This is a genomic window from Nonomuraea sp. GTA35, from assembly GCF_041950525.1.
In the GTDB taxonomy this organism is placed as follows: Bacteria; Actinomycetota; Actinomycetes; order Streptosporangiales; family Streptosporangiaceae; genus Nonomuraea.
This window is the reverse complement of record NZ_JBGNUV010000001.1, coordinates 850,748-905,788: the sequence shown is the minus strand read 5'-3', so window position 1 is coordinate 905,788 and position 55,041 is coordinate 850,748. Positions and strand designations below refer to the sequence as shown.

Genomic DNA, 55,041 nt, shown 5'->3' with positions numbered 1-55,041 from the left:
GCATCGAGGTGCCATCCATGCGCCAGCGCGACACCCGTCCCCGGTCCCCGGCGGCGGCCAGCCAGGCGCCGTCCGGCGACATGGCCAGGCCGGTCAGCCGTTCCGATCGGCTGCGGTGCGTACGCAGCAGCGCCTGGTGCGGCAGGTCAGGCGGTGTGCCGCGGTGCTCCAGCCAGGGCGATCCCCGCTCCGCCAGCCACCGGCGCAGGTCCTCGCCCACGCCGGGCGTCGCGTGCAGGCGGGCGGCGAGCGTGGGCAGCACGCCGACGCCCAGCTCTCGCGCGCTTTCCAGCAGGTGGGACGAGCCCGCCAGGACACGCGCGATCGACGCGGGGGTGCCGTCGCCCGCCCTGGCGAGGTCCTCCAGGGCCGGGTCCACGCCGGACTGGTGGATGCGGGAGGCCAGCCAGGTCACGTCGCAGACCAGCTCCCGCACCGCTTCGGCCTCCCCCGCGTCCGCGTACAGCCGGGCGAGGTTGCGCAGCATCCACTCTCCCGTGCCGGGGAGGTCGGCCCAGCCCTCGGGGGTCTCGTCGGGGTCGGCGTCGATCAGCGCGCGGCGGGCCCGGTCGAGGCCGTCCGCGCCGAGGAGCTCCCGCACGCGCTCCCCCACCGCGTCCGCCAGGCCCAGCACGGGATGATCGGTACGCCTCCGCACCAGCCGCAGCCCCTCAAGCCGGGCGATGAGCGCGCCGATCTGCCCGCCCGTCATGGCCCCGCCTACGCCGATCTGCCCACCAATCACGGCCCCGCCGATCTGCCCACCAACCACGGCCCCGCCCCCGCCGACCCGCCCGCCGGTCACGCCCCCGCCCCCGCTCCACAGCAGGGCGGCCACGCCGATGGGGATGGCCTCGTCCGGGTCGAACAGGCCGAGCTGGAGGAAGCGTTCGGCGGCGGCCGGGTCCACCGTGCGCAGCCAGCCGAGCGAATGGTCTACGAGCGCCCCGATCAGGCAGGCCCGGGAGGCTGGAGCCGCCAGGTCCACGCGGCCGGGCAGCCGGGCGGACAGGCGGGCGGCCGCCTCGGTGGCCGGCTCGCCCGTGACGACCTGGCTGACGATGAGCCCGTGCGCCATGGTGAGGGCGAGCGGCCAGCCTCCGGTCAGCTCCGCCAGGCGGGCGGCCGTGTCCTCGTCCAGGGCGGGCAGGTCGCGGCGCAGCAGCGCCACGCTCCGTGAAGGGGACATCGGCCCGATGCGCACCGTGGTCGCGAACGGCGGCCGTTCGCCGGCGGCGCGCGCCGTGACGAGCCAGGCGCAGCCCGGTACCGCGAACGCCAGCGGCACCACCAGCCCGGCATGCCGCAGCCCGTCCACCACCATCAGCCGCGGCCCCGGCTGGAAGACCTGCTCCCGCAGGAACTCCTCCGCCGCCTCCTCGCCGTGGGCAGCGCCCGCCAGGTCGCGCGGCTCCAGGTGGGAGAACAGCTCCACGTCCTCCCCGTGCAGGCTCTGCAGCACCTCGGTGAACTCGGCGGCCCGATCCTCCGGGTGCGAGCCGCCGGCGTTCAGCCAGCCGATGCCCTCGGGGAAACGCGCGGCCACCTCGGGACGGCGCAGCGCGGCCGCCACGACGGCCGTGACGCCCAGCCCCTCCACGCCGTCCACCTCGGGCGCCACCACGATCAGCCCGGCGTCGCCCGAGGTCAGCGCGGCCACGACCCGGTCCACGTCCGCCTCCCGCCCGATCCACCCGTCGATGCTCGCGATCGCCCCGGCCTGAGCCACGTACGCTCCTCCCTGCCGCACCTGTCCACGTGGATCAACGAAGGGACGGGCGGGCAAAGTTCGCGAGGGCCGGACTCTTCGCAAAAGCCTGAAGCGTGACGGAACGGCCGCCGGACGCCGCTAACCTGGCCTGCCATGACGTACGGCCCTCAGCGCCCCTCCCCCGGCGCCCCCCTTCCGCCGCGGCAGCAGCCGTCCACCCCGCCTCCCGTGGTGCTCGACGTCGGCGCGGACGCCAAGGTCAAGGCGCTGGCCGGCGGCTCGGTGGCGGGCGTGATCGGGCTGATCGCGATCTTCTCGGCGCTGACGGGGCAGACCACGGGCGGCGGGGGCACCGCGGTCGCGGTCGGGGTGGTGGGGCTGGTGTTCCTGGGCATCGGCCTGCTCCCCGTCATCGCGTGGAAGAAGGTCGCGCGCCCGCGCCGGCTCGTCTTCGACGCCTTCGGCGTGCGCTGGGACGATCCGCAGGGCAGGCCGTGGGCCGTGGCCTGGGCGGAGCTGTCGGGCGTGGGCATCTCGCGCACGCGGCAGCGCCGGGTCAGGCCGGCCGACTACCTCGTGCGCAGGACGATGGTCAGGCTCGACCTGTTCCCCGCCGACCAGGGGTTCCGGTCGCGGCACCAGGAGATGGAGCACCTGTGGGAGTTCCACACCGTCAAGAACGGCTACCGGCTGCCGCTCGGCTCCACCCCCAGGTACATCCCGGTCATCGAGCGGGCGATGCGGCAGTACCGTCCGGGGGCGTACCTGGGGATCAAGGACGAGGGTTTCACGGTCGGCCTGGTCTGAGCCGTCAGTCGCCGCCGGGCGTGACGAGGCCCGTCTCGTAGGCGACGACGACCGCCTGGGCGCGGTCGCGCAGCGCGAGCTTGGTGAAGATGCGGGCGACGTGCGTCTTCACCGTCGCCTCGCTGAGCGTCAGCGCGTACGCCAGCTCGGCGTTCGACAGGCCCTTGCCCATGAGCGTCAGCACCTCCAGCTCGCGCGGCGTCAGCGTCGCGAGGTCCGCGTGCGAGCCCGCGGGCGGCGGGCCGGGGACGCGGTCGGCGGCGGCGAAGCGCTCGACGAGGCGGCGGGTGATCGAGGGGGCCAGGAGCGCGTCGCCGGTGCCGACCAGGCGGACGGCGGCGGCTAGGTGCTCGGGGGTGACGTCCTTGAGCAGGAAGCCGCTGGCGCCGAGCGTCAGGGCGGCGTAGACGTACCGGTCGAGGTCGAACGTGGTCAGCATGATCACCCGGCAGTGCGGGTCGTGGGCGAGCACCCGGCGGGTCGCCTCCAGTCCGTCCATGCCGGGCATGCGGATGTCCATCAGCACCACGTCGGGGGCGAGCCTGAGCGCCTCCGCCACCGCCTGCCCCCCGTCGGCGGCCTCGCCGACCACGTCGATGCCGCGGGCGGTCAGTATGAGCCGGAAGCCCACGCGGACCAGCTCCTGGTCGTCGGCGATCAGCACCCGGGGGGTCGCGTTCACGGGCGCTCCAGCGGGATCCTGGCGCGTACCCGGTAGCCGCCGCCGAGCCGGCGCCGCGCGTCGAGGTCGCCGCCGTAGACGGCGACCCGCTCGCGCAGGCCCACCAGCCCGCGCCCGGCCCCACCGTCCGCCCGCTCGCCGGCACGCGCGCGCCCGGCGTCGCCCGCGGGCCGCTCGCCGCCGGGCCAGGCCCGCAACCACCGGACCCCGCCCCGGCACGGCGACGCCGGGATCGACGCGCTCCTGCGCGGCCTGCCCGGCACCCTGTACGTGACCGCCGACGCGTGGATCACCCTGCACCTCGCGGGGCATCCGCAGCCGATCCAGGGCAGGTTCCTGCGCGGGGATTCCGGCACGCTGGGCGAGACGCTCGTCGAGGGCCGCTGGCTGCGCGGCCGGGGAGAGGTGGTGGCGCCCTCGGCGTTCCTGGTCAAGCGCGGTCTGGCGGTCGGCGACCGGCTCACGCTGACGCTGGGCCGCGGGCGGGCGGAGGCGACGGTCGTCGGCGCGACGATGGACGGCGCGGCCGACCTCATCCAGGCCGACTGGCGCACGCTGGCCGCGCTCGCGCCGGACCAGCGGGCCACCCAGTACGAGGTCCGCCTCGCCCCCGGCACCGACGTCGAGTCCTACAACGCCGCGGTCAGGGCGGCGGACTCCGGCCTGCACCCGGTCGCCAAGTCCACCAGCGACCCGACGACCGTGGCCGTCATCGGCTTCGCGTCCCTGCTCACCGTGCTGCTGGGCACGGTCTCCGCGCTCGGCGCGGCAGGCGGGCTGCTCGGCATCCCGATCGGCGTGGCCGCGCACCGCCTGGTCGTCCCGGCCATGGCCGAGGCGGCCGGTCTCGCGCTGCCGGCGTTCATGGTGGACGTGTGGCGGGCCCCGCTGCTGGCGCTGCTCACGCTGGCGGGGGTGGTGATCGCGGTGCTGGGCGCGCTCGTCCCGGCCCGGTCGGCGGCGCGGCTGACCATCGCGGCCGTGCTGCACAACGAGTGAACGGGGCTGGACGGCCGTCGCGGGGCGGTGGACGCTGAGCCTACGGCCGGCGCGAGAAGCCTTACGATCCGCGCCCCCATCGCACATCGAGGAGGAAGCATGCCCGCGACACCCCATGCCGAGCACGTTGGCAGCCTCCTGCGCCCGCCCGAGCTGCTGCGAGCCCGGGAGGCGCGCAAGCGCGGCGAGCTGAGCGCCGAGGACCTGACCAAGCTGGAGGACGACGCCGTACTGGCCGCGATCGAGCTGCAGCGCCAGGCGGGGATCGAGGTGTTCACCGACGGGGAGATGCGGCGGCAGACCTGGCTCGCGGGGCTGCTGGAGTCGCTGGGCGGCGTGTCTCCCGCACCGCTGCCCTCCACCGAATGGTGGCGCGGCGACGGCGAGCCGGTGCCGCCGGAGGAGACGTCCTGGGACCTGGTGGTGGCGACCGGCAAGCTCACCCAGAGGAAGAACATGACCGCCGTCGAGGCCGGTTTCCTGGCCCGGCACGCCCCCGGACCCTACAAGATCACCATGGTGAGCTCGTCGATGGGGAACCTCCTGTGGCGGCCCGACCTCAGCGCCACCGCCTACCCGACCCCCGCCGACCTGCTCCGCGACCTGGTCGCGCTGCGGATCGAGGAGATCAGGGGCCTGCTGGCGCAGGGCGTGCGGTGGATCCAGCTCGACTCGCTGGCCTACGACTTCGTGATCGACCCCGGCTTCCGCACCCGCCTGCTGGGGCCCGGGGCGCCGGGCGCGGAGGCGTTGCTCGACGCGGCGGTCGCCGTCGACGTCCAGCAGGTGCGCGCGATCAAGGAGCTGGACCCGGAGGTCACGGTCGCCCTGCACCTGTGCAGGGGCAACAACCGCAGCGCCTGGTCGGCCAAGGGCGGCTACGACCCGGTCGCGGAGCGGCTGTTCGGCGAGGTGCTGGTGGACCGGTTCCTGCTGGAGTACGACACGGAGCGGGCGGGCGGCTTCGAGCCGCTGCGCTTCGTCCCCGAGGGCACGGCCGTCGTGCTCGGGCTCGTCTCCTCCAAGGTGCCGGCGCTGGAGCCGCAGGACGAGCTGCGCCGCCGCATCGACGAGGCGGCCAAGTACGTGCCGATGGAGAACCTCGCCATCAGCCCGCAGTGCGGCTTCGCCTCCACCGTCAGGGGCAACCTGCTCACCGTGGACGAGGAGCGGCGCAAGCTGGAGCTGGTGGTGGAGACGGCGCGGATGGTCTGGGGCTGAGCCCGGCCCCCCGTCAGACGAGAGGACGAGCCGCACGGGCGGTGAGCGGGCGTCCGGCGAGCGGCGGGCGCGGTCATCGGCAGGTTCCGGCGAGCGGCGGGTTCCGGTCATCGGCGGCAGACGTCGCGGAACGGCAGGTCCGGCACGTGCGCCGCCCACTCCTCGCGGGTGAGCGGGCGGGCCGCCTGGGCGCAGGCGGTGGCTGCCGGGTCGGCGGCGAGGGCGGAGGTGTCCCACTTCCAGACGGCGTAGGCGTCACCGGTGACCTGCACGAGGTCGGCCGCCGCGGCGACCAGCGTCCTGCCGTCCGCCGTGAACGCCAGGGCGCGGACCTCGCCGCCGTGCCCGGCCAGCGGGGGTCCGAGCGGCTGGCCGGTGGCGGTGTCCCACAGTCTCACGGTGCGGTCCTGGCCCGCGGTGGCGAGGTAGGCGCCGCCCGGGGCGAAGGCCACGGCGTGGACGTGGCCGGTATGCCCGGAAAGGGGAGCAGCGCGCGGGCGGGCCGGGGCCACGTCCCAGAGCCGGGCCGTCTGGTCCTCGCTCCCCGTCACGAGCAGCGCGCCTCCCGGCGCGAAGGCCAGCGACGTGACCGGGAGAGCGTGGGCGCGCAGCACGCCGCGCCGCCTGCCGGTCGCCGTCTCCCACAGCAGCACCGTGCCGTCCGAGGCGCCGACGGCGAGCACGGCCCCGGAGTCGTCGAAGGCCGCCGCCGTGATCCGCCCCGACTGCCCGGACGCGGGTTCGCCCCTGGCTCTGCCCTCGGGCAGCGTCCAGACCTGGACCTCGGCGTCCGGCACGGCCGTGGCCTCCTGGACGGCCGTGGCGAGCAGGCGGCCGTCCTGGCTGTAGGCGAGGGGCCGGCCGCGTACGGAGGAGGGGCCGTCGAGGATGGCGGTGTTCAGGCCGTGGCCGGCGTCGTCGCTGCCGGAGGCGGCCAGCGAGCGGCCGTCGCGGCTGACCGCCAGCCCGTCCACGAGGTCGTCGGGCCGGATGCGCAGCCGCTCGCCGCGCCAGCGGGCCGCGCGCACGTCCCACGACCAGACGCTGCCGTAGCCGGGCCGGGTGCCGTCGTACGGCTGGACCACGAGCCGGCCGCCGTCCGCGCTCAGCACCACCTGCGTGGTGTCCCGGCGCTCGTACCAGCGTGCGGGGACCGGCCGGTCGGCCGGGACCTGGCCGTCGCCGCCGGGGAGCGCGAGCGGGTGGCGGGTGGCGCGCGGGATCCGCCACAGGCGTACGGTCGCGTCGGCGCCCGCGCTGGCCAGCAGGTTCCCGCCGGGGCTGAAGGCGACGGCGTTGACGGCGTGCGTGTGCCCGGTCAGCGGCTCCCCGAGCGGGCGTCGGCCCCGCACGTCCCAGAGCCTGATCGTGTGGTCCTGGCTCGCGGTGGCCAGGACGCGGCCGTCCGGGCTGAAGGCCGCCGAGGTGATCAGGCCGGTGTGGCCGGTGAGCGGGCGGCCGGCGGGCCGCCGGGTGGCGGCGTCCCAGAGCTGGATGTGCTCGCTGCCCGTGGTGCCGGCCAGCAGCCCGCCCCCGGGGCTGAACGCGAGCGCGGCCACCTCCTCGCGGGGCTCGGGCGTCACGCTGCCAGCGGCCGGTTCGAGCGGGTCGCCCGTCAGCAGGCCCGACCCGGCGTCGAACGTCCTGATCGGGCCGCCCGGGTAGGCGGCCGCGATGAGCGCGCCGTCGGGGCTGAACGCGACGGGCCCCGGGGCGCCTTCGAGCGAGCGCAGCGCGGCGACCGGGGTGCCGGTGCCGACGTCCCACAGCCTGGACGTGCCCACGGAGCCGGCGGTCGTGGCCAGCAGGGTCCCGTCGGGGCTGAACGCGGCCCACTGCCTGGCCCAGGGGGTCTCGCCGCCGCCGGTCCACGCCTGGCGGGTGGCGGTGTCCCAGACGCGCACGCCGCCGTCGGCGCTCGCCACGGCCAGGTGGCCGCCGTCGGCGCTGTACGCCACGGACATGCCGTCGGCCTGCTCCTCCCCCACCGGCCACGGCACGGGGCTGAGCCCGGCCACGTCCCACAGGCGCAGCGGCGCGGCCCTGCCGGTCGCGGCGAGGGTGGCGCCGTCGGGGCTGAACGCGACCGAGTGCACCTCGCCGGGGAGGCCGCGCAGCACGGCGAGCTGCGGCCTGGCCACCGCTGCCCGGAGCGCGGCGCGTGTCCCGGGGGTGGGCGGGGCGACCCTGGCGGCGGCCACCGCGAGCAGCCGGGCGATCCGGGGCTCGGTGGTGGCGAGGACCTGGCTCCGGGCGGCGAGCAGGCGGCCGAGCGCGAGGTCTCGCTGGGCGAGGGCTCGCTCGCGCTCGGCGCCGGCCCGCACGTTCATGACCGCCAGGATCGCGGTGGCTGCCACCAGCACGGCCACCACGATGATCGCGGCCGGCCTCCTGCGGTCGCGACGAGGCCTGGCTGATGAGCGCAGCCGCTCGAACACCGCGGACCTCCACGGACGACAGGGTCACCCGTCACGCTAGACCCCGGGACGCCCGCCTGCCCTCACCGCGGGCGTCTCGGTTCCGTACTTGTCGGCAAGGCCCGATAGGTTCGGCGTCCATGATGGAAACAGACGTCATCGGCCAGGCCCTGCTGCGCGCCTTCGCGGATCGGGGGTATGAGGCGACGCTGCCCGACCCCTCCACCATCAGCGTCACGCTGGCCGGCGGCTCCAGTGCGAACGCCGACATCGGTTCGTGGCGCGAGCACGCCCAGGGCCTCGGCCCCGGCGCCCTGGCGGAGGCCGCGGACGCCTACGCCGGCCAGGCGGCCAGGGCGTTCGAGCGCGCCGCCACCGAGATCCCCGAGCCGGACCTGCGGGTGCGGCTGTATCCGGAGGAGGCGCTCGGCGACATGCTCGACGGGCTGGTGGCCAGGCGGCTCGCCCCCGGGCTGGTCGAGGCCGTGGTGATCGACTATCCCGACTCGATCGTGCCGCTCGACCGGGCCCGGCTCGGCGACCTGCGGGAGCAGTCCGCCTTCGGCGCCGCGCTGCAGCACTCGATCGACAAGGAGCCGCACTACGCCGAGTCCGCCACCGTCCACGGCGTGCCGATCACGCACGTCGGGGGCAGCCACCGGTACGTCGGCGCGCACGCGCACGTCCTGCGCCGGCACACCGGGCAGGCCCCGCACGGGGCGCTGGTGTCGTTCCCGCTGCCCGAGTACCTGCTGGTCCACGAGATCGGCGACGTGCACCTGTTCGCCGCGATGGAGGCGATGCAGGACCTGTCCCGGCGGCTCTTCGACTCCGGGGACAAGCCGGTCAGCCCGCGGGTCTACTGGTGGCGGCCCGGCGCGTACGAGGAGCAGCCCCAGCCGCAGGCCCTGTACGGCCCGCTCGTGCCCGACCTGCGCCCGGTCGGCATCCAGGTCGACCACGAGGAGAAGAGCGTCGCCTTCCTGACCGCCGACACCAACGAACTGGTCGAGCTCTGGATGCGCGACCACGAATGACCGGGAGGGTCAGTCCGCCTGCCTGGCCGCGCGGCGGGCCGCGTCGATGGCCTCGGCGGGAGCCGGGCGGGCCTGGCCAGGACCGTCTGCGGCGCGTACCACGACGACTCGTCAGAGGGACAGCACGGTCACCGAGTGCGGCGCGACGGTCCACGCGCCGCCGCTCGACTCGACGTCGCCGAGGTCGCGCACGGCGATCGTGTCGGGCGCGCCGAGCGTGTTGACCGCGTCCAGGGCCGCGACGTCGGCGCCCAGGGCGCGGATCCTGGCCGTGGCGGGCGTGTTGGCCTGCGCGCCGTCGAGCACGATCCGCAGGCGCACGGCCGCGTCGCGGTGCCGGTTGACGACGGCGATCCGCAGCGAGCCGTCGTCGGCGCGGGTGGCCGAGACGTCCACGTCGGGGACGGTCATGGGCGCGGTGAGCAGCCGGCCGTCGGGGCCGCGGTTGTCGCCGAGGGTGACCGAGGTGGTCCGCGCGGGCCCCGACACCTCGCACGGCAGGACGGTGCGGCCGGTGTGGTGCCGGTACAGATGCCAGACGTGGTAGATGGCCGAGCGCAGCGCGCCACCTGGGCGGGCGACGATCAGGCCGTTGGCGTTGACCAGGTTGACGGGGTTGGCCATGGAGACGGGCGCGGGCAGGCCGGCGGTGCGGTGGATGGCGTGGAAGACGCCGGCGCAGAAGATCGCGTCGGCGACCGTCCTGGGGCTCCACCGGTTGACGCGCACCTTGGGCGGGTCGTCCGCGGGCGCGGTCTCGCGCGGGGCGATGCCGCCGTCGTCGCCGGGCAGCGGCTGCGGCCAGCTCTCGGGCTCCAGGTGGCGCATGGTCCACTCGTCCAGGGCGAGCGCGGGCGGGCGGTCCAGGCCCGCCTCGGCGGCCAGGGCGGTGACGAGCTGGGAGTAGGTGTGCATCTCCCGCTCGAAGTACAGGGCCTGGGCCACGACGGCGTCGTAGTCGTCGCCGGTCCACAGGTGGGTGCTGGCCCCGTACAGGTGCAGGGACAGGTGGTCGAGCAGCGAGCCGGCCCGCTTGAGCAGCGGCCGGGTCCACTCCTCCTGCCGCCACGGGATGCCGACGCCGATCAGCTTGACGCCGGGATCGACCAGGCGCATGAACAGGGCGTGCTCGCGGGCCGCGGCCGCGTACTCCTCGGCCGTGCGGTGTCCCATCTGCCAGGGGCCGTAGACCTCGTTGCCGATGCCCCAGTAGCGCACGTTCCACGGCTCGGCCCTGCCGTTCTCGGCGCGGCGGGCGGTGAGGGTGGTGTCGCGGGCGGAGTTGGTGTACTCGATCCAGCGCACCGCCTCGTCCACGTCGCGCGCGGAGTGCACCAGGTACGGCTGCGCGCCGGCCGCCTCGCACCAGGCGAGGAACTCGTCGGTGCCGAACCGGTTGCTCTCGCGCCCGCCCCAGGCCAGCTCCAGCCGGCTGGGCCGGTCGTCGCGCGGGCCGATGCCGTCCTCCCAGTGGTAGGCGGAGGTGAAGTTGCCGCCCGGCCAGCGGATCGGCCCAGGGCCGAGCTCGCGCACGAGCTCCAGGACGTCGGCGCGCACGCCGCGCAGCGGCCCGGGCTCGTCGACGGACAGGGGCGAGCCCTCGTCGAACACCCCGCCGTCGATGTTGCCGAAGAACGCCGACTCCAGGAAGTGCCCGTAGACGTCGTCGTCGATGCGGCCGGCCGGCCGGTGGGTGTCGATGGTGACGAGCGCTTCCCGCATCCCGGTGGACTCCGTTTCCCTCATTGCTTCACCGCTCCCGCGATGCTGTCGACGAACTTGCGCTGGAGCGCCACGAACACGGCGATCACCGGGATCAGCGAGATCACGGCAGCGGCCGCCATGCCCGACCAGTCGGTGCCCCGCTCCCCCACGAAGACGGTCATGCCCACGGCCAGCGTGCGCAGATCGGGCTCGCTGAGCGTGAACACCAGGGGCAGCAGGTAGACGTTCCAGGCGAACAGGTAGGTGAGGATCACCACGGTGGCGGTGATCGGCCAGGCGAGCGGCAGCATCACCCGGAAGAAGACGGTGAAAGGCCCGGCGCCGTCGAGGCGGGCGGTCTCCTCCAGCTCCTTCGGCAGCCGCCGGAAGTAGCCCGCGTAGAGCAGGGTCGAGGCGATCTGCCCGCCCGCGCCCAGCCCGAGTATCACGCCGGTGTGCGTGTTGAGCAGCCTGAGCTGGTCGGTGAGCTGCGTGATCGGGATGATCGTGTAGCCCTCGGGGAGGAAGAACGTGACGAGGAACAGGCCGATGAGGAACTTCTTGCCGATGAAGTCGTAGCGGCCGAGCACGTACCCGGCCAGCGCGCTGCGCACGACCACCAGCAGCACGGTGCCGACCGTGATGATCAGCGTGTTGCCGAAGTAGGTGGCGAAGCCCACCTCGCTCCAGGCGCGGGCGTAGTTCTCCCACACCGGCTCCTCCGGCAGCAGGCCGAGGCCGCTGCCGAAGATCTCCGAGGAGGTCTTCAGCGACGCCGACACCAGCCAGACGAACGGGTACACCCACAGCCCGCCCAGCACCAGCAGCAGGACGGCCGTCACCACCTGCCGCGCGCTCGGGCGGCGCGGCCGGAGCGTCACGAGTCCGCCCTCCTGCCGCGCGCCCACCGCATGCCCAGCGCCTGCGCGATCGCGAGCACCATGGTCAGCAGCCCGAACAGCACGGCGGCGGCGGAGGCGTAGCCGAGCTGCGGGATGTTGGCCTGGAACGCCGTGCGGAAGATGAAGATCTCGATCACCTCGGATGAGAAGGACGGGCCCCCGCCGGTCAGGGTCTGCATCAGGTCGAAGACGTTGAACGCGGCCACGGTGTCGATCAGCGTGATGATCACCAGGAACGGCACCAGCAGCGGCATCGTCACGTGCCGGAACTCCGCCCAGGCGCCCGCGCCGTCGATCATCGCGGCCTCGTGCACGCCCCGCGGGATCGTCTGCAGCGCGGCGAGCCAGTAGATCAGGGTGATGCCCAGCCACTTCCATACCCACACCGCGATCCCGGCGTACAGGGAGGTGCCGGCGTTGGCGGCGAAGTTCTGCGGCGAGTCGATCAGCCCGGACCAGACCAGCGACAGGCTGACCGGGCCGCCGGCGTCGAGCAGGAGGGTGAACACGACGCCCACGATCGCGCCCGTGGTGACGACGGGCAGGAAGAACAGGGTGCGGAAGAAGCCCTTGAACGGCGTCTTCCTCGCATTCAGCACCAGGGCCAGCGCGAGGGCCAGGCCGACCCGCAGCGGCACCGCGATCACGAGGAACACCAGCGAGTTCCAGAACGCGTTCCAGAACAGCTCGTCCCCGATCAGCCGCTCGAAGTTCTCGAACCCGATGAACGTGCCCGCGGCGGCGAAGCCCGGCCAGTCGAGGAAGGCGTACCACCAGGAGGCCAGCAGCGGGTAGACGGTGTACGCCCCGTACCCGAGTACGGTCGGGAGCAGGAACAGGTAGATCCACCAGTCCTGCCGCAGGCGTCGCGCCCATCCCCTCGGCGGGGGCGCGGGTACCGCGGCGGCGACGCTCTCGCGCCGGGAAGTCGTCGTCATCTCAGCGCCCGGCGTAGTCCTGCTGGCCATAGTCCTTCTTGCGGTCCCAGTTGGCGAACACCCAGGCCTTGAGGTCCACCTCGACGCCCTTCTCCTCGCGCACGACCTTCAGCGCGCGCTCGCGCTCGGCGCTGATCTGGTCGTTGAAGCGGCGGAGCTGGCCGCCGATGTCGGTGGAGGCGCCGGTCAGCACGGACTGGACGATGTCGCCGAGGTTGGGGTGGATGTCGCGCATCTCGGCCAGCACCTGCCAGACGCCGGGGTTGCCGACCTCGGGCACGGGGCCGATGCGCACGTCCTCCTGGAAGTTGGCCACGCACCTGCGGTACGCGTCGTGCACCTCGGCCTGGTCGATGACCTCGGCGGCCAGGGCGGGCGGCTGGTCCATGGCCTCGGCCAGGCGGGTCTGGAACTCCTTGGTGGTCATCCGCAGCATGAGCTCGGCGGCGGTCCTGGCCTGCTTGGACTGGCCGGACACCCAGAACGTGCCGGACGCGGGCGGGCTGTAGACGAAGTTCCTGGTGGTCTCGGGGCAGGGGATGTGCCAGGTGCCGACACCGCGCTCGACCGCCTCCGGCTCGTCCACCCGCAGGCCGCCGATGAACCAGGCGCCCCACAGGTAGATGCCTGCCTGTCCGGCCGCCCAGCGGGCGCGGGCGTCGCGGGCGCCCATCGAGGCCGAGGCCGGATGGACGACCTTGTCCTTCTGGAGGCCGGCCAGGAACTCGATGGCGTCGATGTACGGCCGGCTGTCGTAGACGTAGGCGCCGGTCGTCCAGTCGACGTTGCCGGGCCCCGGCGCGCCGGCGGTCATCGCCAGCCGCTCCACCAGCGCGCGCAGGTACTCCGGCTCCTTGCTCGGCACCACGATGCCGTAGGCGCCGCTGTCGTTGCCGCGGGTGACCTTGCGGGCGATCTCGCGGAGCTTGTCCCAGGTGCCCGGCTCCTCCTCGTGGTCCACGCCGGCCTGCCGCAGCATCGCGGTGTTGAACCACGGCACCGCCTCGTGCCAGCGGCCGGAGAACGGCGGGAAGGAGTAGACCTCGCCGTTGAAGCGGTGCATGCCGTCGTGCAGGAGCTCGCCGACAGGGCTGCCGGCGAAGTCGGCGAGCTTGCCGATCGGCTGGAACCAGCCCTCGCTCACCAGCGCAGCCGGGGAGACGCCGCCCAGGCCCGCCAGCGAGTGCACGTCGGGCATCTGGTTGCTGCGCCGGCCGACCTGGAGCGCCTGGCCGAGGTCGGGCGCGTCCATCTGGCGCCGTTCGACGGTGACGCCCGGATGCGCCTTCATGAAGGGGGCGAACAGGTCGTCCTGCAGCATCTTGGTCAGCGGGCGGAACTGGTCCCACCATTGCAGGGCGCCGCCGCCGCTGCCCGCGCTCGCGCTCCGCTCGGCCAGCTGGCCGCCGCCGGTGCAGCCGGCCAGCGCCGCGGCCAGGACGGCGGCGCCCGCGCCGCCGAAGAGGCGGCGCCGGGTGAGATCGCTCGGATTCGTTCGGCTCTGCCCGGCGCCGGCGGCGCTCGGGGTGGTGGTTCCAGAGATCCGGTGGTGATGCCGCCCCATGGCGACTCCTCTATGTCTGTGTCTTCGACTCGGTCACCGACCTGGTCCGCTCGCCCTGGCGAACCAGGGATCCCCCGGAGCGGATCTATGTTTGCGCTAACTTAGGCGTGGCGCCTATCAGCGTCAAGGACGTCTTGGTGAGGTCCGCCCGCCGACGTGCCGATTCCACGCCGGAATCGCAGCGAGGTAGCCTGTCGGCGTTCCACCTCGCGGCAGCCCCGTAACGCGCTGCCCTGACGAAGGGAGGCAGCCGGGCGTGGTGCGACCACCGGGGACGAGGGCGTCCGGAGGGCCGTCCATGGCGGACGTCGCCAAGCTCGCCGGAGTCTCGGGCCAGACCGTGTCACGGGTCGTCAACGGCAACGACCGCGTGACCGCCGCGACGCGGCTCAAGGTCGAGGCCGCCATGCAGCAGCTCGGCTACCGCGCCAACATCGCCGCCAGGGCGCTGGCCACGGGCCGGTTCGGCACGATCGGCGTGGTCATGTTCAACCTCAGCGCCGTGCTCAACGTCCGCATCGTCGAGGCGGTCGTGACGGGCGCGCAGGCGCGCGGCTACTCCGTCAGCGTGGCCGTGGTCGACGGGCCCACCGAGAAGGACGTGCGCGCCGCCGTGCGCGGGCTCACCGACCGGGCGGTGGACGGCGTGATCGTGATCGAGGCGCGCGTGCTCGACACCCCGCACCTCCGGCTTCCCGAGGAGGTGCCGCTCGTCATCGCCGACAGCAGGGCGGCGCACAAGCACCCGACGTTCGGCATGGACGAGGCGGCGGGGGCCCGCGCGGCCGTCGACCACCTGCTCGGGCTCGGCCACGCCACCGTGCACCACGTCGCCGGCCCGTCCGGCTCCAACCCGGCGCAGCGGCGGCGGGCCGCCTGGCAGCGGCAGCTCAAGCGCTCGGGGCGGGCGGTCCCGCCGCCCGTCGCCGGCGACTGGTCCCCGCGCTCCGGCTACGACGCCGCGCTGCGGCTGCTGGCCGACGACGGGGTGACCGCCGTGTTCGCGGCCAACGACCAGATGGCCGTGGGGGTGCTGCGGGCGGCGGCGGAGCTGGGGCGGCGGGTGCCCGGCGACCTGAGCGTCGTGGGCTTCGACGACCTGGACTTCGCGCCGTTCCTGACGCCGCCGCTGACCACGGTCCGGCAGGACCTGGAGACGGTGGGACGGCGCTGCGTGGAGCACCTGATCGCGCGGATCGAGGAGCCGCGCGGGGCCGGCGTGCCCCAGCCGGCCAGCCGGTTCGTCCGCCCCGAGCTGATCGTCCGCGCCTCCACCGCCCCGCCGCCCGCCGGGCGCCGCTGACGAGCGCAGGCCCTCACGGCCGACGATCGGCCGTTGACAGGCCGGCGAGGTTAGCGCAAACATGAAACCGCGTCGATGACGATCCTCTCCCCCCGCCCCGTCAGAGAGCAGGCACCTTTGCTTCGTCGACTGTCGATCGTCGCGCTGACCGTGGCCCTGGCCACGGTCTCGCCCCTCACTCCCACCGCCTTTGCAAGGGGAGGCAAACCCGTGACCGAACCGCTCCCCGCCGCGCACGGCGCCCTCGGCGCGAACTTCAACCAGAACCTCGACGCCCTCGACCACCGCGAGCTGCGCGAGTCCGGCACCCGCTGGGTGCGCGGCTTCTACCCGATGCCGGCCACCGACCAGGGCGACCCGGCCGGGCACTTCGCGATCAGCACGATCACCGACGCGGGCCGCCGCGGCTACGACACCATCCTGAGCCTCAAGTGGCCGTACAACTCCGCCTCCTTCCCGCAGCCCGGCAGCGCCGCGATGGCGGCGGAGCTGGCGCGGCTGGACCGGGTGCTGCCCACGGTGCTGAACAAGGTGGACATCCTGGCCATCGGCAACGAACCGTTCATCGAGAGCCTGCCCGCCGAGCGCGACGAGCGGCTCAACGTGTTCTACGAGACCGTCGCCCGGCACGTCATCGACCACCGCCGCGAGCACTGCGGCGCGAACTGCCGCACCACCCTCTACATGGGCGCGCTGAACCGCCTCGACCTGGCCGACCGGCGCACCCCGGCGGCCGAGCGCTGGATGACCTTCGTCCGCGAGACGCCCGAGATCCAGGGCGTCGACATCCACCCGCACATCCCGGCGCCGGAGAACGCGCAGGCCTTCCTCGACTACGTCCTGCCGAGGATGCGCCCCGACCAGACGTACCTCGTGACCGAGTTCTCGCTCGTGTGGTACTGGAAGCGGCACCTGCGGGACGCGGTGGCCGAGGAGTTCGCCGAGCGGTACGGGTTCCCCGCCGGCACCGAGGTGTGGCAGGTGATCAAGGCGGCCGCCGACGAGCCGTTCAGCCGCAAGCAGTGGGACGACTTCCTGACCAGCAGCCCGTGGTTCATGGAGCAGGCCGGCTTCCTGCGCCAGCAGATGGCGCTGTACCGGGGGACGGGACGGCTGGCGGTGGCCACGTACGGGTTCAAGCAGGACGATCTGATGGTCGCGAACTTCGGGCCGGACAAGGATCCGTGGCTGCTCAACAGCGTGTTCGTGCCGTACACCGTCAAGGCTCGCGGCAACGGGCTGTCGGCGCCGAACCTCTGGCTGAAGGACTTCAGGGCCCTGCAGCGCTCATGACGGCACGTCGGCGGTCCGGAAGTCCGACACCGCCGTCTTCCCGTCCGTCACCACGATGGCGGAGTCGTCGTCCCCCGTGACGAACGCGAGCTCGTCGTCCCCGTCGCCGTCGTAGTCCCCCGCCGCCAGCGGCGCGGCCCCGCCCAGGCCGGCGACGTCCCTGCCCGGCGCGAGGCCGCCCGCGCCGCCCCAGAAGACCTTCGGGGCGGTGGCGGTCACGTGCCGCGAGGGTGCAGCGCCGCCGAAGGCGAGGTCGTCGTGGCCGTCGCCGTCGAAGTCGCCGGAGACGGCGGCGCCGGCGGAGCCCTTGAAGACCGCCTGCCGGCCGTTCCCGTAGTAGACGGTCAGCGTGCGGTGCACGGAGGGCGGCTCGGTCTCGTAGCCGGGCTCGTTGTTGCGGCTGCCGTCGTCGCCGACCGCGACGTCCCTGGCGCCGTCGCCGTCGAAGTCGCCGAACGCGGCCGCCATGCCCCGGTTGAGCTTCCTGCCCGCCCTCTGCAGGCCGCCGGGGCCGGCGGCGAGCAGCCAGCCGCTGACCTGCTCGCCGTCGTCGCCCTCGTGGACGAGCAGCGCGGTGGCGCGGCGGCCGTGGATCTCGTCGGCGGTCATCCTCCAGAAGTCCCCGCCGGTCGGCGACGGCCGGGTCTCGCTCCGGGCCGGGGCGCCCTTCCGGGTGAAGGGCCCGTACAGGATGGTCAGGTCCGCGGCGAGCCCGCCGGACGCGGGCGGGGTGGCCGTCGCCACGTCCGCGGCGCCGTCCCCGTCGAAGTCACCCGCGACGGCCCGGGAGCCCGCCGGCCCGCTCGCCGCGGGCAGCCGCAGTGGCGTGGGGCGGGCCGTCGCCGCGACGCCCCTCCTGCCGCCCCAGAAGATGTACGAGCCCTGCGGCTCGCCGTCAGGGCCTCCGTAGGCGAGGATGTCGCCGAAGCCGTCGCCGTCGAGATCGGCCCTGGTGCCGCCGCCGATCAGCCACGAGGTGAACGTGGCGGGCGGCACCACCACCCCCTTCGCGGGGACGAGCCCTGCCGCCGAGCCTTGGACGACGCCCAGCCGCCTGCCGTCCGCCGGGCCGAACTCCGCCACCAGGTCCGCGTACCCGTCGCCGTTGACGTCGTCGGCCCGCCTGCTCGCGGGCGGGGCCGAGGCGGACCCGGATCGGGGGGACGCCGTCACGGTGGCAGGCGGTGCGGTGGCAGGCGGTGCGGTGGCAGGCGGTGCGGTGGACCCGGGGCCGGGCGAGGCCGAGGTGGGCCCGGGGCGGGGCGAGGCCGCCGGCGCGCCCTCGCGGGATCCGCCCGCGCAGCCCGCGAGCGTCATGGCCGCCACCAGCAAGATCATCGACTTTCGCCGCACAGCCCGACAGCCTAGGGCAGCGCGGGCCGCGCCTTCTCGTGCTCCGCGGTCCCGGTCCTCATGTGGCGTTAAGAAAGCCTGCTTAACGTGGGCGGCTGTGCTGGTGAGAGAGTCTGTGGAGACGGAGCGGCGGGCACGGCCCCGCCGGGTGTGGCGCAGGCGGGTGGCCGCCGGGGTGGCCGTGCTGTTCGCGGCGGGGACGGCCGTGCGGCTCGGCGGGCTGGAAGCGGGCGTCTTCCTGGTGCCGATGGTCTCCTTCACGCCCTACTTCGCCCTCGCCGCGCTGCTCATGCTGGGGGTCGCGGCGCTCCTGCGCAGCCGGGCCGCGATCGCGATCATGCTGGCGGTGTGCGCCTGCCTGGCCTGGTGCGTGCTGCCGCGGGCGATCGGCGGCGGCGAGGCTACCGGCGGCCGGGCGCTGCGGGTGCTGACGGCCAACCTCAACGGCGGGCGCGGCGACGCGACGGTGATCGTCGATCTGGCCCGCAGGCTGAACGTGGACGTGCTGAGCATCCAGGAGCTGACGTACGCCGCCCGGGACCGGCTGGCGGCGGCCGGGCTGGCGGAGCTGCTGCCGTACCACCTCGGCAGGGCCGACCACCGCGGCCCGGAGGGCAGCGGCCTCTACTCCCGCTACCCGATGACCGAGCGCACGGGGCTGTTCCGGCCGGTCGGGCACCACATGCCGGTGGCGGAGGTGTCGCTGCCCGGCGGATCGGCCGTGGAGGTGGTGGTCGTGCACCCGGTCGCGCCCGTGCCCTCGACGGTGCCGGAGTGGGAGGCGGGGGTCTCCTCCCTGCCGCCCGCGCCCGCCTCCGGGCCGCCCCGGATCCTGGCGGGCGACTTCAACGCCACCCTCGACCACGCGGTCTTCCGCCGGCTGCTCGGCACCGGCTACACGGACGCGGCGGCCTCCACCGGGCAGGGGCTGACCCCGACCTGGCCGTACGGGCGCTCGCTGCCGCCGCTGGTGGCCATCGATCACGTGCTGACGGACGGGCGGGGGTCGGCGGCGGGAGTGCAGGTGTTCGACGTGCCGGGGTCCGATCATCGCGCGCTCTTCGCGGACCTGCGGATCAGGGGCTGAATGACCGGACGAGTATGACCGTCGAGAGAAATTCAATCCGGCGATGTCCCGCTCGATCCACTCATGACGCGAATATGAGACACCTGCAAAAAGTTGTTTAAGCAGGACCGGGAATTTATGGTCTACGTGCCGGCCGGCACTTTCATATCGAGGCCGGGGGTGGGCGGGAATTGTCGGTTTTGTTTCGTATGAGGGCTGCGCGGAGAATCGCGGCCGGCGTGGTCGTCGCGTGGGTGGCCATCGCCGTCGCGGCCGTGCTCGCGAGCGGCCCGCTCGACGACGTCCGGGTCACCAGCGGCAGCTCCATGCTGGCCCGGGGCGCCGAGTCGGCCCGCGTCCTCGACCTGCTGGCCAAGCAGTCCGGCCGGGTGGTCCCGGCGCTCGTGATCTACGAACGCCCCGGGCCGCTCCAGCGGGACGACCTCAGGGCGGCCCGGCAGGACCTGCGGCAGTTCGCGAGCGTCCCCGGCGTGGTCGGCACGGCGTCCGCGCCCGTGCCCAGCGCCGACGGGCGCGCGCTCCAGGTCACCGTGCTGCTGTCCGGCAAGCCCGGCGTGCTCGTCAGCCCGCTGGTCGAGCAGCTGCGCCAGATCACCGCCGAGGGCAGTCCGCCGGGGCTGATCAGCCACGTGAGCGGCGCGGGCGGCGCCGCCGCCGACTACGTCGACTCCTTCCGCCGGGTCGACGGCACGCTGCTGGCGCTCAGCCTGGCCGTGGTGCTCCTGGTGCTGCTCGCCGTCTACCGCAGCCCCGTCCTCTGGGTGATCCCCATGCTGGCCGTGGTGGTGGCCTACCTGTGCTCCGCCGCGGCGATCTACGCGCTGGCCCGCTCGGGGCTGATGACGCTGCGGGCCGCCACCCCCGAGGTGTTCACCGTGCTGGTGTTCGGTGTCGCCACCGACTACGCGCTGCTGCTCGTCGCCCGCTACCGCGAGCGGCTGCGCACGACCGCGGACCAGGCGGCGGCGCTGAAGGACGCGCTGTCGGGCGGCATCCGCACGGTCGTCGCCTCGGCCCTCACGGTGGCGGGCGGCGTCGGCTGCCTCGTGGTGGCCGACACGCACGCGCTGCGCTCCATCGGCGCGGCGGCCGCCGTCGGGATCCTGATCACGACGGTCGTGATGGTGACGCTGCTGCCCGCGCTGATGCTCCTGGGCGGGCGGCGCGCGTTCTGGCCGAGCACGCCGCGCCCCGGGCAGACGGAGCGCGACGGGCTCTGGCAGGGCGTGGCGGGCTTCGTCGGCCACCGCCCCCGCCTCGCCTGGGCGGGCTCCGCCCTGCTGCTGACCATGCTCTGCATGGGCCTGACCACGCTCGACGCCTCGGGCATCCCGCCGTCGTCGCTGTTCACGATGCGTACCGACTCCGTGGCCGGCTACGACGCCCTGCGGCGGCACTACCCGGCCAGCGCCCCCGTCGTGGTCATGGCCAGGCAGGACAGGAGCGCCGCCGTGGAGCAGGCGGTGCACACGGCGGAGGGCGTGGTGGCGATTCGGCCGGGGCCGCCCGCCCCGTGGCGCACGTTCGACGTCGTGCTCGCCGCGGAGCCGAACACACCGCAGGCGCAGCGCCTGGTGGAGGAGCTGCGCGGTGCCGTGCGCGCCGCGGCGGGAGGCGCGGCCCTGGTGGGCGGGTTCACCACCGAGCTGCTCGACGTGCAGGCCGCGGTCGTCGACGACGCGCTGCTCATCGTGCCGCTGATCCTGCTGGTCGTGGGGCTGATCCTGGTCGTCCTGCTGCGCTCGCTGGTGGCGCCGCTGCTGCTGATGGGCACGGTGGTGCTGTCGTTCGCGGCCACGCTGGGGTTGTGCTCGGCGCTGTTCACCCAGTTCCTGGGGTATCCGGTCGTCGACGCGTCGTTCGCCCTGTACGCGTTCGTCTTTCTCATGGCCTTCGGCATCGACTACAACATCTTCCTGATGGCCCGCGTACGTGAGGAGGCCGTCCGGCTCGACACCCGCGAGGCGACCCTGCACGCGCTGCGCGCGACCGGCGGGGTCATCACCGCGGCCGGGGTGGTGCTGGCGGCGGCGTTCTTCGTGCTGACCGTGCTGCCACTGGTGCCGGTCGTGCAGCTCGGGCTGCTGGTGGCGGTCGGCGTCGTCATCGACACGGTGGTCGTGCGGTCCTTCCTCGTGCCGGCGCTGGCCCATCACATGGGGCGGCGGATCTGGTGGCCGGCGCGTGCCGCCTCCTGACCTCTCCCCCGGCGCGACCCGCGTCCGCCCGGGAGACGCGGACGCGGGAATCGCGGGCCCGGCAGCCATTCATGCGCAGGTGCGGACCGACATTTTCGGGCGGAAATTCGGCCGAAGGGTGAAATTCCGCCCGGCTGAATGGCTCATGCTGGGCTATTTCGCGGTCATGGCGCTCATCGTGGCCGCGTTCCGGGATCGCCTGGCGGATTGGGCGGAGCTGCTCGCCGGATATGCGCTCGCGGCCCTGCTTCTGCTCGTGCTGGCGGAGGCCGAGCGGCGCTTCCCCGATGGCAAGGCGGTGCGGTTCGCCCGGTTCTCCGGGCCGTTCCTCGTGCTCCCGTTCGTGTACGGCGCCGCCGCCCGCACCTCCCGCGTCCTGCACGGGCGCTACCTCGACGCCGACCTGCACGCCTGGGAGACGGCGCTGCTCGGCTTCGCGCCCAACACCGCCGTCACGGCGGCCATCGGCTCCCCGCTGGTGACCGAGGTGCTGACCTTCTGCTACTTCACGTTCTACGGCTGCTTCCTGATCCCGGCGATCCTGTACGCCCGGGGCCGCGCGCCGCTGGCCGAGCGTTACGTGTTCGCCGCGCTGGCCGTGTTCCTGCCCTCCTACCTGGGGTTCATCGTCATCCCGCTGGCGGGTCCCGCGCTGGCGCTGCCCGAGCTGTTCGCCGCCCACGGCCCGTCCGGGTACGCGGTCGCCGCCGTGCAGGGCGAGATCATGGCCGCCTTCGACCCGCCCGGCGCGTGCTTCCCCTCGACGCACGTGGGCGGCGCCTGGATCACCCTGCTCTGCCTGCGCCGGCACGTCTCCAGGAACGTCCGTCTCGTGTTGGGGGCGCTGACCGCGGGGCTGACGGTCGCCGTCGTGTACGACTGGTACCACTACCTCTCCGACGCCGTGGCCGGGCTGGCGGTGGCGCTGGTGGTGCACGCCGTCACGGAGCGGCTGGCAGCGCGGCGAGCGCGGCCTCGAATCCCCTGATGAGCGTGGTGGCGGGCGCGAACCCCAGCTCGCGTACGGCGTCGTCCGGCACGCACGTCCAGTCGGCGCGGCGCATCTCCCGGGCCTTGTCCCGGTTCAGCGCCGGAACGGCACCCCGCGCGGCGAGCTCGGCCAGCGCGGCCACCGCGTGCACGGCCGGCATCGGCACCGGCAGCACGAGGGGGGCCCGGCAGCCGGCCGCCCGGGCGAGGGCGCGGCAGATGTCGGACCAGCCGTAGGCGTTGCCGTCGCTGATCGGGTAGAGGCCGGCGCGGGTGCCGGCGGGTTGCAGCACGGGGCCGCGTTCGGCGGCGGCGAGCAGGGCCGTGCACAGGTCGTCCACGTAGACCATGCCGTAGCGGCGAGGGCCGTAGCCCGCCTTGACGACGACGCCGAGCCGGATCATGGGCAGGAGCGCGGGCAGCAGCGCCTCCTCGCCGGGCCCGTACACGATGCCGGGGCGCAGGATGACCGCGGGCACCCGGCCCGCGTGCTGTCTGACGACCTGCTCGCCCGCCCGCTTGCTGGCCCCGTACAGGGAGATGGCCGGGCCCGCCGCGAGCGAGGAGCACATGACGAGGCGCGCCGGGCGGCGCTGCGCGGCCAGCGCGTGCGCCAGCCGGGCGACACCGTCGCGGTTGACCGCCCAGAACCCGGCGGGGGTGCGGGCCCGCAGGGCGGCGGCCAGGTGGATCACCCGGTCGGCGCCCCGCAGCGCCTCGGTGATGCCCCGGCCGGTGGTCAGGTCGCCGGGCACCACCTGGACGCCCAGCTCACGCAGCGCCCTGGCGCGCGGAGAGGGCCGGGCCAGGGCCGTGACAGTGCCGCCGCGCGCCAGGATCATGCGGGTCAGCCGAGCGCCGATGAACCCGGTGGCGCCGGTGACCAGGTAGTGCGGAGCCGTCACAGCTCCCGCCCGTAGATGCGGTACGCCTTGGTACGGGTGCCGCCGATCAGGGACAGGTAGCTGTTGATGGCCTGGTTGTCCTCCAGCGTCCAGCCGAGCTCCATGCCGCCGCGGTAGCCGCCGGCCGTGACGGCCTCCTGGCTGCGGGCGAGGAGCGCGGCCTCGACACCGTGCCTGCGCAGATCCGGGACGACGCCGAACAGCACGCCGCGGACACGGTCGATGCGCCGCGCCGCCAGGGACAGCCGTACCCGCCCGATCGGCAGCCCGAAGCGGCTGAGCCGGCCCCGCGCCGCGACCAGGGCCTGGTTGAAGTCGGGCAGGGCCAGCGCCACCGCCACCGGCTCGCCCGCCACCTCGGCGAGCTGCACGAGCCGCGGGTCCATGATCTTGCGCAGCCGCTGCTTGGCGACGGCGAACTCCGCGTCCGTCATCGGCGTGAAACCCCAGTTGCCCTGCCAGGCGCGGTCGAAGACGAGCTTGACCCGGTCGAGGTCGCCGTCGAGGCGCGCCGGGTCGAGCGGCCGTACGGTGAGCCGGTGGCGCAGCTCGGCCCGCCGGGCGATGCTCAGCAGCCGCTCGGGCGGCACCCACCCCGTGCCGTCCCACGCCCACAGGTCCTTCGCCTTGGCCATCCCGCACGACTCCAGCAGCGCCGGATAGTAGGCCGGGTTGTACGGCATCAGCACGCTCGGCGGCGCGTCGAACCCCTCGACCAGCACCCCGCACTCGTCGTTCATGGTGAAGTTGACCGGCCCCAGCATGGTCTTCAGCCCGCGCCCGCGCAGCCACCGCGCCGCGGCGTCCAGCAGCTCGCGCGCGACCGCCGGGTCGTCGGCGCACGCGAACTGCCCGAAGAACCCGTCGCGCGCCTGGTGGACCCTGTTGTGCCGGGGATTGTGCACGGCGGCGACCCGGCCGGCGACACGCCCGTCACGGCGTACGGTGAACAGCTCGACCTCGCCGTAGCGGAAGAACGGGTTGCGCCGCCGGTCGAGCAGGCGCCGGCAGTCGCCGCGCAGCGGCGGCACGAAGTGCGGATCGCCGCCGTGCAGCCGGTACGGCAGCTCGATGAACTCCGCGAGCCCGCGCCGCCCCCTGACGGGCTCGGCGGGACGCGGTGACGAGGACGAGACCGGCATGACGACCCCCTGCGCTGAACGGCCCGCGTCAGCCGGCCTGGCCCCCGGCGCGGACGAGGGTGGTCACGTCGGCGAGGGTGCGCACCTGCTTGGCGAGATCGAAGTCGACCAGGAGGTTGAACCGGTCGCCGCTGGCCACCGCCAGCTCCGTCATGTCGAGGCTGTCGGCCTCCAGCTCCTCGCGCAGGTCGGTGTCGGGGGTGATGAGCGCCGGATCCACCGCGAGGATCTCGGCGCACAGGCCGCGCAGCTGGTGGAAGATCTCGTCCTCTGTCATGCGTATGTCCTTGTCGGCTGTCGCTTGTCGGGCCTTCGGGCCGCCGGCTCGCTCCGCACCAGCAGCGATTACTCTACTATCACGATCAACCACTGTCAGCTACGATCGCCAGATGCGGAGTGAGTCGCCGGAATGCCTCGGACGGAGCCGGAAAGTGAGTGCCGCGCCGTGACGGACCCCTTCAGCAAGTGCCGGCTGCCGGAGGCGGAGGCGCTGGCCGCGACCGGCCTCTACCCCTACTACCTGCCGGTGGAGGAGCGCCCGGGCGGCGGTGAGGTGGTGGTGGGCGGCCGGCGGGTGCTGATGGCCGGCTCCAACGACTACCTGGCGCTGGCGGACGATCCCCGGCTGAAGGAGGCCGGGGCCGAGGCGCTGCGCCGGCTGGGCTCGGGCAACTCGGGGTCCCGGGTGCTCAACGGCACGCTGGCCCTGCACCAGACCCTGGAGCGGGAGCTGGCCGCGTTCCTCGGGCACGAGGCGGCGATGGTGGTCTCCACCGGCTACCAGGCCAATCTCGCGCTGAGCGCGCTGTTCGGGCCGCGCGACGTGCTGTTCGCCGACCGGCACATCCACGCCTCGCTCATCGACGCCGCCCGGCTCGGCCAGGCCGCGCTGCGGCGTTACCGGCACAACGACATGACGCAGCTCGCCGGCATGCTGGAGGCCGCGGATCCCGAAGCGGGCGCCATCGTGCTGACGGAGGGCATGTTCTCGGTGGGCGGTGATCTGTGCGACCTGCCCGGCATCGCCAAGCTGGCGGCGCGGCGCGGGGCGCGGGTCGTGCTCGACAGCGCGCACGACGCCGGGCTGCTGGGCGCCGGTGGGCGCGGGGCCGCCGAGCACCATGGCCTGCAGTCGGCCGTGGACGTGCAGACGGTGACGTTCTCCAAGTGCTTCGGCACGCTCGGCGGAGCCGTGGCGGGGCCGTACCACGTCGTCCACTACCTGCGGCACAGCGCGCGCTCCGCGCTGTTCTCGGCCTCGTTGCCGCCTGCCTGCACGGCGGCGGCGCTGGCCGCCCTCGACATCATCCGCACGGAGCCGGAGCGCCGCCGGGCCGTCATGTCCACGGCGGAGCGGCTGCGTTCCGGGCTGGTGGCGCTCGGGTTCGCGATCGCGCCGGGCGGCACGCCCACGGTCTCGCTGCGGGTGGGTGATCGGCTGACGTGCTGCCGGTTCTGGGCCGGGCTGCTGGAGGAGGGGGTCCTGGCGAACGTCATGCTGCCGCCGGCCGTTCCCGAGGGCGAGGCGCTGATCAGGCTGAGCGTCACGGCGGCGCACACGGGCGGGCAGGTCGATCGGATCCTCGGCGCGGTGGCCACCGTGGCCGGACGCCTGGGCCTGCTCGCCGGCCCCTGACCACCGGCCGTCCGGCCGTCCGCGAACCCGCGCCCGGCGCCCCCGCCGGGCTGCGCGCCGTAATTCCGTACCCGACACCGGCCGCGCCTTTGCGGACCTTTCCCGGCACCGGCACCGGCCCCGCGCGCCGCAGACGGGCACCGGCCCTGCGCGCCCGCAGGGCTGTGCCCGGCCTCGACCCGTTGACGGGAGTGTCGTCCTGCAATTATTTTCTACCCGTTAGTTATTAAGGAGCGCCGACATGCCCACACCGGTGCAGGACGTCCGCAGGCTGCACAGACGCCTCGTGCTGCGCACCCTGCGCGACCACGGCCCGCAGCCCCGCGCCGACCTGGCCAGGCGGCTGGCCCTGTCCCCCACGACCATGACCAAGGTGGTGGCCCAGCTCCTGGACGAGGGCCTGGTCCGCGAGGGCGCCACGGACGGCGCCGGCACCCGCGTCGGGCGCCCTTCGACGGAGGTCCGGCTCCGCGCCGACGCCCGGCAGGTCATCGGCGTCCAGGTCGGCGCGGGACTGGTGCGCCTCGGGCTGTGCGACCTGAAGGCCCGCGCCAGGAACGTCCGCTCGTTCGGCTTCGACCTGGCGGGCGACCCGCCCGGGCGGGTCGTGGCGCGGATCGCCGAGGCCGCCGCCGCCCTGGCGGAGGAGGCGGGCGACCGACTGCTGGGGATCGGGGTCGCCGCCCCCGGCCCCGTGGATCCCGGCCAGCGCCGCAACGTGCTGTCCGTCAACCTGGGCTGGCGCGACGTCGAGTTCGGCGATCCGCTGGAGCGGGCGCTGGGCGTCCCGGCGGTGGTCGATCACAACGTACGGGCGATGGCGCTGGCCGAGGCCCGTTACGGCGACACGGGCGGGGCGGATCCCCTCCTGTACGTGTACGTCCGCACCGGCGTCGGCGCGGGCCTGGTGATCGGCGGGCAGCCGTTCAGGTCGGGCGCCCACGGGGTCACGGAGCTGGGACACCTGAGGGTGGTGGAGCGGGGCAGGCCGTGCGCGTGCGGCGCGACCGGCTGCCTGGAGACCGTGGCGGCCGAGCCGTACCTGGCCGAGCGGGCCCGCTCCCTGTTGGGCCGCGACAGCGCGGACCCGCTCGCCGACCTGGCGTCCGCCGCCGGCGCGGGCGACGAGCGGGCGGGCGCGGCGCTGGACGAGGTGGTGGATCGTCTCGCCACCGGCCTGGCCAGCGCGGTGAACCTGCTCAATCCCGCGCTGATCCTGCTCGGCGGCGCGTTCCGCACGGCTCCCGAGCCGGTGTTCGACCGGGTCAGGCAGGCGCTGCGGGCCAGGGCGTTCCCCGTGCTGCGCGACGCGGTGCAGGTGCGGCGGGCCACGCTCGGCCCGGACGCCGGCGTGGTGGGCAGTGCCGCCGTCGCCCTGGACCGGCTCTTCTACGACGTCTGAGAGGTAAGGACAACATGATCGAACATGCCCCGCTTCCCGCGTTCGACCCGCTGGCGGGCACGGTGGTGCTCGCGCCGGAGAAGGACGAGGAGGGTTACTGGGTGGGCTGCCCCGGCGTGCTGCACGACGGGGAGCGGTTCTGGCTGACCTACCGGCGGCGGCGTCCCCGGGGCGCCGGGGCCGAGCGCGGGTGGCGCTGCGCGGTGGCGGTCAGCGACGACGGCGTGGACTTCACCGACGTGTGGTCGGTGCACAAGGACGAGCTGGGCACGCCGTCCATGGAACGGTTCTGCCTGGCACCCGCGGACGGGGGCGGGTTCGTGCTCTACCTGTCGTACGTGGACCCGGCCGACAACCGCTGGCGGATCGACGTGCTGAGTCCGGCGGCGCACCCGTCGGAGCTCGACGTGGCCTCGGCGCGGCCGGTGCTGACGGCGGCCTCGACCGGGACCGAGGGGGTCAAGGACCCGTACGTGCTGCTGGCCGGGCCGGTGACGTACCTGTTCGCCAGCTACGCCGAGGCGCTGGACGGTCTCGGCGGCGAGGCGCACGCCAGCGCCGACATCTACAACGTCGGCGCGACCACGCATCCCACGGGGCTGGCGACCAGCCTGGACGGCGGGGCGTCGTTCACCTGGCACGGGCAGGCCCTGGGGGTGGGCCAGGGGTGGGACCGCTACCAGGCGCGGCTCAACAGCGTGGTGGCCGTGCCCGGCGGGTACGTGGGCTTCTACGACGGGTCGGCCTCGCACGCGGAGAACTACGAGGAGCGCTGCGGCGTCGCGGTCTCCGGCGACCTGTTCGGCTGGCGGCGGCTGTCGGGCGAGCGTCCCTGGGTCACCTCGCCGCATCGCGGCGGCTCGGTCCGGTACCTGGACGCGCTGCTGCTGGAGGGGCGGTGGTGGCTGTACTACGAGCTGACCCGCGCCGACGGCGCCCACGAGCTGCGCGTGATCAGGATCCCGGCCGGGTGACGCAGTTCGGACGGGTCAGGGTCACGCGCGGCGGCGGGCGCGGTAGGCGCTGGCCTTGGCGCGGTTCTGGCACGGCAGGCCGCAGAACCGCCGCGAGGCGTTCCGGGTGACGTCGAAGAACACCAGCTCGCACCCCTCCGCCTCGCAGGACCGCAGCCGCCGCCCCTGCCCCACCCCGATCACCATGGCCAGCGCCGTGGCGGCGTCGGCGGCCCAGGCGTCCGCCGGCTCCGCGCCGGGGGTGTGGAAGGCGAGGACCGGCGGATCGCCGTGCAGGTTGGGGACGGCGGCGTGGCGTACCAGGGCCTGGTTGAGCGCGGTGACGTCGCCGGCGAAGGCGGGGTGCAGCTCGGCGGCCACCTCCGCCAGGCGGTCGGCGTCCGCGTCCGTCAGGGCGCGGTCGGGCGTCCAGCCCTGGCCCGGGGTCCAGTCCTCGCGGGCGATCGCCTCCTCCAGGGCGGCGCGGCGGTCGGCCGGCGGCGTGACGGGCCGGCCGCGGGCCCGGGTGACGTGCAACTCGTTCACCAGCAGGACGGCGAGCTCCGCCCACCTCCCGACATAACTGTCTATCTGTGATTGACCAGTGATGCGCCAAGCCTCTATCGTCACTGGCACAGCTTATCTAGACAGTGAGAGGTTCGTCATGAGCGCACCGTCCAGGCTTGCCCGCCGCATGTGGCACCAACTGGAGCCGATCCACGCCGTGCTGTACTTCTCGCCGCAGGGGTTCGGGCGGGCGGCGGCACTCGGCTATGACGTGGAGTCCCGCTGGCCCAGCTATTTCGCCTACCGCACGGCCCCGCTGGGGCGGGCCGGGACGCGGCTGGCCACGGCCCTTTACTACAGCTTCAGCCCGCGGATGATCGCCGAGCACGTTCCGGCCGTGTGGGAGGTGGCCTCGCCCGAGCAGGTGCTGCGGGCGCGGCTGGAGGCGGTGGACGAGACCTATCGCCACCTGCTCGGCGACGGCGAGCGCCTGACCGGGCAGGGCGTGGCCGAGGCGGCGGAGCTGGCCAGGCGGGCGGCCGAGAGCGTGCGGGTGGAGGGCCGGCCGTTCGCGGCGGCCAACCTGGACCTGCCGTGGCCGGAGGAGCCGCACCTGGTGCTGTGGCAGGCGGCCACCGTGCTGCGCGAGCACCGCGGCGACGGCCATCTCGCGGCGCTGGCCGCGGCCGGGCTGGACGGGTGCGAGGCGCTGGTGTCGTTCGCCGCGGTCGGGGCCGCGCCGGCCGGGAACTTCGCCGGGCGGGGCTGGAGCGAGCAGGAGTGGGCGCAGGCGCGGGAGCGGCTGGCCGCCCGTGGCCTGGTGGAGGCCGGCGGGCAGGCCACCGAACGCGGCAGGGCGCTGCGCGACCAGGTCGAGCGGATGACCGACGACCTGGCCTTCGAGCCCTGGCGGCGGCTCGGGGAGGAGCGGGCGGGGCGGCTGGCCCAGCTCGCCGCGCCGTTCCTCGGGGCGGTCTTCGAGGCCGGGTTGCTGCCGATGACCAGCACACTCGGCATCGCGACCGTCCAGGTACCCGACTGAGCAGGGAGCGCGCCCGGGCAGGCGGCCGGCCGTGTCAGGCGAAGCCGGGGGCGGGCTGCCAGAGGCTGATCTCGGTGCCCTGGTCGTCGGTGCACGAGCAGCCGCGCCCCGACTTGCTCTCGTGGATCTCGCCGGTGGCGCCGCCGAGCTCGCGCACCCGCTCGACGGCCTGGTCGATGTCGTCCACGTGGTAGTACAGGTTCGGCTGGGACGACGCGCCGCCCGCGACGAAGCCCATCGGCACGGTGGTGCCGGTGACGTGCAGGTACGTCTCGTGCTCGCGCTTGAACTCCCAGCCGAACAACCCCCCGTAGAAGGCGGCCGCCCGCTCCAGGTCCCGGACGGACAGGGTGTAGTAACCGAGCTCGACAGCCATGCGCATGCCTCCGCGATAATAGTTTCCTACAGCGTTAATATACTAACGGAAGTAGGCAACAATTAACACTAACGTTAACGAAATCGACGCCACGCTGGCAGCCCTGGCCGACCCGACCAGGCGCAAGGTGATCGATCTGCTGCGTGAGGGCCCGCGCCCGGCCGGGGAGCTGGCGCAGGCCGTCCAGATGAGCGCGCCGGCGCTCAGCAGGCACCTGCGCGTGCTGCGCGCCAGCGGGATCGTGCAGGCCGAGGCCGGCGGGGCCGACGCCCGGCTGCGCCTCTACACGCTGCGGCAGCAGCCGTTCACGGCGCTGCAGGCATGGCTGGACCAGGTGCAGGCGTTCTGGGCCGAGCAGCTCGGCTCGTTCAAGGACCACGTGGAGCGCACCCGGTGAACTCCGTACGAGCCAGCGTCACGGTGCCGATCGACCCGGCCACCGCGTTCCGCGTCTTCACCGACGAGATCGACGCCTGGTACGTGCGGGGCCGCCACAGCTGGGTCGACCCGGCCCGCGCGGTCGGCATCCGGTTCGAGGACGGCTACCTGCGCGAGCTGTGGTCCGACGGCGGCCACGTCGACACCGGCAGGATCCTCGCCTGGGAGCCGCCGCGCCGCCTGGTCTGGGCCGACCTGCTCAACGACGGGGCGATGGAGATCGAGGTCGCCTTCAGCCCCGTCGAGGGCGGCACCGAGGTGCTGCTGGAGCACCGCGGCCTGGACACGCTGCCGCCGGACGTGGCGGGGCGCATCCGGCGCGGCTACTCGTGGAACATCGTGCTGGGCTGGTTCGCCGACAGGTGGAAGAGCTAGCGGCGGCCGTACTTCTTGTGCACCGCCTGCTTGCTCACCCCGATGGCGTCGGCGATCTGGGCCCAGGCCAGCCCGGCCACCCGGGCCCGCCGCACCTGGACGGCCTCCAGGCGCTCGATCTCACGGCGCAGCGCGGTGGTGGCGTGCAGTGCGAGCAGCGGATCGTCGTCCTGCGCCTGTCTCATGAGGGTCGCCAGGTCGTTCGTCATGCCTCAAAGGTAATCCAGCAGCGACGCGCCGATCGCCGTCGAGTGCGGCAGCACCACCGGCTCACCGGCGCCCCGTTCACCCTGCCATCAGCGCGACTCCACCACCATCCGCACGCCCAGCCCGACGAGCACCACGCCGGAGATCTGCTCCAGCCGCCGCTTGACGGCCGGTCGGCCCAGCCATGCCCTGGCCCGGTCGACGGCCCAGATCAGCAGCCCGTACCAGATCAGATCGACGATCACCCACACGACGGCCAGCGTCACGAGCGTCAGCGGCACGTTCTGCCCGGCGGGGACGAACTGCGGCAGGAACGACATCGCGAACACCGCCGCCTTGGGGTTGGCCAGGCAGGTGCCCACGCCGGCCAGGTACGGCCCGCGCCGGCCGGGCACGACCTCGCCCTCGGGCGCGGGCGGCGCGCCCTTGCGGGCCTGCCACAGCGCCTGGGCGCCCATCACGACCAGCAGCACCGCGCCGGTCACGCGCATGATGTCGTAGGCCACCTGCGAGGCGACCAGCAGGGCCGACAGTCCGAACGCGGCGGCCAGCCCCCACAGCAGGATGCCGGTCTCGTTGCCGAGCGTGGCGGCCAGCCCCGAGCCCCGGCCGGCGCGCAGGGTCTGGCGCAGGATGATCGCGGTGCTGACCCCGGGCACCATGGCGACCAGGACGCACGCCCCGATGAAAGCGAGAAGATACATGCGGGGATGCTGACAGAACCGCGGCCACATCTCCCCTGTTTTTCGGCCACGGGGCCTCCCTGATCTCAGGAGTAGAGCTTGGCCAGCTCGGCGACCGCCTCGGCCATCATGGTGCGCAGCTCGGGCGGCTCCAGCACCTCGACGTCGGCGCCCATGCGCAGCAGCAGCCAGCGCGCGTGCGAGATCGACTCGACCGGCACGGTCAGCGTGAGCCAGCCCTCGGGGTCGGGCTCGGCGGCGGCCAGCGCGGCCTCGACGACGTCGCGGCCCATCGTGTACGCCAGCAGGTCGCCGCGCCCGGGTGCGAGCTTGATGACGGCTTCGGCGGTGTACATGCGCTCGCGGAAGTCCTTGGCGTACCGGTGCCAGAACTCGCCCAGGTCGAAGCCCTCGGGCCGGGCGAACCGCCCCGGAAGGGTCTCCAGCGTCAGGATCCGCGCCACCCGGTACGTGCGCGGCGTGCCGTCCGGCGGCGCGGCGACGAGGTACCAGGAGCCGCCCTTGAGCACCAGCCCGAGGGGGTGGATCACGCGGTCCACCTCCTGCTGTCCCCAGCGCCGGTAGGTCATGTGCAGGGGCCGCTGGTCCCACACCGCCTCGGCCACCTCGCTCAGGTGCGGCACGTCGTCGCCCGAGCGGTACCAGCTCGGCACGTCCAGCACGAACCGCTCGCGCATCCGGGAGGCGTGCGAGCGCGGCTCGGGCGGCAGCGCGGCCAGCAGCTTCAGCTCGGCGTTGGCCGCCACCTCGGCCAGCCCGAGCTCGGCGGCCGGCCCCGGCAGCCCGGCCAGGAACAGCGAGGACGCCTCCTCGGCCGTCAGCCCGTTGAGCCGGGTGCGGTAGCCGTCGAGGAGCTGGTAGCCGCCCGCCGGTCCGCGATCGGCGTAGACGGGCACGCCGGCCGCCGACAGGGCCTCCACGTCGCGGTACACGGTGCGTACCGACACCTCCAGCTCGGCCGCCAGCTCGGGCGCGGTCATGCGGCCGCGGGTCTGGAGGAGCAGGAGCAGGGAGAGCAGGCGGCTTGCGCGCATATTTTCATTGTATTGCGCACATATGCCGTGTTTGTATGAACACATGGAACGTGTGCGAGCCATCATGAACACCTTGCGTACCCACGACAGCGTGTCCGTGGCCGAGCTGGCCGCCGAGCACGGCGTGTCCGAGATGACGATCAGGCGCGACCTGGACGAGCTGGCCCAGCAGGGGGTGGTGCGGCGGGTGAGGGGCGGCGCGCTGTCGCTGCTGCTGCGCGGCGAGGAGCCGCCGTTCGGGGTGCGCGAGCGGGAGGCGGTGGAGGCCAAGCGGCGCATCGGCGAGGAGACGGCCGCGTTGATCGCCGACGGCGAGGCGGTGGTGCTGGACGGCGGCACGACCGCGCTGGAGGTGGCTCGCGCGCTGGCCGACCGGCGGGTGACGGTGCTGCCGCTGGCGCTGCAGCCGGTGATGCTGCTGGCCGCCGCGCCGCGCGTGCGCCTGGTGCTGCCCGGCGGCGAGGTGCGCAAGGGCGAGCTGAACGTGATGGGCCCGCTCACCGAGAGCTCGATCCGGGCGCTGCGCTTCGACACGGCGGTGATCGGCTGCTGCGGCCTGTCCGCCGAGCACGGCCTGACCGCGCACGACCTGCCCGAGGTGGCGGTCAAGCGGGCGGCCATCGCCGCCGCGCGGCGGGTGATCGCGGTGTGCGACTCGGGCAAGTTCGCGCGGACGGCGTTCGGTGCGGTGTGCCCGATCGGCCGGCTCGACGTGGTGGTGACCGATCCCGGCGTCCCGCCGGAGGAGCGCGACGCGCTGGCCGCGGCCGGGGTGACGGTCAAGGAGGCCGTGTGACACGCGAGCGGGTGGCCGTCTACCTGCTGTTCTTCCTGTCGGGCACGGCCATCGGCACGTGGACGGCCCGCATCCCCGCCATCAAGGAGCGGCTGGATCTCGGCGACGGCCAGCTCAGCCTCGCGCTGCTGGCCGTGGCGGCCGGGGCGGTCGTCGGCATGACGGCCGTGGGCCGCCTGGTGGACCGGTACGGCAGCAGCCGGGCCGTGGTCCCGGCGGCCCTGGCGCAGGGCGCGGTGCTGGTGCCGCCCGCGTACGCGCCGGACCTGCTCACGCTGTCGGCGACGCTGCTGGTGTTCGGGGTCGTGCACGGGATACTCGACGTGGCCATGAACGCCAACGCCGTCGAGGTGGAGCGGGCCCACGGGCGGCCGATCATGTCGTCGTTCCACGCCGTCTACAGCGTGGGCGGGTTCGCCGGCGCGACGGCGGGCGGGCTGTTCGCGCACCACGACCTGTCGGCGGCGGTCACGTTCTGGGCGGTGGGGGCGGGGATCGCTGTGCTGGCGGCGTGGGCGGCGCGCTGGGCGCTGCGCTCGGCGCCCGCCGGGGAGAGCGCCGCGCGGGGCCGGGGCGGGCGGCCGCAGGGCATCGTGTTCCTGGGCGTGCTGGCGTTCTGCTGCCTGGTGGGCGAGGGGGCCGCGGCCGACTGGAGCTCGGTCTACCTGCGCGAGGACCTGGCGGCCTCGCCGGGGATCGCCGCCGCCGGGTACGCGGCCTTCTCCCTGATGATGACGGCGGGCCGGCTGGCCGGGGACCGGCTGGCGGCGCGGTTCGGGCCCGTCGCGCTGGTGCGTTGCTGCGGGCTGCTGGCCGCGGCGGGGCTGGGGCTGGCGCTGCTGGGCGGGCACCAGGTGGCCGGGGTGGTCGGGTTCGGCTGCTTCGGGGCGGGGCTGTCGTGCATCGTGCCGCAGGTGTTCTCGGCGGCCGGGCACCGGGATCCCGCCTTCTCCGGGCGGGCGCTGGCGCGGGTGGCCTCGATCGGCTACCTGGGGATGTTGTCGGGGCCGGTGTTCATCGGGGCCGTCGCCGAGCTGACAGGGCTGCCCCGGGCGCTGGCCATCCCGGCGCTGCTGGCCGCGTTCGTCGCGCTCGCCGCGACGGCGCTGCGCGTGCGGGCCGAGGAGCCGGCCGCTTAGCGGGCCGCGTTCGCCGCACTCGCCGTTGACGGCACTGCGCGTACGGGCAGCCGGCCGGTCAGCCGAAGTGCTGCCAGCCGAGCCTGATCACCATCGCCACCACCACGACCAGCAGCACGATCCGGACGAAGCCGGCGCCCCGCTTGAGCGCCATCCGCGCGCCGAGCTGGGCGCCGGCCACGTTGCACACCGCCATGCCGAGGCCGAGCGCCCAGTTCACGTGCCCCTGCACGCCGAACACGAGGAGCGCGCCGACGTTCGTCCCGATGTTGATGATCTTCGCGGAGGCGGAGGCGGAGACGAAGTCGAGCCCGAGGATGGTGGTGAAGGCGATGATGAGGAACGTCCCGGTGCCCGGCCCCATGATGCCGTCGTAGAAGGCGATCACCACGCCCGCCGCCGCCACCGCGGCGAACACGCGGGGCCCGGTGCGCAGGTGCGGCACGGGCAGCGCGCCCATCGACGGCCGCAGCGTCACGAACGCGGCCACGGCGAGCAGCACGACCATGACGGCGGGCCGCAGCACCTCGGCCGAGATCGACGCCGCCGCCCACGCGCCCAGCCCGGCGCAGAGCACGGCCAGCGCCGCGCCGGGGATCGCCACCTGCCGGTCGACCTTGGTGGAGCGGGCGTAGGCGACGGCGGCGGAGGTGGTGCCGAACACCGACGAGAACTTGTTGGTGGCCATCGCCTCGACCGTCGGGATGCCGGCCACGAGGAGGGCGGGCAGTTGCAGCAGGCCGCCGCCGCCCACGACGGCGTCCACCCATCCCGCTCCGGCCGCTGCGACCAGCAACACCGCGATCTGATCCAGCGGCACGCGCCACTCCCCCGACTTCCCCCGATAAAACCGTCATGAGTGTATAAGTCGGGCTTTAGTTGCTTTGCCGCGCCCTGTCCTCGGCTGCCAGATATTCGTTTCACCAGGACACGGGGGCTTCGATAGGGTCGAGGGCATGTCGATCTTCGGCCCGGCCATCGATGTCCGCCCCCTGTTCCCGCGCGAGCGGGAGGCCATGCTCGACCTGCTGCGCGGCCTGGAGCCGGCCGACTGGGCCAGGGCGACGGTCTGCCCCGGCTGGGACGTGCACGACGTCGTCGCGCACGTGCTCAACGACTACATGCGGCGCCTGTCCGGCGCCCGTGACGGGCATTCCGGCGCGGTCTTCGCCGATGACGAGACGCTGCCCGCCTACCTCGCCCGCACCAACGACGAGTTCGTCAGGGCGGGCCGCCAGCTCAGCCCGCGGCTGATGATCGAGCTGCTGGAGCACCTGGGGCCGCAGCTCGACGCGGTGTGGGCGGCGCACGACCTGGAGGCACCCGCCGGGCTGAACGTGTCCTGGGCGGCCACCGACGTCGGCAGCCCCGGCTGGCTCGACGTCGGCCGCGAGTACACCGAGTTCTGGGTCCACCAGCAGCAGGTGCGCGACGCGGTCTCCCGGCCGGGGGCGACGGAGCCCGGGCTCCTGGCGCCGGTGCTGGGCGTCTTCGCGCAGGCGCTGCCGTTCACGCTGCGGGCCCACGACCGCCCGGAGGGGACGGTCGCGGTCCTGGAGGTGCTCGGGCCGGCCGGCGGGCGGTGGAGCGCGGCGTGGCGTGCGGGCCGATGGCGGATGGCCGCACCCGGCGACCAGCCCGCCGCCCGCGTCTCGATGGACCAGGACACGTTCTGGCGGCTCGCGACCAGGGGCATCGGCGTCGAGCAGGCCCGGGCGCGGGCCGAGGCGAGCGGCGACCCGGAGCTCACCGCCGCCATGACGACCCTGCTGGCCGTCGTCGCCTGAACACCGGCGCGCGGAGCCGTCCAGCGCGTCCCGATGATTCACCTCCCGGCCATCCGCCCGCCATCGCCCCCGCGCGAGAATCTGAGCGCGGCAGCGGAGCGGACCGGGGAGCAGCACTTTGACGACCGACCAGCGGCGCCACGCCACCGGCGGTGGCCGGTTCCTGCGGGAGTTCATCAGGTCGCCCCTGCGCACGGCCGCCGTGCTGCCGAGCTCGCCGCGGCTGGCGGCGCAGATGGTGGTGGGCATCCCGGAGCGCGGTGAGCCGCTGGTGGTGGAGCTCGGCGCGGGGACCGGCGCCTTCACCTCCGCCATCCAGCGGCGGCTGCGCGGCCGGGGCAGGCACGTCGTGATCGAGCTCAACGACAGGTTCGCCACCGAGATCGCCCGCGCGTTCCCCTCGGTGGAGGTGGTGTGCGACGACGCCGTTCACCTGCCGCGGCTGCTCGCCGGGCTCGGCGCCGGGCCGGTGGACGTGGTGGTCAGCGGCCTGCCGTGGATCGCCTACGCCGGGCGGCCCCCGCTGATCGAGTCGGTGGCCCGGGCCCTGTCGCCCGCCGGGGTCTACACGCAGTTCGCCTACACCTGGACGCGCTGGGCCGCCCCGGCCAGGCGGCTGGCCGGTGGCCTGCGGGCGGCGTTCGAGGAGGTCGTGACGAGCACGACGGTCTGGCGCAACCTGCCGCCGGCGGTCGTCCACGTGGCCCGCCGGCCCCGGGCGTCCCTGGCCGGTCGGGACGTCACCGGCTCATGACGCCGGCCGTCCCGCCCTGCCGTTCCGTGAAGCGCTGCTGCCCCAGCACCGCGAGCAGCCGCAGCTTCTCATAGCCCTCGGTCCGCGGCGGGGCGGTGAGCACGAGCAGCGCCTGCGACTGGTCCTCGGTGAACAGCACCTGGCAGTCCAGCTCGATCTCGCCGAGCTCGGGGTGGACGAGGATCTTGTGGTCCTCGAAGCGCTTGGCCACCTCGTGCCGGTCCCACAGCTCGGCGAACTCCGCGCTCGCCTTGCGCAGCGCCCGTACGAGCTCGCCCGCCCGCGACTGCGGGCCCCTCGTCCCGTGGGCGGCGCGCAGGTTCGCGACCAGGGCGCGGCTCTGCCGGTCGCGGTCGGCCTCCGGGTAGCGCAGCCGCTCCGCCGGGTCGGTGAACCAGCGGTAGATCTCGGTGCGGGCGTGCCCGGTGTGCCCGGACCTGTCGCCGAACAGGGCCTCGGCCATCCGGTTCTGCACGAGCGTCTCGCCCAGGTCGGACAGGATGAGCGCCGGGGTGTCGTCGAGCCGGTCCAGCACGCGCAGCAGGGCGGGGGCGACGTGCGTGGCGTCCGTCACCGAGGCCGGGGCGTTGTGCCCGGCGATCTGGAACAGGTAGTCGCGCTCGTCGCTCGTCAGCCGCAGCGCCCGGGCGAGCGAGGCCAGCATCTGCACGCTCGGCTGCGGGCCGCGCTGCTGCTCCAGGCGGGTGTAGTAGTCGGCCGACATCACCGCGAGCGACGCCACCTCCTCGCGCCGCAGGCCCGTGGCCCGCCGGCGCGCGCCCGCGGGCAGCCCGACGTCCTCGGGCTGCAGCGCCTCACGGCGGCGGCGCAGGAAGTCCGCCAGGGCTGCACGATCCATACGCCCATTATGTTCGCCCCAGGCCGGTGCTCCGAGGGCCGAGCCAGGGATCGCCGATCCCCCTCTGCGGCACGCGGCGGGCGCCCGCGCGACGCGAGATATGATCCATTCGCCGCATGGCGCGGGCCGGCGAACGGGTATGTCCCGGGAGAAGAGGCAGCGGAGGACATGAACCGGGCACCAGGCATGGTGGATGTGGCACGCGAAGCGGGCGTGTCGCACGTCACCGTGTCCCGCGTGCTCAACAACCACCCCTCCGTGCGGCCGGAGACCCGGGCCCGCGTCGAGGCCGCCATCGAGAAGCTCGGCTACCGCCGCAACAGCGTCGCCCGCGCGCTCAAGAGCCGCCGGTCCTCGACGATCGGCCTGGTGCTCGCCGGCACCGAGCTGTACGAGCTGCCCCGCATCCTGCGCGGCGTGCAGACCGCGGCGCAGCGGGCCGGCTACTGGGTGAACCTGGCCAGCTGGCAGGGCGGCAGCACCGTGGACCTGACCGAGACGCTGCAGCGGCTGACCGACCAGGCGGTCGAGGCCATCGCCGTCATCGCCGACCGGCCCATGGTCGTGGACGCCCTGACCGGCATCGTCACCGGCGTGCCGATGACCGTGATCATGTCGGGCAACGTGCCCAACCCGGACCTCGGCTTCGTCGAGCTGGACCAGGAGCTCGGCGCGCGGCTGGCCGTGCGGCACCTGGCGGAGCTGGGTCATCGGCACATCGCCCACCTGACCGGCTCCCTGCGGACGTTCGACGCACGGGCCCGGGTGGAGGGCTGGCGGGCCGGGCTGAAGGACACGCCCGAGGCGCGCGGCGAGCTGCTCGAGGGCGACTTCACCGGCAACAGCGGCTATCGGCTCGCGCACTACCTGGTCACCCGCGAGGGCCACGAGCGCCCGACCGCGATCTTCGCCGGGAACGATCAGATGGCCATGGGCGTGCTGGCGGCCTTCGCCGAGCTGGGGGTGAAGGTGCCCGGCGACGTCTCGCTCGTCGGGTTCGACGACATCGCCGGGGCGGCGTACCTGGTGCCCGCGCTCACCACGGTGCGGCAGGACTTCGTCGCGCTGGGGGCGCGCTCGATCGAGCAGTTGCTGCGGATGATGCAGGGCGAGCCGGCCTCCTCCGAGCGGATCGCGCCCGAGCTGATCGTCCGGCGCAGCACCGCGCCGCCCCGGTCGCCGGCCTAGCCCGGCTGGTAGTCGAACCAGCGCACGATCGCGCGGCCGGTGCCGGGCCGGCCGTTGCCGGTGGCGTAGAGGCCGAGGTGGACCCCGACGAACCCGCCCGCGCGCTCGGTGCTGAAGAAGGACCGCTCGACGGTGGCCAGGTCGGTCCAGCCCCCGGCGTCCGGGTGCCGGGCGCGGAAGGTGTAGCCGGCCTCGTCCGCCTCGACGGCCAGCAGCGCCTGCCCCGGCGGTAGCGGGGCGGCGGCCAGCCGGGTGCTCGTGCCCGCCTCCCTGACGGTCAGCACCGCCTGCGGCGTTCCTGCCCCGTCCACGGTGAGGGCGAGCGTGGCGTGGTGGTCCTGGCTCTGGAAGACGGCCAGACCGGCCTCCTCGGACGGATGCGCCGCCGCGAAGCCGATCCGGGTCCGGGCCTGGAAGCGGACGTGTTGCTGGCGCCGTCCGATGAAGGCGGGGACGCCGGTGGAGCTGAGCGGCTCGGGCGCCACCCTGATCTCCAGGCCGTCCGCGGTGGGTTCGACGAGGTCGGTGACGGGTCCGCGCAGGCTGTTCCACTCCAGGCCGAGCCGCGGCTCGTCGAAGCGCGTGCGGCCCGCCGGGGCGGGCTCCTCCCGCTGGGCGGGGGCGGAGGGGAGGCGCGGGAGGCGTTCCGTGAGCCGGACGCCGCCCGTCTCCGGGGCGAAGACCGGCCCGTGGGCGGTCCAGTCGACGGGCACGAGGAAGACCTCGCGGCCCAGCGTGTGGGTGCCCTCGATGGGGCGTACGCCGAGGGTCACCGCCCAGGTCTCGCCGCCGGGGGTGTCCACCAGGTCGACGTGGCCGACGTTGTGGATGGGCTCGTCCGGGCCGCGGTGCCGGTGGGTCAGCAGCGGGCTGCGCGGGTCGGTGACGTAGGGGCCGGTGACGGCGCTCGACCGGGCGGCGGTGACGCTGTGGTTGCGTTCGGTGCCGCCCTCGGCGGCGATCAGGTGGTAGACGCCGTCGCGCTTGTACAGGTGCGGCGCCTCCACCCAGGCCCCGCGTACGGCGCCGTGCCAGAGCACGTGGGTGGGGCCGACGAGCCGGAGCCGGTCCAGGTCGAGCTCGCGCATCCACAACTCGCCGGGGCCGCCGTCGCCCGCGGCGTCGCGGCAGGCGGTGAACCAGCAGCGGCCGTCGTCGTCGAAGAACAGCGACGGGTCGATGCCCTCGGCCTCCAGCGGTACGGGGTCCGACCACGGCCCGGCGGGGTCGGTGGCGGTGACGACGAAGGTGAGGCTCCCCCGCCGGTTCACCGCCAGCGTGGAGACCACGTAGAACGTTCCGCCGTGGTGGCGGATGGTCGGCGCCCACACTCCGTCGGAGACGTCCAGCCCGTGCAGCGGGAGCTGCCCCGGCCGGTTCAGCACGTGCGTGAGCTGCCGCCAGCGCACCAGGTCACGGCTGTGGAACAGAGGCAGGCCGGGGTAATACGCGAACGACGAGGTGACCAGGTAGAAGTCCGCCCCGACCCGGCAGATCGACGGGTCCGGATGGCAGCCGGGCAGGACGGGGTTGCGGAAGGTGCGCACGGGGGTGGGCTCCGAGGGGCTTGTTACAAGAAGGGGCTTGACAGCATGACAACGTTAACATCAGGTTAGATCCCAACGCACGAACCCGGCATCCCGCCGCGGAACGCACCACCTTGCCGAGGAGCCCGTCCATGACTGCACCGACCCCCACCTCGCCCCGAGCGGGGGGACACCGCCGCCGCACGCTGCTGGGCGCCGCCCTGGCGATCGCCCTGACGGCGTCGCTGGCCGCCTGCTCCGCCGGCGACAGCCCTTCGGAGACCGCGAGCGCGAGCGGGCCGGTCACGCTGGAGTTCTGGACCTGGAGCCTGAAGGGCAGCGACCCGGCGGCCAAGGCGATCGCCGACAAGTACCACCAGCTGAACCCGAACGTCACCGTCAAGCTGTCGGAGGTCGGCGGCACCACGGAGACCGCCTCCAAGCTGCTGGCCGCCGACCAGGCCGGCGACACCCCTGACGTGGTGCAGATCGAGTACCGCGGGCTGCCCGCCCTGGTGGTGGCCGGAGCCGTCAAGGACATCACCGCCGACGTGGCGGGCGTCAAGGCGAACGTCGAGCCCAACATCTGGGCCCAGACCACCTTCGGCAACCAGGTCTACGGCGTGCCCCAGGACATCGGCCCGATGGTCCTCACCTACCGCAAGGACCTGTTCGACAAGTACGGCGTCAAGGTCCCGACCACCTGGGACGAGTACGCCGAGGCCGCCGAGCAGATCCGCGAGAAGGACCCCGAGGCCTACATCGCCAGCTTCGCCGCCAACCAGCTCGAGTTCTTCGCCGCGCACGCCGCCCAGGCGGGCGCGGCGTGGTGGAGCACCGACGGCAACGCCTGGAAGGTCGGCATCGACGGCGAGGCCTCGCTGAAGACCGCCGACTTCTGGCAGGACCTGGTGGAGCGGGACCTGGTCAAGGTCGAGCCGCTGCTCACCCCCGAGTGGAACGCCCAGGTCAACAACGGCAAGATCCTGAGCTGGGCCGCCGCGGCGTGGGCGCCGAGCGTGATCTACTCGGTCGCGCCGGACACCGCCGGCAAGTGGGAGTCCGCGCCGCTGCCGCAGTGGACGAAGGGCCAGGCCGCCGTGCCGTTCCTGGGGGGTTCCGCGTACCTGGTGCCGGCCAAGTCGCAGCACGCCAAGGAGGCCGCGGCGTTCGCCGCCTGGCTGGGCGCCTCCGAGGAGGGCTCCAAGCTGCTGCTCGGCCTGGACCTCTTCCCCGGCGGCAACGCCGGCAGGCAGGCGACCCTGACGCACGAGCCGCCGAAGCTGATGCCGCAGCAGAAGGACTTCTACCAGGTCACCGACCAGGTGATCAAGAACACCACGATCCCGGTGACGTGGGGGCCGAACGTGAACGTGGCGCAGACCGCCTTCGGTGACGCGCTCAACAAGGCCGCGCTCGACAAGACCTCCTTCCGCGCGGTGTACCAGGCCACGCAGCAGGCCGTCGTCGCGGACCTGCAGAAGTCCGGCTACACCGTCACCAAGTAGCGCTCGATCCCACTCTGGACGTCTCATGCCCGCCACCTCCGCCGGCCGGCGCCCGCGCCTGCGCGCCGTCGCCACCCCGTGGTTGTTCGCCACACCCGCGATCGTCTTCTTCGTCCTGTTCCTGGTCGTCCCGATCGGCTACGCCGTCTACCTGAGCTTCCGCGGCTTCCGCGTCGAGGGCGGCGGCGCGTTCGGGCGGCGGACGCAGGCGTTCGTCGGCTTCGAGAACTACCTCGCCGCGCTCACGGACCCCGAGTTCGTGGCCGGGCTCGGCCGGGTGCTGCTGTACGGGGTGATCGCCATCCCCAGCGTGCTCGGCCTGGCCCTGCTGTTCGCGCTGCTGCTCGACACCCCGAGGGTGCGGGCGCGCGGCTTCTCCCGTACAGCGATCTTCCTGCCGTACGCGGTGCCGGGCGTGATCGCCAGCCTGCTGTGGGGGTTCCTGTACCTGCCCAGCACCAGCCCCGTCTCCTACCTCGCCAGGCAGCTCGACGCCGGCCCGCTGGACTTCTTCGGCTTTCCCGCCCTGTACTTCTCGCTGGCCAACATCGCGCTGTGGTCCGGCGTCGGCTTCAACATGATCATCATCTTCACGTCGCTGCGCGCCATCCCCACCTCCATCTACGAGGCGGCCCGCATCGACGGGGCGGGCGAGCTGCAGATCGCCTGGCGCATCAAGATCCCGCTGGTGGCGCCCGCGCTCGTGCTCACCGGCCTGTTCTCGGTGATCGGCACCCTGCAGCTCTACAGCGAACCGGCCACGTTGCGGCCGATGACGACCACCATCAGCTCCACCTGGGTGCCGCTGATGAAGATCTACCAAGAGGCATTCGTGAACGACAACCTCGGCGGGGCCGCGGCCGCCTCCGTCGTGCTCGCGGCGGGCATCCTCGTCCTGTCGCTCCTGCTGCTGCGCTTCTTCCAGCGCCGCACGTTCGGGGACAACGCATGACGGCCATCACCTCCACCGGAGACCGCCAGTTCCGCCGCCGCCGTCCCCGCCCCGGGCGCCGGCCGCGGCTGCCGCTCGTGGTGCTGCTGCTCGGCGCGCTGTACTGCCTGACCCCGGTGGTCTGGGTGGTCATCGCCGCCTCCAAGTCGCCGCGCGAGCTGTTCACCACCTTCTCCTTCGCGCCCGGCAGCGGCCTGCTGGACAACCTGGCGAACCTGAGCTCCTACGGCGACGGCCAGTTCTGGCGGTGGGGGCTCAACTCGCTGCTGTACGCCGGCCTCGGCGCGGTCCTGTCCACGCTGGTGTCGGCCATGGCCGGATATGCCCTGGCCAAGTTCCGCTTCCGCGGGCGCGAGGCGCTGTTCTCGGTGATCCTGGCCGGGGTGCTCGTGCCCGGCATCGTGCTGGCCGTCCCGCAGTACCTGCTGCTGGCGGGCGTCGGCCTGGCGGGGACCCACTGGTCGGTGCTGCTCCCGGTGATCATCAACCCGTTCGGCATCTTCCTGTGCCGGGTGTTCGCCAACGCCGCGGTGCCGGAGAGCACCCTGGAGGCGGCCCGCCTGGACGGGGCGGGCGAGCTGCGCATCTTCTGCACCATCGTGCTGCCCATGATGGTGCAGGGGCTCGTCACGGTGTTCCTGCTGCAGTTCGTCGGCATCTGGAACAACTTCCTGCTGCCCTTCATCATGCTCTCCGACCAGGAGAAGTACCCGATCACCCTGGGGCTGTACACGTTCCTGTCCAAGGGCGCGGGCGACAGCGACCTCTACCCGCTGGTGATCATGGGCTCGGCCGTGTCCGTCATCCCGCTGATCGCGCTCGTCCTGGTGCTGCAGCGGTTCTGGCGCGCCGACCTGCTGGCCGGCGGGCTGAAGGGATGAGCGGCCGGACTACGACCACCTCGACGGGCTGACCCTGCGCGTCCACCCGGGCCCTGACGGCGAGACCACCGTCACCGTGACCGATCAGCCCGCGCGGTTCACGGTCACCCGCTCCCCGGCGGCGAGGTCTCGATCTCCTCGTCCCGCGCCTCCGGATGGACCTGCGACTGCGTGTGAGGCTTTCGCCCTATATGATCACACTCATCACCTATAGGTATCGATATCCCCCTTAAGCCTGCCGAACGATCACGGAGCTGCATGGACCTCGCCACGCGACGGCGCCGGCAGGCGCTGTTCCTGTTCTTCCTCCTCCCCGGAATCGCGATGTCGTCGTGGGTGACCCGCACCCCGGACCTCCGTGACGGCCTGGAGGCGTCCACCGCCCAGATGGGCCTGATCCTGTTCGGCCTGTCGCTCGGCTCCATGATCGGGGTCCTGTGCTCGGGGCGGCTCGTCTCGCGCTTCGGGACCAGGCCCGTCATGGGCGTCGGCACCGCGCTGATCGTCGCCGGCCTGGCCGTCATCAGCGCCGGCAGCCTGCTGTCGTCCGCTCCCCTGGTCATGGCGGGCCTGTTCGCGTTCGGCGCGGGCATGGGCGGGGGCGAGGTCGCGATCAACGTCGACGCCGCCGACGTCGAGCGCATCACCGGGAAGACGACCATGCCCATCCTGCACGGCTGCTTCAGCCTGGGCACGGTCGTGGGCTCCTGCGCGGGCATCGGGGCCACCGCCGCCCGCCTGCCGGTGCACTGGCATCTGGCCGCGGTCACCCTGATCGCGGCCGCGATGCTCCTGTACGCCGTCCGCGCCATCCCCGCGGGCACCGGCACCGGCGCACCCGGGGAAGCCGGCTCCGGCCGGCCGCGGCCCAAGCTCTGGAAGGACACCCAGCTCGTCCTGATCGGCGCGATCGTCCTGGCGATGGCGCTGGCCGAGGGCGCCGCCAACGACTGGCTGCCGCTGCTCATGGTGGACGGGCACGGCGTGGACGCCACCGCCGGGTCGCTCGTCTACACCGGCTTCGCCGCCGCCATGACCATCGGCCGCTTCGGCGGCGCCTACTTCCTCGACCGCTTCGGCCGCACGGCCGTCGTCCGGGCCAGCGCCGTCTCGGGAGCGATCGGGCTGCTCCTGGTCATCTTCTCGGACAACGCCGTGCTGGCCGGAGCGGCCGTCCTGTTCTGGGGGCTCGGCGCCTCGCTGGGCTTCCCCGTCGCGCTGTCGGCCGCGGGCGAGACCGGGCCCGACGAGACGGCCCGCGTCAGCCTGGTGGCCACCATCGGCTACGTCGCCTTCCTCGTCGGGCCACCAGGCCTCGGCTTCCTCGGCGACCACTGGGGCCTGCGCACCGCCATGCTCGTGGTGCTCGCCTTCGTGATCTCCGCCGTCTTCCTGGCCCCCGCGGTCGACACCTGCGGCCGCGTCGCCGCGATGCAGGATCAGCGCAGGTAGACGTTGGGCTGGGGCGGGGCGCTCATGCCGTTGCCGATGAAGAAGCTCGGGTGCGGCGGCTGGTTGTAGGCGGTGTTCTGCCAGGCCAGGGCCACCCGGTACTGCGGGTCGTGCAGCAGCGTGTGGATCTTGGTGGTGGTCGCGTGGGGCGTGGCGTAGATGCGCAGCGCCCGGTTGTCCGTGGTCGGCCAGATGACCTCCTCGCGCCAGTCGCCCAGGATGTCGCCCGACAGTGACGGGGTGGCCTTGGTGCCGTTGTTGCTGTGCACGCCGGAGGCCGTCAGCAGGCGGGTCTCGCCGCCGGTGCCGTACTTGTCGATCCTGGTCTGGTCGAGCAGCTCGCGCACCGGGTCGCCGTCCCACCAGGACAGGAAGTTGGCCGAGGACGGCTGGCGGCCGATGAGCGCGCCGGAGGTGTTGCGCAGGCCGTTCTGCCCCGCGCCCGAGGCCCAGGACTCTGCGCCGGGGCTGCCCGCGTGGATGTCGGCGGACACGCCGCGGGCCGGTCCCTCGCCGTCGGAGCCCGCTCCGGTGCCGGTCTGCCACAGCACCTGGCCGGTACGGGCGTCCACCATGTAGAGGCCCGGCCGGTTGGCCGACTCGGAGATCTTGACGTACTCCTGGCCCGCGCGGCCCGGGTTCAGGTCGCTCAGGTGGGCGGCGTCGCCGTGGCCCCAGCCGACGTTCCACAGGCGGCCGCCGTTGTCGTCGATGGCGGCGGCGCCGTAGAGGATCTCGTCGCGGCCGTCGCCGTCCACGTCCCCCACGGTGAGCGAGTGGTTGCCCTGCCCGGCGTAGGAGCCGTTGCCGGAGGCGTTGGTGTCGAACGTCCAGCGCTTGACGAGCCGGCCGTCGCGGAAGTCCCAGGCGGCGATCACGCTGCGGGTGTAGTAGCCGCGGGCCATGATCAGGCTGGGGCGCTGCCCGTCCAGGTAGGCGGTGCCGGCCAGGAAGCGGTCCGCGCGGTTGCCGTAGCTGTCGCCCCAGGAGGAGACGTTGCCGCGGGGCGGGTCGTAGTTCACCGTGGACAGCGCCGCGCCGGTCCGGCCGTCGAACATGGTGAGGAATTCGGGTCCTGCCAGGACGTACCCGGAGGAGTTGCGGTGGTCGGCGCTCGCGTTGCCGATCACGGTGCCGCGGCCGTCCACGGTGCCGTCGGCGGTCTTCACGGCGACCTCGGCCCGGCCGTCGCCGTCGTAGTCGTAGACCTGGAACTGGGTGTAGTGGGCGCCGGCGCGGATGTTGCGGCCCAGGTTGATCCGCCACAGGCGGGTGCCGTCCAGCGTGACGCCGTCGAGGAAGACCGGGTCGGTCACGCCGGACTGGGAGTTGTCCTTGGAGTTGTTGGCCTCCCACTTGAGCACCAGGTCCAGGCGGCCGTCGCCGTCCAGGTCGCCGACACTGGCGTCGTTGGCGTGGTGGCCGGAGGATGGCGGCGTGATGGGCACGTCGAGGTAGCCGCCGCCGAAGCGCAGCGAGGTCTGCGAGGCGGGGCCCTCGGTCCCGCCGCTGACCGGGCGGACGGTGTAGGAGGCGTCCGGCGCCGCGCCCGGGTCCAGGTGGTTGGTGGAGTTCGTGACGGTCGCGATGCGCGTGCCGGCCCGGTAGACGTTGAAGGACGTGTCGCGGGACTCGGTGCCCAGCAGCCGCCAGGAGACCAGGTTGCCGCTGCCGGAGCGGACGCTGATCAGGCCGCGGTCCAGGTCCTCGGCCTGCTTGGCGCCCGTGGGGACGGAGGTGGGGGTCACCGTCGGGGTCACGGTCGGGGTCACGGTCGGCGTCACCGTCGGGGTCGGTTCGCCGGATCCGCCGGTGCAGGTGACGCCGTTGAGCGCGAAGGAGGCAGGCGCCGGGTTGGCGCCGTTCCAGGAGGCGTTGAAGCCGAACGTGGTGCTGCCGCCCTCCGGGATCGCGGCGTTGTGGCCCGCGTCCGCCGCCCTGACGGCCGCGCCGTTCTGGGTGGCGGTGGCGTTCCACGCCTGGGTGATCCGCTGCCCGGCGGTGAACGACCAGTCCAGGTGCCAGCCGTTGATCGGCTCGCCCACGTTCCTGATGGTCACGTTGCCGGTGAACCCGCCGGGCCACTCGGTGGCGACGGTGTAGCCGACCTCGCAGGCCACCGCCGCCGCGGCGGGCGACTGCAGGCCGACGGCGCCCGCGAGCACCAGGCAGGCGGTGCTGCCGAGTGCCGTGCAGAGCAACGCTGGACGGGATAAACGTTTCATTGAGCGTCCAATCGACAGGTGGTTCTCGGCGGGAGGCCGAGCGCCCACACGGTAAGAAGACGCTGATCAGCGTGTCAACGAGCCAGCCGGCGCCCGACCTGCCGGCGATTGTTACCTTTCAGGTCAGCGGCAGGAAGGCGGGTCCGGCGGCTCTGAAACTTTCGGTCAGCGGGAGGGGGCGGCCGTGGACTCGCGGACGACCAGGCGCGGCCGGTAGACCAGCTTCTGGTGACGGTGGCCGGGCCTGGCCTCGTCCAGGAGCAGCTCCGCCGCCACCCGGCCCAGCTCGCGCTTCGGCTGCCACACGGTGGTCAGCGGCGGGGCGAGCTGCGCGGCGAACGCCACGTCGTCGTACCCGACCACCGACATCTCCTCCGGCACCGCGATTCCCCGCTCCCGCAGGCCGCCGATCACCCCGAGCGCCGCCGTGTCGTTGAGGCACAGGATCGCGGTGGGCGGATCGGCGGCGCCCAGCACGTCCTCCAGGGCCGCCGCGGCGGTCACCGTGATGTCGGGCGACGGCACCCGGACGTCCAGCACGCCCCGGCCGGGGTCCAGGCCGGCGTTGATGAACGCCTTGCGCACCCCGGCGTGGCGCTCGGCGGTCTGCTGCACCTCGATCGCGGCGCTCAGCAGGGCGATCCGGCGATGCCCCAGCGCGAGCAGGTGCGCCGCGACCTGCTCGCCGCCCCACTGGTTGTCCATCGACACCGAGCACAGCCGGCCGTCGGACCTGTGGTCCAGCAGCACCACCGGGACCCCGCGCCCGGACAGGGCCACCAGGGGGCCGAGGTCGGGCTCGACCGGGGTGATGAGCACGCCGCGCACCCGCTGCTTCTCCAGCTCCTGCAGGTAGTGCCGCTCCCGGCCGGGCTGCAGGTCGGTGCTGCAGGTCATGAGCATGCAACCGTCCTGGAGCAGCCGGTCCTCCACGCCGCGGCAGACCTCGGTGAAGAACGGGCCGGCGATGTCCAGCGTCACCGCGCCGACCAGCGGGCTGGGCATGCCTCGTAACCGCCTGGCGGCGTTGTCCGGCAGGTATCCGACGCGCTCCATCGCCGCGTGCACGCGCCGGCGCGTCTCCTCGGCGACCAGCTCGGGATTGTTGAGGACGTTGCTCACGGTCGTCGGCGAGACCCCGGCCTCCCGCGCGACCTCACGCATCCCCGCCCTGCGCATCCCCGTCCCGCGCGTCCCGGCCCTGGGCTGCCCGGTCGAAGCGTCCCCACTCACGCGCAGCACCATATCGGGATCTCGGCCGCCGGGGATCGGGCGAGCGGTCTAATCCACGACCAGGGCGCCGCCGTGCCCGGCCGCGGCCCCGGCGAGCAACCGGCCGAGCCGTTCCTGCTCCAGCTTGCGCCCGTGCAGTTCCAGCGCCACCCGAAGGCCCCTTCCGTCCTGTCTGGATCAGGGTAGCCACCGGCTGATCCCCGGCGGGCACTTGCTGGAGATCCACCGCATGGGATCACAATGGCCCATGGCTGACTTCACGCCGCTGTTGCCCGGTGACCCGGAGGAGCTGGGCGGCCTGGAACTCCTCGGCAGGCTCGGCGAAGGCGGGCAGGGCGTCGTCTACCTCGCCAGGACCCCGATGAACGTGCGCGTGGCCGTCAAGTGGCTGCGCCCGGCCGGGGAGGACGGCTTCGAGCGCTTCCTACGGGAGGCGGAGGTCGCCCAGCGCGTGGCGCCGTTCTGCACCGCCGCCGTGCTGAGCACGGGCGTCGAGCAGGGCAGGCCGTACATCGTCAGCGAGTACGTCGAGGGCCGCTCGCTGGAGCGGGTGGTCAGGGAGGACGGCCCGCTCGCGGGCGGGGACCTGGAACGGCTGGCCATCGGCACCGCCACCGCGCTGGCCGCGGTCCACCAGGCCAGCGTGGTGCACCGGGACTTCAAACCCGGCAACGTCATCATGGGCGCCACCGGCCCGCGCGTGATCGATTTCGGCATCGCCCGCGCGCTCGGCCCGGCCACCCTGACCAGCAGCACGCAGATCGGGACGCCCGCGTACATGGCTCCCGAGCAGGTCATGGGCCGCGGCGTGGGGCCCGCGGCCGACATGTTCGCCTGGGCGGGGACGATGGTCTTCGCGTCCTGCGGGCGAGCGCCGTTCGGCGGCGACGGGGCGCACGCCGTGATGAACCGGGTGCTCAACGCCCGGCCCGATCTGGGCTCGCTCGACGGGCCGCTGGGCGACCTGGTGCTGCGGTGCCTGGCCAAGGAGCCGGAGCTCCGGCCCACGGCCACGGACGTGATCACCTGCCTGCTGCGGAATCCGGAGCCGGGAGCCGACCCGCTCGCGGCGGGCGCCAGGCAGGCCGCTCCCGGCGGTGCCGCGCCCGCGGGTCGTTCCAGGCCGCGGCTCGCGGCGCTCCTCGTCGCCGCGGGGGCCATGATCGTCACGGCCGTCCTGGTGACCGGGCTGGCCGTGCCCGGCTGGCTGCGCCCGCCGGCGCCCTCGCCGTCGGGCCGGGCGGTGACCCCCGCCCCGCCGGTCGCCCCCTCCGAGATCGCGCTGCCCGGCGGCGCGATCACCCTCTACGAGCGCCCGTCCGACCCGATCACCCTGACGGCGTACGAGGTCTACGACAAGAAGCTCGACGAGGACGTCGACTACGCCCGGCAGTCGCTGCGGGGCACGTTCGACGCGTATCCGGACAACGTGGAGTCGCTGGTCTCCCCCGACGGCCGTTTCCTGGCGGGACGGCCGGACGACTACACCTCCGACGGCTACGACTCGCTGCTCATCACCGACAGGCGGGACGGCTCCAGCTTCCGGGTCAAGACCGTCAGGAAACCGCTGGACACCAGCCTCCGCGCCTGGTCGAGGGACAGCTCCAGGATCCTCCTCAACCTCGACAGGAAGACCGAGGACGAGCAGGGCGAGGACGTCTGGACCACCCTCGGCTTCGCCATCGTGGACGTGCCGCGCCGCGAGGTCGACGTGGTGCACGTGGCCGACGACTCCGTCCGCGGCGGCAACTTCGGCTGGGACGGCGCCGAACAGGGCGTGGTCGCCGTCTACGGCAAGGACGAGGGGTTGCGCTTCTTCGACGCCGCCGGCAGGCGCGTCCGGGACGTCCCGGGCATCGGGCCGCTGGCGGCCGGCACCCTCGACATCTTCTCCCCCTCGGGCAGGACGTTCGTGACGGGCTGCCCCGGCAGCGACGATCACTGCCTGTGGGACGCGGGCACCGGCAAGCAGGTGCGCAGGTTCTCCTCCGACTGCGACAAGGTGCTCGGCTGGTACGACGAGTCGCACCTGTACTGCTGGGAGCACGACAACGGCAGATTCGACGAGGTCCGCGTCGTCGCGTTCGACGGCAAGCTCACGCACAAGCTGCTGGAGTCCGCGGACGAGCTCGAGGTCTCCCCCTACTTCACGGTCAGGCCCACGACCTCCTGAGACCCGGCGCCCGGGTGCGCCCGCCGGCTCCGTCAGCGCCGCTTCAGCACGCCGAGCAGGCTGGTGAGGCTGTCCTGGCCGTGGCCGGCGGTGACGCCCCGGCGGAAGATCTCCAGGGCGGCGGCGGGCAGCGAGTCGTCGACGCCGGACTCCTGCGTGGTGCGCAGGACGTGTTCCAGGCTCGCCACGCCCATGGAGACCCGGTCGACGTCCCCCTCGTGGTGGCCCGCGGCGATGCGCGGCGCGTAGAACTCCAGGAAGTAGCGCAGGTCCATGGTCTTCACCGCCCGCGGCAGGAAGTCCTGCGCCGAGATCCCGTTGGCCTCCGCCACCGCCTGGCCGTGCAGGTAGCCGAGCAGCGCCGTCCAGAACATGTCGATCCCGATCTGGTAGTACAGCGCCGCCAGCCCGTGGTCCGCACCGAGGTAGTCGATCCCGGTCAGCACCTCGAGGGCGGCCCGGTGCGCCTCGACGGCGTCCTCGGGGCCGCTGTAGTACGTCATGGCGTCCGGCGTGCCGATGCCCGGAGGCGGTACCTGGACGCCGCCGGTGATCTGCACGGCCCCGCGCCCGGCCAGCCAGGCGGCCGCCCGGCGGGCCCTGTCCGGGGTGTCGGAGGTGAGGTTGGCCAGGGTGCGCCCGGCCAGTGCGGCCTCGGGCGCCTGCGCCAGGATGGCGTCCATCGCGTCGTAGTCGGTCAGGCTCAGCACCACCAGCTCGTTCGCGGCGAGCGCCGCCGCCACCGACCCCGCCCGCCGCGCGCCCTGCGCCACCAGCTCGTCCGCCCTGGCAGGCGTGCGGTTCCACACGGTCACGTCGTAACCGGCACGCAGGTAGGCACCGGCCATGGCGCTCCCCATGGGGCCCAGCCCGATCACGGTCACCGACTTCATCATGGATCTCCCATCGCTGGAACGAACGTTCTATCCAGAACCTGGACCGTAGCACAGCGTTGGAACGAACGCTCTATCCAGTAGGATGCGGTCATGCACGAGATCGGCACCCGGGAGCGGATCGTCCGGACCACCTCGCTCCTGATGCAGCGCCAGGGGTACGAGGCGACGGGCCTCAAGCAGATCTCCCAGGAGGCGCGGGCCACCCTGGGCTCGGTCTACCACTTCTTCCCCGGCGGGAAGAGGGAACTCGCGGTCGAGGCGGTCCGCCACGGCGGCGCGGAGTTCGCCGAGTTCCTCACCGCGGCCTTCGACCGGGAGGACGACCCCGCCACGGCGGTCCTCGCCTGCACCCGCGACCTGGCGCGCGACCTGCGCGCGTCCGGGTGGCTGGACGGCTGCCCCGTCACCACCACGGCGCTGGAGAGCGCGGGCCGGGTGCCGGAGCTCCAGCAGGCCGCCGAGGAGGCCTACGAGCAGTGGCGCTCGCTGGTGCGCGACAAGCTCAGGCGCTCCGGCTTCGCCGAGGACGTGGCGCACGACCTCGCGCACAGCGTGATCAACCTGCTGGAGGGCGCGGAGCTGTCGGCGCAGGTGTCCCGGAGCGAGGCGCCGCTGGAGATCGCCGGCAGGCACCTCGCCCGGCTCATCGACTCCTACCGATGAGCCTGCCGGCCCTGACGCGTACGACCGTCACGCCGGCTTCCTGAGCACCTCGGTGAGGGCCGAGATGCTGTGGTCGCCGTGGCCCGCCTCGGCCGCCCGCCGCAGCAGGTCGTGGAGCGGGGCGAGCCAGGCCGTGTCGACGTTCGTCTCCTCGCCCAGCTCCGCGTCGTGGGCCGCGCCGGCGAGGAAGAGGTTCACGGAGGAGGCGGCGTCGGTGTAGTCGCCGCCGTCGATCTCGCGGGCGTAGACCGGCAGCAGGGATTTGATCATTTCCAGCCACTTGCCGGCGAACCGCACCATCGAGCTCACCTCCAGCCCGCGCGCCTGGACGGCGGCGGCGCCCTGGAAGAAGCCGGCGAGGGCGGGCAGCAGCATGGCGCCCACGGCCATCTCGTACAGGGCGGCGAGGTCGCTCTCCTCGCCGAGGTGCACGGTGTCGCCGCCGAGCACCCTCAGCGTCGCCTCGAACTCCTCGAAGACGGACCTGTCGCCGCTGTAGTAGAGCAGCGTGTCCGGCGCCCCCACGGCCGAGGGCACGTTCTTGACCGCTCCGGCCAGGAACCGGGCGCCGAGGCCGCCGGCCCATGCGGCCGTCTCGCGGGCGCCGGCCGGGGAGCCGCTGTTCAGGGTGACCAGGGCCCGGCCGCGAAGCCGCGCGGCGGCCGGCTCCAGGGCCCGCCGGGTGTCGTCGAACGTGGTCAGGCAGGTGACGATCAGCGGGCTCGCCGCCACCGCGTCCTCGACGGCCCGCGCGTGCCCGGCCCCCATCGCGACGAGGGGCGCGGCCTTGGCGGCGGTCCGGTTCCAGACGGTGGTCGGGTGCCCCGCCTCGACGAAGGCCCCGGCCAGTGCCGTGCCCATCGAGCCCAGGCCGATGACGGTCACAGGTGTCGCGGTCATATGCGTACTCCAGCCACAGAGATCGAAGGAGGAGCCACCGGTCTCAGCGCGGCGGCTGCGTCCATGCTGGCCGGAGCACGCGCATTCGCTCAAGTACCTACTATTTCCCCGGGTACTGACAAAAATGTCAGTATGGGACCGTGAAGGAGACGAGGAAGCGGACGTTCACGTGCGGGCTCGACGCCGCCATCGCCGTCATGGGAGGCAAGTGGAAAGGGCTGATCCTCTTCGCGCTGCAGGACGGCGCCCTGCGTTTCGGTGAGCTGCGGCGCGCGGTCCCCGGCATCAGCGAGCGGGTGCTGATCTCGCAACTGCGCGAGATGGAGACCACCGGGCTGCTGCATCGCGAGGTGTACCACCAGGTCCCGCCGAAGGTGGAGTACTCGCTCACCGACTTCGGCCATTCACTCAACAGGGCGATGGCGCCGCTGGGCGAGTGGGGGGAGGAGCACATCGAGCGCATCGAGGACATGCCCTGGGACGAGGTCAGATGAACGGGCGCGGCTCAGCGCACCTCCTGGATGCGGACCAGGTTGCCCGCGGGATCGCGGAAGGCGCAGTCGCGCACCCCGTACGGCTGGTCCATCGGCTCCTGGACGACCTCCGCGCCGGCGGCCTGGACCTGCTCGAACGTGCTCTTCAGATTGGCGGTGGCCAGCAGGATCCAGCCGAAGGTGCCCTTGGCCATCATCTCCGCGATGGTGCGCCGCTCGTCGTCGGTGATGCCGGGATCGGCGGCCGGCGGCGCCAGGAGGATGGACGTGCCGGGCTGGCCGGCGGGGCCGACCGTGATCCAGCGCATCTTGCCGCGGCCGACGTCGCTGCGGACCTCGAAGCCGAGGGCGTCGCGGTAGAAGGCCAGGGAGGTGTCCGGGTCGTCGTGGGGAAGAGTCGTGGTGTGAATGGTGATGTCCATGACGTCACGTTAGCCGGGGCGCCTGGACCTGCGCCGCCCGCAGCCTGATCGGGCGGGTCACCTGCCTGGAGACGCAGGACGGCATGCCCGCGGTCGCGCGGGCCGCCTCACGCCGGTAGACGGTGGGCGGCACGCCGACCAGCTCGGTGAAGCGCGTGCTGAAGGTGCCCAGCGACGAGCAGCCGACCGCGAAGCAGACCTCGGTGACGGTCAGGTCGGCCCGGCGCAGCAGCGCCATCGCGCGCTCGATGCGGCGCGTCATCAGG

53 protein-coding genes (2 of these 53 only partly in view) are annotated in these 55,041 nt (G+C 73.5%); 27 read left to right on the top strand and 26 right to left on the bottom strand.

Annotation, left to right across the window (positions count from 1 at the left end):
- Positions 1-1,729 carry the 5' end (the start) of a hypothetical protein gene (locus ACBJ32_RS04035; protein ID WP_375125469.1) on the bottom strand. The gene continues 1,751 nt to the left of window position 1, outside the view, so the window shows 1,729 of its 3,480 coding nt (coding positions 1-1,729); its start codon is at positions 1,727-1,729; its stop codon lies beyond the left edge, outside the window.
- Positions 1,730-1,864: 135 nt separating this feature from the next.
- Here ACBJ32_RS04035 and ACBJ32_RS04030 point away from each other — a divergent pair, with 135 nt between their 5' ends.
- Positions 1,865-2,518 (top strand): hypothetical protein, encoded by a 654-nt coding sequence (locus ACBJ32_RS04030; protein WP_375125468.1) that lies wholly within the window; start codon positions 1,865-1,867, stop codon positions 2,516-2,518.
- Positions 2,519-2,522: 4 nt separating this feature from the next.
- Here ACBJ32_RS04030 and ACBJ32_RS04025 read toward each other — a convergent pair whose 3' ends face one another.
- Positions 2,523-3,200, bottom strand: a complete 678-nt coding sequence (locus ACBJ32_RS04025; protein ID WP_375125467.1) for a response regulator — start codon at positions 3,198-3,200, stop codon at positions 2,523-2,525.
- Positions 3,197-3,493 (bottom strand): hypothetical protein, encoded by a 297-nt coding sequence (locus tag ACBJ32_RS04020; RefSeq protein ID WP_375125466.1) that lies wholly within the window; start codon positions 3,491-3,493, stop codon positions 3,197-3,199. The genes ACBJ32_RS04025 and ACBJ32_RS04020 overlap by 4 nt, the downstream gene beginning before the upstream one ends.
- Between ACBJ32_RS04020 and ACBJ32_RS04015 the strand changes: the two genes are divergently transcribed.
- Together ACBJ32_RS04015 and ACBJ32_RS04010 are read left to right on the top strand one after the other, a co-directional pair.
- Positions 3,471-4,199 (top strand): hypothetical protein, encoded by a 729-nt coding sequence (locus tag ACBJ32_RS04015; RefSeq protein WP_375125465.1) that lies wholly within the window; start codon positions 3,471-3,473, stop codon positions 4,197-4,199. The genes ACBJ32_RS04020 and ACBJ32_RS04015 overlap by 23 nt on opposite strands.
- Positions 4,200-4,298: 99 nt before the next feature.
- Positions 4,299-5,420, top strand: coding sequence for a cobalamin-independent methionine synthase II family protein (locus ACBJ32_RS04010; RefSeq protein WP_375125464.1), 1,122 nt, complete (start codon positions 4,299-4,301; stop codon positions 5,418-5,420).
- Positions 5,421-5,527: 107 nt separating this feature from the next.
- Here ACBJ32_RS04010 and ACBJ32_RS04005 read toward each other — a convergent pair whose 3' ends face one another.
- On the bottom strand, positions 5,528-7,858 hold the full coding sequence (locus tag ACBJ32_RS04005) for a WD40 repeat domain-containing protein (protein ID WP_375125463.1): 2,331 nt from the start codon (positions 7,856-7,858) through the stop codon (positions 5,528-5,530).
- Between the two features lie 119 nt (positions 7,859-7,977).
- On the opposite strand from ACBJ32_RS04005, the gene ACBJ32_RS04000 reads away from it, so the two are divergent.
- A complete protein-coding gene (locus ACBJ32_RS04000) occupies positions 7,978-8,874 on the top strand; it encodes a hypothetical protein (protein ID WP_375125462.1) in 897 nt (298 codons plus the stop codon).
- A 111-nt stretch (positions 8,875-8,985) separates the two neighbouring features.
- On the opposite strand, the gene ACBJ32_RS03995 is transcribed toward ACBJ32_RS04000, so the two are convergent.
- Genes ACBJ32_RS03995 through ACBJ32_RS03980 form a run of 4 tightly spaced genes read right to left on the bottom strand, consistent with a single transcriptional unit; the run spans position 8,986 to position 13,982 of the window.
- The gene (locus tag ACBJ32_RS03995; RefSeq protein WP_375125461.1) at positions 8,986-10,620 is read right to left on the bottom strand and encodes an alpha-L-arabinofuranosidase C-terminal domain-containing protein; all 1,635 of its coding nucleotides are present in this window, start codon (positions 10,618-10,620) and stop codon (positions 8,986-8,988) included.
- Positions 10,617-11,459 carry a carbohydrate ABC transporter permease gene (locus ACBJ32_RS03990; protein WP_375125460.1) on the bottom strand — a complete coding sequence of 281 codons (843 nt, stop codon included), beginning with the start codon at positions 11,457-11,459 and terminating at the stop codon, positions 10,617-10,619. Before ACBJ32_RS03990 ends, ACBJ32_RS03995 begins: the two co-directional genes overlap by 4 nt.
- Positions 11,456-12,418 (bottom strand): sugar ABC transporter permease, encoded by a 963-nt coding sequence (locus ACBJ32_RS03985; protein ID WP_357878653.1) that lies wholly within the window; start codon positions 12,416-12,418, stop codon positions 11,456-11,458. The genes ACBJ32_RS03990 and ACBJ32_RS03985 overlap by 4 nt, the downstream gene beginning before the upstream one ends.
- Position 12,419: 1 nt before the next feature.
- Positions 12,420-13,982: an ABC transporter substrate-binding protein gene (locus ACBJ32_RS03980; RefSeq protein WP_375125459.1), complete on the bottom strand. Its 1,563-nt coding sequence runs from the start codon at positions 13,980-13,982 to the stop codon at positions 12,420-12,422.
- A 298-nt stretch (positions 13,983-14,280) separates the two neighbouring features.
- Here ACBJ32_RS03980 and ACBJ32_RS03975 point away from each other — a divergent pair, with 298 nt between their 5' ends.
- Together ACBJ32_RS03975 and ACBJ32_RS03970 are read left to right on the top strand one after the other, a co-directional pair.
- A complete protein-coding gene (locus ACBJ32_RS03975; RefSeq protein ID WP_375125458.1) occupies positions 14,281-15,285 on the top strand; it encodes a LacI family DNA-binding transcriptional regulator in 1,005 nt (334 codons plus the stop codon).
- A gap of 210 nt (positions 15,286-15,495) precedes the next feature.
- The gene (locus tag ACBJ32_RS03970; protein WP_375125457.1) at positions 15,496-16,578 is read left to right on the top strand and encodes a hypothetical protein; all 1,083 of its coding nucleotides are present in this window, start codon (positions 15,496-15,498) and stop codon (positions 16,576-16,578) included.
- Here ACBJ32_RS03970 and ACBJ32_RS03965 read toward each other — a convergent pair.
- Entirely contained in the window at positions 16,573-17,931 is a 1,359-nt protein-coding gene (locus ACBJ32_RS03965; protein WP_375125456.1) for an FG-GAP repeat domain-containing protein, read from the bottom strand. The genes ACBJ32_RS03970 and ACBJ32_RS03965 overlap by 6 nt on opposite strands.
- A gap of 103 nt (positions 17,932-18,034) precedes the next feature.
- Between ACBJ32_RS03965 and ACBJ32_RS03960 the strand changes: the two genes are divergently transcribed.
- The 3 genes from ACBJ32_RS03960 (at position 18,035) to ACBJ32_RS03950 (ending at position 22,204) form a co-directional block, all read left to right on the top strand.
- Entirely contained in the window at positions 18,035-19,018 is a 984-nt protein-coding gene (locus ACBJ32_RS03960; RefSeq protein WP_375125455.1) for an endonuclease/exonuclease/phosphatase family protein, read from the top strand.
- Between the two features lie 218 nt (positions 19,019-19,236).
- The gene (locus ACBJ32_RS03955; protein ID WP_375125454.1) at positions 19,237-21,216 is read left to right on the top strand and encodes an MMPL family transporter; all 1,980 of its coding nucleotides are present in this window, start codon (positions 19,237-19,239) and stop codon (positions 21,214-21,216) included.
- Between the two features lie 145 nt (positions 21,217-21,361).
- Positions 21,362-22,204: a phosphatase PAP2 family protein gene (locus ACBJ32_RS03950; protein ID WP_375125453.1), complete on the top strand. Its 843-nt coding sequence runs from the start codon at positions 21,362-21,364 to the stop codon at positions 22,202-22,204.
- Here ACBJ32_RS03950 and ACBJ32_RS03945 read toward each other — a convergent pair.
- From ACBJ32_RS03945 to ACBJ32_RS03935, 3 genes are read right to left on the bottom strand one after another with little or no spacing between them, the layout of a single operon-like run.
- Entirely contained in the window at positions 22,158-23,111 is a 954-nt protein-coding gene (locus tag ACBJ32_RS03945) for an NAD-dependent epimerase/dehydratase family protein (protein WP_375125452.1), read from the bottom strand. The two genes, ACBJ32_RS03950 and ACBJ32_RS03945, sit on opposite strands and share 47 nt — an antisense overlap.
- Positions 23,108-24,253 carry a hypothetical protein gene (locus tag ACBJ32_RS03940; RefSeq protein WP_375125451.1) on the bottom strand — a complete coding sequence of 382 codons (1,146 nt, stop codon included), beginning with the start codon at positions 24,251-24,253 and terminating at the stop codon, positions 23,108-23,110. The genes ACBJ32_RS03945 and ACBJ32_RS03940 overlap by 4 nt, the downstream gene beginning before the upstream one ends.
- Before the next feature lie 28 nt (positions 24,254-24,281).
- Positions 24,282-24,530: an acyl carrier protein gene (locus ACBJ32_RS03935; RefSeq protein WP_375125450.1), complete on the bottom strand. Its 249-nt coding sequence runs from the start codon at positions 24,528-24,530 to the stop codon at positions 24,282-24,284.
- A gap of 168 nt (positions 24,531-24,698) precedes the next feature.
- Between ACBJ32_RS03935 and ACBJ32_RS03930 the strand changes: the two genes are divergently transcribed.
- From ACBJ32_RS03930 to ACBJ32_RS03920, 3 genes are all read left to right on the top strand, one after another.
- Positions 24,699-25,889 (top strand): aminotransferase class I/II-fold pyridoxal phosphate-dependent enzyme, encoded by a 1,191-nt coding sequence (locus tag ACBJ32_RS03930; RefSeq protein ID WP_375125449.1) that lies wholly within the window; start codon positions 24,699-24,701, stop codon positions 25,887-25,889.
- A gap of 241 nt (positions 25,890-26,130) precedes the next feature.
- Entirely contained in the window at positions 26,131-27,291 is a 1,161-nt protein-coding gene (locus tag ACBJ32_RS03925) for an ROK family protein (protein WP_375125448.1), read from the top strand.
- A gap of 14 nt (positions 27,292-27,305) precedes the next feature.
- A complete protein-coding gene (locus ACBJ32_RS03920; RefSeq protein WP_375125447.1) occupies positions 27,306-28,265 on the top strand; it encodes a hypothetical protein in 960 nt (319 codons plus the stop codon).
- A 21-nt stretch (positions 28,266-28,286) separates the two neighbouring features.
- Here the strand turns inward: ACBJ32_RS03920 and ACBJ32_RS03915 are convergent, their stop codons facing one another.
- Entirely contained in the window at positions 28,287-28,790 is a 504-nt protein-coding gene (locus tag ACBJ32_RS03915) for a CGNR zinc finger domain-containing protein (RefSeq protein WP_375125446.1), read from the bottom strand.
- A 118-nt stretch (positions 28,791-28,908) separates the two neighbouring features.
- On the opposite strand from ACBJ32_RS03915, the gene ACBJ32_RS03910 reads away from it, so the two are divergent.
- Positions 28,909-29,793, top strand: a complete 885-nt coding sequence (locus ACBJ32_RS03910) for a hypothetical protein (protein WP_375125445.1) — start codon at positions 28,909-28,911, stop codon at positions 29,791-29,793.
- A gap of 34 nt (positions 29,794-29,827) precedes the next feature.
- On the opposite strand, the gene ACBJ32_RS03905 is transcribed toward ACBJ32_RS03910, so the two are convergent.
- On the bottom strand, positions 29,828-30,169 hold the full coding sequence (locus tag ACBJ32_RS03905; protein ID WP_375125444.1) for a VOC family protein: 342 nt from the start codon (positions 30,167-30,169) through the stop codon (positions 29,828-29,830).
- A 61-nt stretch (positions 30,170-30,230) separates the two neighbouring features.
- Between ACBJ32_RS03905 and ACBJ32_RS03900 the strand changes: the two genes are divergently transcribed.
- On the top strand, positions 30,231-30,566 hold the full coding sequence (locus tag ACBJ32_RS03900; protein WP_148432532.1) for a helix-turn-helix transcriptional regulator: 336 nt from the start codon (positions 30,231-30,233) through the stop codon (positions 30,564-30,566).
- Positions 30,563-30,982, top strand: a complete 420-nt coding sequence (locus ACBJ32_RS03895) for an SRPBCC domain-containing protein (protein WP_357878703.1) — start codon at positions 30,563-30,565, stop codon at positions 30,980-30,982. The genes ACBJ32_RS03900 and ACBJ32_RS03895 overlap by 4 nt, the downstream gene beginning before the upstream one ends.
- Here ACBJ32_RS03895 and ACBJ32_RS03890 read toward each other — a convergent pair.
- From ACBJ32_RS03890 to ACBJ32_RS03880, 3 genes are all read right to left on the bottom strand, one after another.
- Positions 30,979-31,191, bottom strand: coding sequence for a hypothetical protein (locus tag ACBJ32_RS03890; protein ID WP_080040151.1), 213 nt, complete (start codon positions 31,189-31,191; stop codon positions 30,979-30,981). The genes ACBJ32_RS03895 and ACBJ32_RS03890 overlap by 4 nt on opposite strands.
- 87 nt (positions 31,192-31,278) lie before the next feature.
- The gene (locus ACBJ32_RS03885; RefSeq protein ID WP_375125443.1) at positions 31,279-31,893 is read right to left on the bottom strand and encodes a LysE family translocator; all 615 of its coding nucleotides are present in this window, start codon (positions 31,891-31,893) and stop codon (positions 31,279-31,281) included.
- Positions 31,894-31,958: 65 nt separating this feature from the next.
- Entirely contained in the window at positions 31,959-32,927 is a 969-nt protein-coding gene (locus ACBJ32_RS03880) for a helix-turn-helix transcriptional regulator (RefSeq protein WP_375125442.1), read from the bottom strand.
- 43 nt (positions 32,928-32,970) lie between these two features.
- Here ACBJ32_RS03880 and ACBJ32_RS03875 point away from each other — a divergent pair, with 43 nt between their 5' ends.
- Together ACBJ32_RS03875 and ACBJ32_RS03870 are read left to right on the top strand one after the other, a co-directional pair.
- Positions 32,971-33,723, top strand: a complete 753-nt coding sequence (locus ACBJ32_RS03875; protein WP_375125441.1) for a DeoR/GlpR family DNA-binding transcription regulator — start codon at positions 32,971-32,973, stop codon at positions 33,721-33,723.
- A complete protein-coding gene (locus ACBJ32_RS03870) occupies positions 33,720-34,862 on the top strand; it encodes an MFS transporter (protein WP_375125440.1) in 1,143 nt (380 codons plus the stop codon). Before ACBJ32_RS03875 ends, ACBJ32_RS03870 begins: the two co-directional genes overlap by 4 nt.
- A gap of 58 nt (positions 34,863-34,920) precedes the next feature.
- Here the strand turns inward: ACBJ32_RS03870 and ACBJ32_RS03865 are convergent, their stop codons facing one another.
- On the bottom strand, positions 34,921-35,682 hold the full coding sequence (locus ACBJ32_RS03865) for a TSUP family transporter (RefSeq protein WP_375125439.1): 762 nt from the start codon (positions 35,680-35,682) through the stop codon (positions 34,921-34,923).
- A 136-nt stretch (positions 35,683-35,818) separates the two neighbouring features.
- Here ACBJ32_RS03865 and ACBJ32_RS03860 point away from each other — a divergent pair, with 136 nt between their 5' ends.
- A complete protein-coding gene (locus ACBJ32_RS03860; RefSeq protein WP_375125438.1) occupies positions 35,819-36,649 on the top strand; it encodes a maleylpyruvate isomerase family mycothiol-dependent enzyme in 831 nt (276 codons plus the stop codon).
- 118 nt (positions 36,650-36,767) lie between these two features.
- On the top strand, positions 36,768-37,403 hold the full coding sequence (locus tag ACBJ32_RS03855; RefSeq protein ID WP_375125437.1) for a class I SAM-dependent methyltransferase: 636 nt from the start codon (positions 36,768-36,770) through the stop codon (positions 37,401-37,403).
- Here the strand turns inward: ACBJ32_RS03855 and ACBJ32_RS03850 are convergent.
- On the bottom strand, positions 37,390-38,262 hold the full coding sequence (locus ACBJ32_RS03850; RefSeq protein ID WP_375125436.1) for a helix-turn-helix transcriptional regulator: 873 nt from the start codon (positions 38,260-38,262) through the stop codon (positions 37,390-37,392). The two genes, ACBJ32_RS03855 and ACBJ32_RS03850, sit on opposite strands and share 14 nt — an antisense overlap.
- Positions 38,263-38,430: 168 nt before the next feature.
- Between ACBJ32_RS03850 and ACBJ32_RS03845 the strand changes: the two genes are divergently transcribed.
- Positions 38,431-39,450: a LacI family DNA-binding transcriptional regulator gene (locus tag ACBJ32_RS03845; protein ID WP_375125435.1), complete on the top strand. Its 1,020-nt coding sequence runs from the start codon at positions 38,431-38,433 to the stop codon at positions 39,448-39,450.
- Here the strand turns inward: ACBJ32_RS03845 and ACBJ32_RS03840 are convergent.
- Positions 39,447-40,997: a glycoside hydrolase family 43 protein gene (locus ACBJ32_RS03840; protein ID WP_375125434.1), complete on the bottom strand. Its 1,551-nt coding sequence runs from the start codon at positions 40,995-40,997 to the stop codon at positions 39,447-39,449. The genes ACBJ32_RS03845 and ACBJ32_RS03840 overlap by 4 nt on opposite strands.
- A gap of 131 nt (positions 40,998-41,128) precedes the next feature.
- Here ACBJ32_RS03840 and ACBJ32_RS03835 point away from each other — a divergent pair, with 131 nt between their 5' ends.
- The 4 genes from ACBJ32_RS03835 (at position 41,129) to ACBJ32_RS03820 (ending at position 45,769) form a co-directional block, all read left to right on the top strand.
- The gene (locus ACBJ32_RS03835) at positions 41,129-42,484 is read left to right on the top strand and encodes an ABC transporter substrate-binding protein (protein WP_375125433.1); all 1,356 of its coding nucleotides are present in this window, start codon (positions 41,129-41,131) and stop codon (positions 42,482-42,484) included.
- 25 nt (positions 42,485-42,509) lie between these two features.
- Complete coding sequence (locus tag ACBJ32_RS03830) at positions 42,510-43,436, top strand: sugar ABC transporter permease (protein ID WP_357878737.1); 927 nt, start codon at positions 42,510-42,512, stop codon at positions 43,434-43,436.
- Positions 43,433-44,317, top strand: coding sequence for a carbohydrate ABC transporter permease (locus ACBJ32_RS03825; RefSeq protein ID WP_375125432.1), 885 nt, complete (start codon positions 43,433-43,435; stop codon positions 44,315-44,317). The genes ACBJ32_RS03830 and ACBJ32_RS03825 overlap by 4 nt, the downstream gene beginning before the upstream one ends.
- A 258-nt stretch (positions 44,318-44,575) precedes the next feature.
- Complete coding sequence (locus ACBJ32_RS03820) at positions 44,576-45,769, top strand: MFS transporter (RefSeq protein ID WP_375125431.1); 1,194 nt, start codon at positions 44,576-44,578, stop codon at positions 45,767-45,769.
- Here ACBJ32_RS03820 and ACBJ32_RS03815 read toward each other — a convergent pair.
- The gene (locus ACBJ32_RS03815) at positions 45,757-47,970 is read right to left on the bottom strand and encodes a cellulose binding domain-containing protein (protein ID WP_375125430.1); all 2,214 of its coding nucleotides are present in this window, start codon (positions 47,968-47,970) and stop codon (positions 45,757-45,759) included. The two genes, ACBJ32_RS03820 and ACBJ32_RS03815, sit on opposite strands and share 13 nt — an antisense overlap.
- A 189-nt stretch (positions 47,971-48,159) precedes the next feature.
- Positions 48,160-49,227: a LacI family DNA-binding transcriptional regulator gene (locus ACBJ32_RS03810; RefSeq protein ID WP_375125429.1), complete on the bottom strand. Its 1,068-nt coding sequence runs from the start codon at positions 49,225-49,227 to the stop codon at positions 48,160-48,162.
- 247 nt (positions 49,228-49,474) lie between these two features.
- On the opposite strand from ACBJ32_RS03810, the gene ACBJ32_RS03805 reads away from it, so the two are divergent.
- Positions 49,475-51,400 carry a protein kinase gene (locus ACBJ32_RS03805; RefSeq protein ID WP_375125428.1) on the top strand — a complete coding sequence of 642 codons (1,926 nt, stop codon included), beginning with the start codon at positions 49,475-49,477 and terminating at the stop codon, positions 51,398-51,400.
- Positions 51,401-51,432: 32 nt separating this feature from the next.
- Here ACBJ32_RS03805 and ACBJ32_RS03800 read toward each other — a convergent pair whose 3' ends face one another.
- The gene (locus ACBJ32_RS03800) at positions 51,433-52,296 is read right to left on the bottom strand and encodes an NAD(P)-dependent oxidoreductase (RefSeq protein WP_375125427.1); all 864 of its coding nucleotides are present in this window, start codon (positions 52,294-52,296) and stop codon (positions 51,433-51,435) included.
- Positions 52,297-52,386: 90 nt separating this feature from the next.
- Here ACBJ32_RS03800 and ACBJ32_RS03795 point away from each other — a divergent pair, with 90 nt between their 5' ends.
- Positions 52,387-52,959 carry a TetR/AcrR family transcriptional regulator gene (locus ACBJ32_RS03795; protein WP_375125426.1) on the top strand — a complete coding sequence of 191 codons (573 nt, stop codon included), beginning with the start codon at positions 52,387-52,389 and terminating at the stop codon, positions 52,957-52,959.
- Positions 52,960-52,986: 27 nt separating this feature from the next.
- Here the strand turns inward: ACBJ32_RS03795 and ACBJ32_RS03790 are convergent, their stop codons facing one another.
- Entirely contained in the window at positions 52,987-53,859 is an 873-nt protein-coding gene (locus ACBJ32_RS03790; protein WP_375125425.1) for an NAD(P)-dependent oxidoreductase, read from the bottom strand.
- Positions 53,860-53,999: 140 nt separating this feature from the next.
- Between ACBJ32_RS03790 and ACBJ32_RS03785 the strand changes: the two genes are divergently transcribed.
- Positions 54,000-54,353 carry a winged helix-turn-helix transcriptional regulator gene (locus ACBJ32_RS03785; RefSeq protein WP_375125424.1) on the top strand — a complete coding sequence of 118 codons (354 nt, stop codon included), beginning with the start codon at positions 54,000-54,002 and terminating at the stop codon, positions 54,351-54,353.
- Positions 54,354-54,364: 11 nt separating this feature from the next.
- Here ACBJ32_RS03785 and ACBJ32_RS03780 read toward each other — a convergent pair whose 3' ends face one another.
- Together ACBJ32_RS03780 and ACBJ32_RS03775 are read right to left on the bottom strand one after the other, a co-directional pair.
- Positions 54,365-54,775 (bottom strand): VOC family protein, encoded by a 411-nt coding sequence (locus ACBJ32_RS03780; RefSeq protein WP_375125423.1) that lies wholly within the window; start codon positions 54,773-54,775, stop codon positions 54,365-54,367.
- A 4-nt stretch (positions 54,776-54,779) separates the two neighbouring features.
- Positions 54,780-55,041: the 3' portion of a helix-turn-helix transcriptional regulator gene (locus ACBJ32_RS03775; protein ID WP_375125422.1), read on the bottom strand. The gene runs 203 nt beyond the window's last position; only the last 262 of its 465 coding nucleotides appear in the window; its start codon lies off the right edge, out of view; the stop codon is at positions 54,780-54,782.

Coding starts and splice junctions, on each gene's coding strand:
- ACBJ32_RS03790 (WP_375125425.1), bottom strand. CDS start 53,859: ATGACCGCGACACCTGTGACCGTCATCGGCCTGGGCTCGATGGGCACG.
- ACBJ32_RS03835 (WP_375125433.1), top strand. CDS start 41,129: ATGACTGCACCGACCCCCACCTCGCCCCGAGCGGGGGGACACCGCCGC.
- ACBJ32_RS03820 (WP_375125431.1), top strand. CDS start 44,576: ATGGACCTCGCCACGCGACGGCGCCGGCAGGCGCTGTTCCTGTTCTTC.
- ACBJ32_RS03800 (WP_375125427.1), bottom strand. CDS start 52,296: ATGATGAAGTCGGTGACCGTGATCGGGCTGGGCCCCATGGGGAGCGCC.
- ACBJ32_RS03885 (WP_375125443.1), bottom strand. CDS start 31,893: ATGTATCTTCTCGCTTTCATCGGGGCGTGCGTCCTGGTCGCCATGGTG.
- ACBJ32_RS03995 (WP_375125461.1), bottom strand. CDS start 10,620: ATGAGGGAAACGGAGTCCACCGGGATGCGGGAAGCGCTCGTCACCATC.
- ACBJ32_RS04000 (WP_375125462.1), top strand. CDS start 7,978: ATGATGGAAACAGACGTCATCGGCCAGGCCCTGCTGCGCGCCTTCGCG.
- ACBJ32_RS03825 (WP_375125432.1), top strand. CDS start 43,433: ATGACGGCCATCACCTCCACCGGAGACCGCCAGTTCCGCCGCCGCCGT.
- ACBJ32_RS03875 (WP_375125441.1), top strand. CDS start 32,971: ATGGAACGTGTGCGAGCCATCATGAACACCTTGCGTACCCACGACAGC.
- ACBJ32_RS03850 (WP_375125436.1), bottom strand. CDS start 38,262: ATGGATCGTGCAGCCCTGGCGGACTTCCTGCGCCGCCGCCGTGAGGCG.
- ACBJ32_RS04030 (WP_375125468.1), top strand. CDS start 1,865: ATGACGTACGGCCCTCAGCGCCCCTCCCCCGGCGCCCCCCTTCCGCCG.
- ACBJ32_RS03830 (WP_357878737.1), top strand. CDS start 42,510: ATGCCCGCCACCTCCGCCGGCCGGCGCCCGCGCCTGCGCGCCGTCGCC.
- ACBJ32_RS03795 (WP_375125426.1), top strand. CDS start 52,387: ATGCACGAGATCGGCACCCGGGAGCGGATCGTCCGGACCACCTCGCTC.
- ACBJ32_RS03910 (WP_375125445.1), top strand. CDS start 28,909: ATGAGCGCACCGTCCAGGCTTGCCCGCCGCATGTGGCACCAACTGGAG.
- ACBJ32_RS03880 (WP_375125442.1), bottom strand. CDS start 32,927: ATGCGCGCAAGCCGCCTGCTCTCCCTGCTCCTGCTCCTCCAGACCCGC.
- ACBJ32_RS03860 (WP_375125438.1), top strand. CDS start 35,819: ATGTCGATCTTCGGCCCGGCCATCGATGTCCGCCCCCTGTTCCCGCGC.
- ACBJ32_RS03950 (WP_375125453.1), top strand. CDS start 21,362: ATGCTGGGCTATTTCGCGGTCATGGCGCTCATCGTGGCCGCGTTCCGG.
- ACBJ32_RS03920 (WP_375125447.1), top strand. CDS start 27,306: ATGATCGAACATGCCCCGCTTCCCGCGTTCGACCCGCTGGCGGGCACG.
- ACBJ32_RS04010 (WP_375125464.1), top strand. CDS start 4,299: ATGCCCGCGACACCCCATGCCGAGCACGTTGGCAGCCTCCTGCGCCCG.
- ACBJ32_RS03935 (WP_375125450.1), bottom strand. CDS start 24,530: ATGACAGAGGACGAGATCTTCCACCAGCTGCGCGGCCTGTGCGCCGAG.
- ACBJ32_RS03925 (WP_375125448.1), top strand. CDS start 26,131: ATGCCCACACCGGTGCAGGACGTCCGCAGGCTGCACAGACGCCTCGTG.
- ACBJ32_RS03985 (WP_357878653.1), bottom strand. CDS start 12,418: ATGACGACGACTTCCCGGCGCGAGAGCGTCGCCGCCGCGGTACCCGCG.
- ACBJ32_RS03780 (WP_375125423.1), bottom strand. CDS start 54,775: ATGGACATCACCATTCACACCACGACTCTTCCCCACGACGACCCGGAC.
- ACBJ32_RS03845 (WP_375125435.1), top strand. CDS start 38,431: ATGAACCGGGCACCAGGCATGGTGGATGTGGCACGCGAAGCGGGCGTG.
- ACBJ32_RS03940 (WP_375125451.1), bottom strand. CDS start 24,253: ATGCCGGTCTCGTCCTCGTCACCGCGTCCCGCCGAGCCCGTCAGGGGG.
- ACBJ32_RS03805 (WP_375125428.1), top strand. CDS start 49,475: ATGGCTGACTTCACGCCGCTGTTGCCCGGTGACCCGGAGGAGCTGGGC.
- ACBJ32_RS03905 (WP_375125444.1), bottom strand. CDS start 30,169: ATGGCTGTCGAGCTCGGTTACTACACCCTGTCCGTCCGGGACCTGGAG.
- ACBJ32_RS03975 (WP_375125458.1), top strand. CDS start 14,281: ATGGCGGACGTCGCCAAGCTCGCCGGAGTCTCGGGCCAGACCGTGTCA.
- ACBJ32_RS03980 (WP_375125459.1), bottom strand. CDS start 13,982: ATGGGGCGGCATCACCACCGGATCTCTGGAACCACCACCCCGAGCGCC.
- ACBJ32_RS03890 (WP_080040151.1), bottom strand. CDS start 31,191: ATGACGAACGACCTGGCGACCCTCATGAGACAGGCGCAGGACGACGAT.